This window comes from Kitasatospora sp. NPDC001539 (assembly GCF_040298565.1).
GTDB lineage: Bacteria > Actinomycetota > Actinomycetes > Streptomycetales > Streptomycetaceae > Kitasatospora.
Window position 1 is genome coordinate 1 of record NZ_JBEPAK010000020.1, and the last position, 44397, is coordinate 44397.

The window sequence follows — 44397 nt, forward strand, 5'->3', positions numbered from 1 at the left end:
GCCGCCCCGGCCGGGCATGCGGCCTCGCGGCCGTTCCGGGCCGGGCGGCTGGGCCGCCCAGGGATGCTTCACCACTGGAAGCCGGGAGGTGCGCAGACCCGTTCGCTGCCGCGCGGTGGCTGGTGGCCGGCGGGGGGAAGCTTTACGCACCTTGCCGGGCCGGGGCCCGCGTCGGGCAAGGACGGGGGGCCACTCGGTCACATTGCGGTCAGGCCCAAAAGCCCTGACCGAGTTCGCAGCAGCTTACGGCCCCCCGACCATGCCCGACCCCAACCCCGCAAGGACACCGCCCAAAGCTTCCCCCCGCCAGCCGTGGTCAGGCGCCCGCCCGCCGCGCCTGCGCCGCCAGACACAGCAGCTCCTCAAGGCTCAGCCACCCTTCGGCGATGCCCTCCAGGCGGACCACCGGCCTGCCTTGGGCGTCGGTGTCGGCAATCGCCCGGAGGGCGGTGCGCTCCACACCGCACAAGCCCAGCAGTCCGTTCAGCTCGTCCGCCGTCCGCCGCGCAGCTCTCCACCCGGCCGCGTAGTCCACGCCCGGCAGCCACACCCACGAGTCCGGGTCGAGGCTCGCCGCCAACTCCGCACCGAAGTCGTCGTCCCCGTCCAACAGCGCTTCAACTCCCTTGATCCGCAACCGAAACAGCTCATCCGTGCACGGACATGCCGAGGAGCCCGATACCATCGGCATCGGGTTCCGACCCACCGGACCACCCCATCCCCGCCAAGGTCACGGGGTGGTCCGGCACGTCTTCAGTTGTTCCTGATCAAGTCAGGCCTTACCGGGCAACGCCGGCCCCTTCGGGTCACACCGAAGATTCGCCGATACAGCACCGCCTCACTCAGGCCGACCAGCGGATCGTCCTCCGGTCCTGTCCAGGTAGATCCGTTGCATCAGGTCCGTCCGGCAGCCCTCAAGGAATCCCGGCTCAGCGCACCACTGCGCCACATCCCTGTACACGGCTCGGCGTCCCGGCGAGATGACGCGCACCAGCCAGGCGAACTGGCCGTCCAGGAGCCACCAGGTCGAGGCCCGGTCCCACCACGTCCGCAGGTACCGCATCACTGGGCTGTCCTGAGGGCGAGGGGATACAGCCGGACCACCGTCGGGGTCAGGTCAAGGAAGGCCAGCGCCCGCACCTCTCCGTGCGTCGCGAGCCGGTGCCCGATCGCCTGCACCGACGACGGTCCGAACAGCTCCGCAAAGTACCCCTGTTGGTCCGGACTGAGCGGCAGCGCACTCAACGTCTTCAGAAGCGCGGCCATCGCATCCGGCAACTGGCTGAACCGCGCGGGCGCCGTCACCCCCCGGACCTCCACGATCACGGGGAACGGGTACACGACGGCTCCTCCCGTCTCCGGATCCTTGGCTGCCAGGGCCAGGTCCGCGCCCGGTCCGCCGCCTACATGAACGAGCACGTCTTCCCGCTACTGCGGCAGACCTACACCGAAGACGTCCGCCGCGCGCTGTGCGAGGCGGCTGCTGAGCAGACTTACCTGCTCGGGTGGATGGCCTACGACAACGGCGAGCACGGACCGGCCCAGCGGTACCTGATCCAGTCCCTCCGTCTGGCCGAGGAGTCCGGAAACGTGGCGCTCGGCGCCCACGTGCTCGCCGGCATGGCCGATCAGGCCACACTGCTCGGCCACCCGGACGAGGGCCGTCGACTCGCCCAGGCCGGACGTGCAGGGCTGTCCAAGACCCCCGAATCGGACGCGTGCCTGGCCGACCTCTGGGCCCTCGAAGGCCGTGCACTCGCCAAGCTCGGCGAGAAGCGCGCCGCGGCTCACGCGATCGTCGCCTCGGAGCAGGCCTACGAGAACGTCCAGCTCGACAACGAGGCGGAGTGGGCCCGGTTCATCGACCCCGCCTACCTCAACGGCGAGCACGCGCACACCTTCCAGGACATCGGCGACGCCGCCGAGTCTGAGAGGTACGCCCGCCTGTCGATCGACCACGCCCGCGCCCAGAAGCGGGCCCGTCGCGGAGCGATGTCCCAAGCGGCCCTCGCGGTGTCCCACCTTCAGCGGCGGGACCTCGAAGCCGCACACGCGGCCGGGCTGCGAACCCTCACTCTCACCAGTCAGGTCAAATCGTCCCGGGCGATTGAGGCCGTCCAGAACCTCAAGCAGCAGATGGTCCCGTTCGGTCGCCACGCCCTGGTGGCAGACTTCAACGACCGGGCCCGGGAACTGCTCGCCGCTTGAGACAGTCGATGACGAGACGGGGCCTTTTCCAATTTGGGAGAGGGCCCCGTTGCCTCGTACCCAAGCCATCGGATGCCTACTTGCAACGACGTACCAGCTTGGACCGCGCGACCGGCAACCCCACTACCCGGCCCGCCCCACACCCTTAAAGACCGCGGTAAGAGCCCTTGCATCCTCGGGATCACTCTTGCGCAGGACAAATACCTTGATCATCACAAATGCAGTAGGGCCCAAAACCAAAGCCATCGCCCAAAAGTTTTGCGATATTCCGAAGTAGATTGCTGCCCCAATTGAGATAATCGCAATTATAGACCCGATAAAAAGTCCAATAGCGGCCAGCCGGTGCTTTCTCTGACCCTCCTGCTCGATTCGCCGCTGTTCGAGAATTCTAAGGTCATGCTCGCGAACTAGCTGGGGCTCAAGCGCTGCAAGTGCCGCCTGGAAAGTTTCAATCGGCAGACCCGCCCACGCCTTGGCAATTTCGAGAGCCAACGGGAAGTCAGGGCGCCCTTGCTCTAGCACGACTCCCCCTAACTTTTATGCTTTCCAGCCGGCCAAGGGACCTCGCCACCCTCAGGCCAGCCCTCATGAGTAGGCGGGCTTCCGTCTGCCTCAGGCCTTCCAGGAGCCGGGGAGTCCGGCGGTGACCCAAGCCTAATAAAAAGCCTTGTCAGCCCGTCATGAATCCGGAGAGAAGCCGCATCCGCGTCCGGCCCCACGGGGATGGTCGGTACATCAAAACCATCTCTGCCAGAATTACTATACAATTCGCGGCGGACTTCTTCCGAAAGCTCCGGAAGGGGAGGCAACGGGGGGTTCGCCACAAGCAATTTTTCCGCCTCTAGATCAGCCTCCGCAAGATGCGCTCTGCGATGGCTCAAGCCCCGCACAAGAAGTACGGCGGAAGCCGACACGAGGAAGGAAGCAACGGCCACGCTCCATGGTTCCATAGCCAGCTCCTTAAATGCCTCACACATCTCATCGTAGGAGCTTTGCCACCAGCCATCTAGTCACCGCACACAAAGTAACGGATCGGCCGAGCGGAAGTGCACAGCGTAGGCAGTGCACCCGGTAGCCTCTCGACTCGCGCCCCACTCCCTAAAGCCCTGCCTCGGCGGGCCGAGACAGGGCTTTAGGTGTCGGTTTGTCAGGCTGCAGTGGCTGCCTTCGCAGGGGTTTGCGCCGGGCTGGGGGCCAGCTCGTCCAGCAGGTCACCCGTCGGGTTGTTATACGCCGTGCGGTCGATGATGCCCTCACGGGCGGCAACGATGATCGGCGTTACAACTTGACCGGCGACGTTGGTCGCGGTGCGCATCATGTCCAGGATCGGGTCGATGGCGAGCAGCAGGCCGACGCCCTCCAGCGGCAGGCCCAGGGTGGACAGGGTCAGCGTCAGCATGACGATCGCGCCGGTCAGGCCCGCGGTGGCGGCCGAGCCGACCACCGAGACGAAGGCGATCAGGACGTAGTCCTTGATGCCGAGGTCGATGTTGTAGACCTGGGCGACGAAGATCGCGGCGACGGCCGGGTAGATCGCGGCGCAGCCGTCCATCTTGGTGGTGGCGCCGAACGGAACGGCGAAGGAGGCGTACTCGCTGGGGACGCCGAGGCGCTCGGTGACGCGGCGGGTGACCGGCAGGGTGCCGACCGAGGAGCGCGAGACGAAGGCCAGCTGGATCGCGGGCCAGGCGCCCTTGAAGAAGTGCAGCGGGTTGAGGCCGGCGGCGAAGCGCAGCAGCAGCGAGTAGACGACGAACAGCACCAGCGCGCAGCCGACGTAGATGTCGAGGGTGAGCGTGGCGAAGGGCTTGAGCAGGTCCCAGCCGTACTTGGCGACGGACTTGCCGATCAGGCCGAGGGTGCCGAGCGGGGAGAGCCGGATGACCCACCACAGGGCGGTCTGGGTCAGCTCCAGCACGGACTCGCTGAGCTTGAGGACGGGCTCAGCCTTGGCACCGAGCTTGATGATCGCGGCGCCGACCACGACCGCCATGAAGACGATCTGCAGGACGTTCACCTTGACGAAGGCGTCGACGATGTTGGTCGGGAAGATCCCGGTCAGGAAGTCGATCCAGCTGCCCTGGGAGTCGAGCGCCTTGAGGCCCTCGGTCTTCAGGTTGGTGCCCTGGCCCGGGTTGGTCAGCAGGCCCAGGCCCAGGCCGATGGCGACCGCGATCAGCGAAGTGATCATGAACCAGAGCAGGGTGCGGGTGGCCAGGCGCGCCGCGTTGGTGACGCCCCGCAGGTTGGCGACGCTCACCACGATCGCGGTGAACACCAGCGGCGGCACGGCCAGCTTCAGCAGCTGGACGAAGATCTTGCCGATCGTCTCCAGGGTGGTGGCCAGCCAGGAGATGTCGGCGGCGCGGGCCAGGTAGCCGAGGGCGACGCCGAGCACGAGGCCGGCGACGATCTGCACCCAGAACGGCGTCTTGCGGATGCGGGTGAGCACGGACGGCGACGAGGTCGCCTCGGGCGCTGTGGACATGGGGGTGCGACTCCGGGGGAGGGCGTTGCTGACGGTGGGGTGTGGGCTGAGCAGGCGGCACGGCAGGGGGCCGGACGGGAGAGGTCGCGGACCCCGTTCAGGGGCGTGCCGCCGAGATACAGCTCGAGCCGGCACGGGGCGTGGCGCGACAACGGCGCGGGCTGTCCACAGCACCGGTCAGAGCGCACGGGCGGGCGGCGCCGGGCAGCGGGCCCGGGCCGTGCATCCGCAGTGCGTCTGAGGTGGTCACGGCCGATACGTTAGCAGTAAAGGTTTGAGATGTTCAAAGTAGTTGTTTGAGATCGGGCGACAACCGGCCACCCCTCGCCGGCGATCTCCGGACACGAACGAACCTGACGCCCCATCAGTTCTGATCCCGGGGCGGATTGACCGGGCGCAGTTATACGTATAACCTTCCGGTGTCCCCGCCCCCTCCCCTGCCCTGACCGGGAGAACACCACCGATGGGCTACCTCGCCCTGCTCCGCGCCCCGCACGTCACCCGACTCCTGCTCGGCACCCTGCTCGGCCGCCTGCCCGCCGGTATGACCGCCCTGGTGATCGCCCTCGCCCTGCGCGAGGCCGACGTCCCGTACAGCCGGATCGGGCTGGCCACCGCCGCCTACGCGATCTCCGCCGCCGTCGGCGGGCCGGTGCTCGGACGGATCGTGGACCGCACCGGCCAGCCGCGCGTCCTGCTGGTCTCCGCCGTGGTGGCCGGCGGGGGGTACGCGCTGCTCGCCCTCGCCCCGGCCTCCCCGCTCGCCGCGCCGCTCGGCGCCGCCGTCGCGGGCCTCGCCATGCCCCCGTTGGAGCCCTGCCTGCGCTCGCTCTGGCCGGACGTCGTCGACGAGGAGCAGCTCGACACCGCCTACGCCTTCGACTCCGCCTCCCAGCAGGTCCTCTACGTCGCCGGACCGCTGGCCGTCGCCGGGATCTCCGGCCTGTTCAGCCCCGTCGCCGCACTCTGGGTGGCCGCCGGGCTCGGACTGGCCGGCGCGCTGATCGTGGCCACCGCCGGACCGGCCCGCGACTGGCGCGCCCCCGCCCGTGGGCACTCCGCCGGACTGCTCGGTCCGCTGCGCTCCCCCGGCCTGGTGCTGCTGCTGATCGGGCTGGCCGGCGCCGGCTGGGCGGTCGGCGCCCAGAACGTGCTGTTCATCGCCTACGCCGAGCGGCACGCCGACGGGCTGCCGGGTGGCGGCGGCACGCTGCTGGCCCTGGCCGCGCTCGGCGGCCTGCTCGGCGCGCTGGCCTACGGCGCCGTCAACTGGCGCCGGACCACCGCGACCCGCACCTGGATGATGGCCCTCGCGATGGCCGCCTCCTACCTTCCGCTGGTGGCACTGCCCGGCCCGTACCCGATGGCCGCGCTGGCCTTCCTCTCCGGGATCGTGCTCGCCCCGCTGCTGGCGGCCGCCTTCGTGCTGGTCGCCGAACTCGCGCCGACCGGGACGGTCACCGAGGCCTTCGCCTGGCTGGTGACCCTGTTCGCCACCGGCAACTCGCTCGGCTACGCCGTCTCCGGCCACCTCGCCGAGGGCTCGCTCCGCTCGGTGGCCCTCTGCGCGGCCGGGGGAATCGCACTCGGCGGCCTGCTGCTGTTCGCCGCCCGGGGCTCGTTCCGCACCACCCCGGTCACGGCGGCGCCGCAGCCCGTCCCGGTGGGCTGAGCGGCCCCCACGAGCGACTGCGCCCGCCGGGGGTCTGGCCCGGCGGGCGCAGTCCTGTCAGCCGGGGACGGCGACGGCCCCCTGGCGTCCCCGCGAACGCTCACGCCACGGCTCAGCGCGCCATCGGCGACAGCCGGGTCCGCAGGGACAGCCGGGTCAGCCAGGTCCGCAGGGCCGGCAGGTCAGCCGGGACAGCCGGGTCCGCAGAGCCAGTCGGGCCAGCCGGGTCATCTGCCCGACCGACCAGGACGACGCACCACCCGGCGAGGTGCTCAGCGCGCAGCCGGGGCGGTCGAGGAGCGCAGCACCAGGGAGGTGGCCAGCGGCGCGACCGGCTCCACCCGCTCCCCGCGCAACAGCCCGGCCAGGGCGGCGGCACCCGCCCGGCCCAGTTCCTCGCCCGGCAGGTCCACGGTCGTCAACGGCGGCGCGAGCAGTCCGGAGACCGCGACGTTGTCCATGCCGACCACGGAGAGGTCGTCCGGCACCCGCAACCCCCGCTCGGCGGCGGCCTGGTAGACCCCGGAGGCGACCACGTCGTCGTCGCAGATCACCGCGCGCGGACGGTCCTCCCGTTCCAGCAGCTGACCCGCGACGCTCCGCGCAGCGGCGTACCCCTCGTTCAGACTGACCCCCAACTCGAGGACGTCCAGGCCGAGTTCGCGCACCGTCTGCTCGAAGGCCGCCTGCCGGACCCGGAAGGTGTACGCGGCGTGGGTGGAGCGCAGGTGGCCGATCCTGCGGTGGCCGAGGGCGGCCAGGTGCTCGACGGCCGCGCGCATGCCGCCCGCCACGTCGAGCTCGACGGTCGGCCGCGCCCGGTCGGTGCCGGGATCGGCATCCAGGAAGACGGCGGGGGTGTCGGCGGGCAGCTCGCCCAGCTGGCTGTCGTCCGGGGAGCAGATCAGCAGGCCGTCGAAGCGCCCGGCGGTGGCGGCCTCGGCGAGCGTGGCGCTGCCCCAGCCCGAGCTGACCACGACCGCCAGCCCGTGCCGGCCGGCCTCGTGGTGGACGCCCTCCAGCACCCGGCCGAAGAACGGTCCCTGGAGGTTGGGCACGGCCAGCATGATCATTCCGCTGCGGCCCAGCCGCAGCTGGCGCCCGGCCGCCTGCGGGCGGTAGCCGAGGCTGCGGGCTGCCTCCCGGACCCGCTGGCGGGTGGCCTCGGAGACCCGCCGCCCGGCCTCGGCGCCGGAGAAGACCAGCGAGACGGTCGCCTGCGAGACCCCGGCGAGCCGGGCCACGTCCCGCCCGGTGGGGCGGCGTACGGGAGCCGGCCACGTCCCGGCCCCGCTCCCGCCGGGCCGGTCACGGTCACCGGGCCGCTCGTCGTCAGCGGGCCGCTCGGCGGCGGCACGGGAACCGGCAGCACGGGAACCGGCGGCACGGGAACCGGCGGCACGGGAACCGGCGATGTCGGAATCGGCGACGTCGGAATCGGCGGAGCGGGGATCAGCGGGCGGCACGGGCGGGCGGCGGCGCTGCGAGCCGGGTCAGTTCCGGCCTGCGGTGGCCGCGCGGGTCGCGTCGTCCACCGCGTCCTCGGCGGCGTTCTGCGCGGCGATCCGCTCGGCGGTGCGGCTGCGCAGCCCGGCGACCTTGGAGGAGATCTGCGAGGACATCTCGTCGCGCTGCTTGCTCAGCAGCACGTAGCTCAGCGGCGCGGAGGCGACCGCGGCCAGCAGGAACAGGAAGATCACTCCGGCCTCGCCGCTGACCGGGATGACCTGGAAGTGCCCGAGCAGCAGGGCCACCAGCAGGCAGCCCAGGAAGATGCTGACCCGCATGGAGGTGTAGCGGAGCGTGGCGTGCGACTTCTGCGGGCCGTTGCTGCTCACTGGGACACTTCCTTCTCGTTTCGGGCCGGCGGGTCCTCCAGTCAAGCATGCCTGACGGCGGGAGCGGGTCAGGGGTCCGCCGTACCCGGCTGCCGCGGCCGTCCGGCGGGCCGGATCAGCGCAGGTCGAGCCACATGGTGATGTCGTCGCGGTCGTCACCGGGAGCGACCCGGATCGCGGCCGGCACCCGGCCGACCTCGCGGTAGCCGCTGCGGGCGTAGAAGTGCTCCAGGCCCATGCCGCCGCGCGCCGTCAACCGCAGCGATTCCAGACCCCACTCCCGGGCGACCCGCTCGGCCTCGGCGAGCAGCCGGGCGCCCAGGCCGAGGCCCTGGTGGTCGGGGTGCACCATGACCCGCTTGAGCATCCGCCAGTGCGCCATCGGCTCGAACCGCATCGACGCGAAGACCAGCATCCCGACCAGCCGGCCGGTCGCGCTGTCGTGCGCGACCAGCAGCCGGTCGGGGCCGTCCGGGGCGATCCCGGCGAACTGGCGGTCGGCGGTGTCCCAGACCTCGTCCTCGGTGACCGGCGCCACGAAGCCGACCGCGCCGCCGGCGTTGGTCACGTCGGTCCACAGCCGGACGACGGCGGTGCGCAGATCGGGGTCGAGCTTCGGGTCCAGGGTGAAGGTGAGCGCCATGATGCGGAGCCTAGACCTCCGATCGAACACACCGGCGAACAGCCCGCACGACCGGACGGACACCGTTCACCGGACGGACACCGTTCACTGGACTGGTGCCCACGACCAGGCGCCCACCACCGGCAGGCCGCAGCCCTACGGCAGTGCGGCCACCGCTCGCTCCGCCGGGCGTCCGGTGCGCAGCGCCAGGCAGAGCCCGACCGCGACCGCGCACAGCGCGCCGGCGCCGTACCAGGTGAGGTCGTAGTTCCCGAGCGCGTCGCGGGCCAGGCCGGCCAGCCCGGCGACGACGGCCGCGCCGATCTGGTGGGCGGCCAGCACCCAGCCGAAGACGATCGGGGCGTCCTCGCCGAAGTGGCGGCGGCACAGCGCGACGGTCGGCGGCACGGTGGCCACCCAGTCCAGGCCGTAGAAGACGACGAAGGCGGTGATGGGCGGCTCGAGCGAGCCGGCGAGCAGCTGCGGCAGCAGGAGCAGCGACATGCCGCGCAGCCCGTAGTAGACGGTGAGCAGGAGCCGGGAGTCGACCCGGTCGGTGAGCCAGCCGCTGAACACGGTGCCGGCCACGTCGAACAGGCCGATGAGGGCGAGCAGGCCGGCGGCGGTGGTGACCGGCATGCCGTGGTCGTGCGCGGCCGGGATGAAGTGGGTGCCGACCAGGCCGACGGTGGTGGCGCCGCAGATCGCGAAGGAACCGGCCAGCAGCCAGAACTGCCGGGTGCGGGCGGCGTCGCGCAGGACCCGCAGCGAACGGGCCAGGGCGCGGCCGCCGTTGGCGGGGGCGGGTGGCGCCTCGGTCGCGCCGTACGGGAACAGGCCGATGTCCGCGGGCCGTTCGCGCATCAGCAGCAGCACGGGCACGGCGACGGCGCAGGCGGCGAGCGAGACCACGACCACGGCGGCGCGCCAGCCGTGGTGCTCGACCAGCCAGGCGCCGACCGGCAGGAAGACCAGGTTCCCCGCCGCTCCGGCGGCCGTCAGCACCCCGGTGACGAAGCCCTGACGGGCCTGGAACCAGCGGCCGGTGATGGTGGTGGCGAAGGCGCCGGCCATCGAGCCGCTGCCGAGGCCGACCAGCACGCCCCAGCAGAGCACCAGTTGCCAGGGCTGGCGCATCAGCATGGTGAGTCCGGCGCCGACCGAGATGGTCAGCAGGGCGCAGACCACCACCAGGCGCACGCCGAACCGGTCCATCAGGGCGGCGGCGAAGGGCGCGGTGAGGCCGTAGAGGGTGAGGTTGACGGAGGTGGCGCTGGAGATCGTCCCGAGCGACCAGCCGAACTCGTTGTGCAGGGCGTCCATCATCAGGCTGGGCGTGGAGCGGAAGCCGGCCGAGCCGAGCAGGACGAGCAGGGCGACGCCGGCCACCACCCAGGCGTAGTGCACCCGGGGGCGCTTGGCGGGAACGGGCCGGTCGGCCAAGGGCTCGTCGGAAACAGGCCGGTCGGCCTCGGACCGGTCGGAAACGGCCCGATCGGCCTCGGCCCGGTCGGAAACGGCCCGGTCAGGACCGGGACGGTCAGGAGCAGTGGGGGCGGGGACGCTGCGTTCGGTCACGGGGACGAGTGTCCCGAGCGGCCGGCGCCCGGACGAGTGGCCTGAATGACAGCTTTCGCAAGGATCGGGCCACGACTCCGGCGTACCCTGGCCCGGAGCCACCCACCGCCGGAAGGACAGGACATGGCGCACTTGGTCGCGGTACTCGCGCTGGAGGGCGTGATCGCCTTCGAACTCGGCATCCCCGCCCGGATCTTCGGCAGCGCGAGGGACGGCGACGGGCAGCCGCTCTACGAGGTGGCCACCTGCACGGTGGACGGCGGCCCGGTCGGCACCAGCACGGACTTCCGGATCGCCGTCGACCACGGCCCCGAACTGCTGGAGCGGGCCGACACCGTGGTGGTGCCGGCCTCCCGCGACACCTCCCCGAGCGTGGTCGACGCCGCCTTCACCCCCGAACTGGCCGCCGCGCTGCGCCGGATCCGGCCGGGCACCCGGCTGATGTCGATCTGCACCGGCTCCTTCCTGCTGGCCGCGGCCGGTCTGCTCGACGGCCGGCCGGCCACCACCCACTGGAGCTACACCGACCGCTTCGCCCGGATGTACCCGCAGGTGAAGTTGGATCCGGACGTGCTCTACACCGACGACGGCGACGTCCTCACCTCCGGCGGAGTGGCCGCCGGGGTGGACCTCTGCCTGCACGTGGTGCGCCGCGACCACGGCAGCGCGGTGGCCAACGCGGTGGCCCGCAGCTGCCTGGTGCCGCCGTGGCGGGAGGGCGGCCAGAAGCAGTACGTCGAGGCCCCGAGCCCGGTGGAGACGGGCGTCCTCAGCACCACCGCCGTCCGCGCCTGGGCGCTGGAGCACCTGGACGAGCCGCTGTCGCTGCGCCAGCTCGCCGACCGGGCGGGCATGAGCGTACGGACCTTCACCCGGCGGTTCCGGGAGGAGACCGGCGCCAGCCCGGGCCAGTGGATCACCACCCAGCGCACCGAGCGGGCCCGCCAGCTGCTGGAGCGCACGGACCTGACGATCGACCAGGTGGCCCGGGAGTCCGGGTTCGGCACCGCCGCGTCGCTGCGGATGCAGCTGCGCGGCCGCCTGGACGTCGCGCCGAGCGCCTACCGGCGCACCTTCCGGACGGTGCCGGCCGGCGGCACCGGGCCGGCCGTGCGACGCGCTTCCTGAGTGACGCCGGGGAAAGGACGGACGGGTGGCCGGAAGTGAACGCTTCCCGGTCGCACCCGGACGGCAGCCGGCCGCGCGCACCCCCAGCGCGGCGCGGCGGGCCACCGTCCGATCGCGACGCGCGGGCCGCGAGCCCGCGCCGGGCCCTCCGCACTCGCCGAGGAACGGCCCGCGACCGGCAGCCCACGGCCCCTTCTGCTGACGCGTTCCCCCTGGACAGCAGCACCGTGGCGGCGGACGGACTTCCCTCGGCGTCCCCTCGCAACGGAGAGCCGCACCCAAGCGTGATCAGTCGGATACGTCACGTCAATGGGTAGTCCGAAATTCGGAATGGTTGCGTCACCTTTCGGCCGGTGATCAGCACCGGCCGACTACCGTGCCGAAAGCCGTTATTGCGCCAAAGCCGCCCAGTCCGCGCCCGCCAACGGGTCCGCCGGGCGCGCATCGGCACCGATCTCGCACCACACCCGCTTGCCCGTACCGTCCGGGTGCCAGCCCCAGCGTTCGCAGAGCAACTCGACCAGTTCCAGACCCCGGCCGTTGGTGGCGTCCTCGTCCGCGCCCGCGTGCCGCGGGGCCGGGGCCGTCCGGCTCGCGTCGGCCACCTCCACCCGCAGCGGGCCGGCCGGACGGGGCTGCGCCGCGTCACCGGCCATCGGCAGGCAGAGCCGCAGCACGGCCGGACAGCCGGTGTGCACCACGGCGTTGGTCACCAGCTCCGAGACCACCAGCACCACCGTCTCGGCCATCGGCGCGTCCGGGTCCACACCGTGGTTCAGCAGCCGCGAGCGCACCCACCGACGGGCCCGGCCGACCTCGGCGGGGTCCGCCTGCACCGCAAGCTGTACCTGAAGAACCTGCACCGCTCCACCACCCGCACTCGCAGTTCGGCCGTCGTCCCGATCGGGCCGGGTCGGGCCCGGATCGACCGGCCGACGGCCCTCGCACATCGCCCGTTGCCACCCGGGCCCGGCCGGGTGCTCGCCGACCCGTCCGCCCGGCGCCCACTCGTCCGCGCCAACTCGCCGGCCGCGCAGCGGCGCGACACGAATACGCCTCAGGATGGGTGGGCGGACGGACGGCAGCAAGGGCTTCGGGCATATTCCGGCGATCGGGGGACGGGGCAGTGCATACTGTCCCGTTCATTCTCGCGAGCCTCGCACCGGCGCTCGCCCGGCCCGGTCCGACCGGCCGTCACCCGGGGCGCCTCCGCCGGTCCGCCGCGGACACGCCCTGGCGGGAACCTACCGCCGGACGACCCCCGCGCCCGGCCCGCCACTCGCGAACCACCCGTACGACATATGTCCAGCGGGCCTCGAACAGCCCCACCGCCGGACGCCCTTCGCCGGATGCCCCGCCTCCGGATGACCGGCCACCGGGCGCCCCGCCTCCGACACCCGCCTCCGGGCGCCCCGCCGGACGCTCCGGCCGTCCGCCCGCGTTCCGGGGCGGACCATCCGCAAGGCGGGGTTCCGTTCTTGCCGGATTCCCTCCCGCCGGCGACCGGCCGCGGGATACCGTTGGGTAACGCCAGCGGACCGGTCGGAAGGGTGGTTCCCGATGGCCACCCAGGACCGGAACCCGCGCTGGGACGAACAGTTGCGGTGGCGCCTCGCCCGCGGTGAGGAGACCGCCCTCGGCGAACTCTACGACCAGCTCGCGCCGATGGTGCACGGCCTGGCCGGCCGGATACTCGCCGACCAGGGGTCCGCGGCCCAGCTCACCCGCGAGGTGTTCGCCCACGTCTGGGAACACCCCGAGGACTTCGACCCGGCCCAGGGTTCGTTGCGCTCCTGGCTCGGCGCGCTCACCCACCGCCGCGCGGTCGAACGGCTGCGGGCCCGGCGGGCCGCCGAGTGGACCAGGGGCGGCGGCGCCGGCGCGAGCGAGGAGGAGATCCGCGCCGTTGCCACCGCCGCGCGCGTGCAGTACGTGGTCGACTCCTTGCCCGGGCCCCTGCGTGAGACCATCGCGGTGACGTACTACGACGGCCGCACCTACCAGGAGACGGCCCGACTGCTGGGCATCAGCGAACAGGCCGCCAAGCAGCGGATGCGGCTCGGGCTGGAACTGCTGGCCACCGAACTGGCCGACGAAGCGGCTGACGAAGCGGCTGACGGACCGACCGGCGAGGCGGCTGACGGACCGACCGACGGGCCGACCGACGGAACCCCCGACCGGCGCGCCGGTCAGGACCGCAGCGAGGACCACGGCAAGGACGGCAGCGAGGACCGCGGCAAGGACGGCGGCAAGGACCGCGGCAGGAACGAGGACGGGAACGGGTGAACACCTCCGAGGAGCACCACGACGCGCTGCGCTCGCTGCTCGGCGCCTGGTCCCTCGGCGCCTGCCCGCCGCACGAGGCCGCCGAGTTGGAGCAGCACCTGTCCCGCTGCCCGGAGTGCGCCACCGAGGCGGCCCGACTGCGCGAGGCGGCCGGCTGGCTCTCCCTCGACGAACCGCTGGACCAGCCCGGCACCCTGCGTCAGCAGGTGCTGGACTGGTGCCTGGCCCGTCGCCCGGCCGAACTGCCCGTCCCCGCCTGGGGAATGCCGTACACGGCGGAGACCGCCAAGCTCGACGCGCTGCTGCGCGACCTCGGCCCGGAGGAGTGGCAGGAGGTGGCCGAACTCCCGTGGCACGGCGGCACCGAGCGGCTGCGCCCGGCGGAGGTGCTGGGACGGCTGACCGCCGTGGACGGCGTGCTGGCGCTCGCCCTCGGCCTGCCCGACCCGCTGTCCACCGGTATCGGCACCCCCACCGCGGACGCCGCCGCGACCGCCACCGGCGCCTCCCCCGCCGGGCCGCCCACCATCCGCTCCGCCGGGCCGCCCACCACCCGCTCCGCCGGGTCGCGCCCGCCGGTCGCGCGGCGGGTGCCGCCGCAGGAGCCGGTCGCTCCGGCGCCGCGGGTCCCGCCGCAGGGCGGCCCGTACACCGCGATCACCGCGCGCACCGCCCGGCTGCTCGCCGACCAGGCCGGCCTGCCCCCGCAGTCGGTGCGCTCCAGGTGGCGGCGGCAGACCCACGACCTGGTGCGCGGCGCCGCGCTCGCCCCGCAGGGCGGGGCCCCGGTCGACCTCGGCTTCGCGGTGCTGCCGCTGCGGGACGCCTTCGTGGACCGCGCGCTGGAGTGCTACGTGCACGGCGAGGACGTGGCCCGCGCGGTGGCCTATCCGTACGGGCCGCCGGCTCCGCAGCACCTGCGGCAGATGGTGGAGCTGGTGGTCCGGCTGCTGCCCCGGGCGCTGGCCGGGCTGCGCGCGGCCCGCCCCGAGCACGCCGGGGCGCCGGTGGCCTCGGTCGGCGGCCCGCCGATCGGCGCCGCCGCGGGCGGCCGACGGCTGCGGCTGGTGGTGGACGGCCCGGCGGCGGGTGAGTGGCTGGTGCCGCTGGACGCCGAGGAGACCGGTCCGGCGAGCGGGGAGCCGGTGGCCTCGATGGTCCTGGACGGCCTGGAGCTGTGCCAGTTGGCCGCCGCGCACCGCGACCCGGACCGGCTGCCGGTCGGCGAGCACGGCGACCGGGCCGCGGTGCGCGAGGTGCTGCACGCGCTGCCGCTGCTGTCGCGACGGTGAAGCGGCAGCTCCTGTCCCGACGGTGAAGCGGCAGCACCGCAAGAACGGCGCACCGCAAGAACGGCGCACCGCAAGAACGGCGCACCGCAAGAGCGGCGCGCCGTGGAGCAGCAGTCAGGCGAAGACGACCGTGCGGGTGCCGTCCAGCAGCACCCGGTGCTCGCTGTGCCACTTGACCGCGCGGGCCAGCGCCTGGCACTCGACGTCCCGGCCGAGCGCGACCAGCTGGTCCGGGCTGACGTCGTGGGTGACCCGGGCCACCTCCTGCTCGATGATCGGCCCCTCGTCCAGGTCGGCGGTGACGTAGTGCGCGGTGGCGCCGATCAGCTTCACACCGCGGGCGTGCGCCTGGTGGTACGGCTTGGCGCCCTTGAAGCTCGGCAGGAAGGAGTGGTGGATGTTGATCACCCGGCCGGACAGCTCGGTGCAGAGCCGGTCGGACAGCACCTGCATGTAGCGGGCCAGCACGACCAGTTCGACCTCCTCCTTGGCGACCAGGTCCAGCAGCTGCTGCTCGGCCTCGGCCTTGGTGTCCCTGGTGACCGGGATGTGGTGGAAGGGGATGCCGTAGCTCTCGGTGAGGTCCTGGAGGTCGGTGTGGTTGGAGACCACCGCAGCGATCTCCACCGGCAGCGCGCCGATCCGGGTGCGGTAGAGCAGGTCGTTCAGACAGTGCCCGAACTTGCTGACCATGAGGATGATCCGCATCCGCTGGTCGGTGGGGTGGATCTGCCAGTCCATCCCGAAGGAGGCGCCGATCGCGGCGAAGCTGGCCCGCAGCTTGTCGGCGGTCACCGGCTCGGACGCGGAGAAGTGCACCCGCATGAAGAACAGGCCGCTGCCCCCGTCCCCGAACTGCTGGCTGTCGATGATGTTGCAACCGGTCATGAAGAGGTAGCTGGAGACAGCGTGGACGATGCCCTGCTTGTCGGGGCAGGACAGCGTGAGGACGTACTGGGCGCTGGCCGGCTGCTGTTCCACTGGGGGTATCCCGTCCTGAGGTCGTTGCGGTTGTGGACGGTCCAGCGTGTCACATCCTGGACAGTCGCCGCCCCGCTGCCCGTACTGCGGGACGGCGCTGCCCGCCGGAGCGCCTCAGACCTGGGTCAGGATGCGCAGCACTTCGAGCGACTTGGGCGCCGCGTCCGGGTCGTCCCCGTCGCCGACGGCCAGCGCGACGTGCGCCTCCCGGGCGGCCCGGACGGTCTCCGGCCAGCCGGGGTGGCCGAGGTAGGCGGAGGCCGGGGCGTCCGCGCCGACCTCGTGCAGCGTCTGCACGGCGCGCAGCACCGCGACGTCGACCAGGGCGGCCTCGGCGGAGTCCCGGAAGATCGTGCCCACGTACTTCTCCGCCGACCAGCGGTCCAGCCAGGTGTCCTCGACGAGGCGGTAGACGGCGTCGGTCACGTCCCCGTACCCCTCGCGGCCGGCCAGCCAGGTCTCCTGCTGGAAGCCGGGGTCGGACAGCATGTGCAGCGCCGAGCGCAGTCGGGCGCGCCAGCGCCACCAGGGCAGGTCGTTGAGCGGCATGCCGCCCATGGTGCTGGAGCGGTGGCCCGGACGAGAAGGGTTTCGGGCGGACCGATGCGAAGAATCTGTGCTGGCGGACATGGTCGACGATCGTACGTTCCCCGTCCGTTCGTACTCCACTCCCGATCTACACGCGTACCGCATCGGATTTCAGCTTCCGTTCGCCGTTCGTTCGCACTTCGGCCCTCTCGCCTTGTGGCTCCGGGGCTTGGCTGGATCCGGTGCGCCGGATGGCGCCCAGAGAGGGAAGACCGATGACCAGCCGAAGGGACTCGCTCCAGGATCGTCCCGCGATCGTCCGCCGCCGCCGTCGCCGGCGCCCGATCGCCGCCGCGGTGAGCGCCGCGGCACTGCTCCCCGCCCTCTTTTCGGCCTCCGCGTGCGGCGGACCGGCCGGTGCCTCCACCACCGACGACGCGCTGACCGTGATGACCTGGGCCCCCTCCGGCACCGGCTCGGCGAACCGTCCCGGGATGACCGCGCTCGCCCAGGCGATCGGCAAGGACGTCAACCTCAAGGGCGGCCTGAACGGCCACCGGTTGAACGTGATCACCTGCAACGAGCACAACACCGCGGACGGCGCCAAGGCCTGCGCCCAGCAGGCGGTGGAGGCCAAGGCGGTCGCCGTGGTCGGCTCCTACAGCCAGTGGGGCGACGCCTTCATGCCCGTGCTGGAACGCGCCGGCATCCCGCTGATCGGCGGGTACGGGCTCTCCCAGCCCGAGTTCTCCAGCCCGCTGTCCTACCCGGTGGACGGCGGGATGCCCGCGCTGATCGCCGGCAGCGGCCGCCAGCTGGTCGAGGCCGGCTGCAAGGCCGTCGCCCTGATCCGCCCGGACACCCCGGCCGGTGACAGCCTGCTCGGCTACCTGGGCAACGCGCTCAAGCCGGCCGGGATGAAGCTGCTGGACGTCAAGGCTCCCGAGCAGTCCTCCGACTACACGCCGGTGGCCCGCAAGGCCATCGGCAAGGACGAGCCGGGCAACTGCGTCACCAGTGCCATGGCCGCCGAACCGACCGGCAACCTGCTGGACGCCTACCGGCGGCTGTCCCCGAAGAACACCCGGATCGCCTCGGTGATCGGCAGCGTGCAGCAGTCGGTGGTCGACTCCACCGGCGGGGACAGCGGCCCGCTGGCCGGCGCGTTCGTCGCCAGCTGGTACCCGCCGGAGTCGGCCAAGACCTGGGACGGGCTGCGCGGGGTGGTGCGCGCCGACACCACCGGCGGCCAGACCATCGACGTCTCCGACCCGGGTGTGCAGACCACCTGGGTCGCCTACGAGGTGTTCCGGGCGGTCGACGACAAGCTGGCGGCGGCCGGGAAGCCGACCACCGCCAAGTCGATCGCCGCACTGCTGGACAGCGGCGAGGGCATCGACGTCGGCCTCACCCCGCCGCTCAACTGGGGCACCACCAACATGCTGCCCAGCACCGAGTCGCCGCGGCTGGTCAACACCTGGATCACCTACCAGGTGGTCAGGAACGGCCGGATGACCCTGCAGCAGCCGGGCTTCGTGGACATCCGCTGGGTGCTCACCGGGAGCCGGCCCCCGGCCTGACCCGGGCCCGACCCCGGCCCGACCGCAGCGGGGCGCGAACGGGCGGGTCCTTCCGGGCCCGCCCTGCCCCGTTCCCGGACGGCCGCCGCGGGGACGGCACCTTCCCGGACGGCCGCCCTCCCCGACGCCCGCCCTACGGCCGCCCTCCCCGACGCCCGCCCTACGGCCGCCCTCCCGGACGGCCGCCGCCCTACAGGCCGCCGCCCCTACAGGTCGCCGTCGCTGCGGCTGGGCAGCCCGGCCTGGGTGGCGATCGCGTTCCACAGGGTCGAGGCCTGCTTCTTCGCGGTGGTCGCCGTGCCGCTGGCCTGGACGGCGTTCTTGTAGTGCTGGTTGCCGGTGTCCGGCTTCTTCGGGTCGCAGGAGGACTGGGCGTCGGTCGCCCAGGCCGCGTACTCGTCGTCGGCCTGCGCCGAGGCCGTCCAGGCGGCGTTGAGCTGGTCGACCAGCTGCTGGCCACCGGGCAGCTTGTCGGTCTTCAGCTGGCCGAGCTTGGTCTGCAGCTCGCGCCGCTTGCCGGCCGCCGCGGCCAGGGCCTGCTGCGACTCGGGCAGTTTGTCGCACTTCTGCACCGAGGTGACGGCGGACACCACCGAGCTGCGGCTGTCGCTCGCCGTGCCCAGCAGGTCCGAGAGCGGCTGGGCCTGGGCCTTGACCTCCGGGTCGACCGCGGCGCCGGAACCGCTCGCGCTCCCCTTGCCGGAAGCGCTGCTGCCGGCCGCGGCCACCGGGGTGGTCTTCTGGGCGCCCTTGGTGTCGCCACCACCGCTCATCAGCACGGCGACCAGCACGCCGGCCGCCGCGCAGCCCGCCACCACACCGCCGATGATCAGCTTGCCGGACGGGCGGCCGCCGCGGAGGGACCCGCCGCCCTGGGTGGCGTCCGGGTCCGGCCCGTGCCCGCGGGCCTCCTCGCCGTAGCCCTGCGCGGGGTACACCGGCTGCTGCGGCTGAGGCTGCGGGGCGTAGCCCTGGTACCCGGGCGCGGCCTGCGGCGGGACGCCGTAACCGGGCTGCTGCGCGGGGTAGCCGCCGCGCGGGTCGGCGGCCGGGTACGGCGGCAGGTGCTGGGTCTCCGGGGCCTCGGGCTGCGGGACGCCGTAGCCCTGCTGCGGTGCGGCGCCCCACGGGGGCTGCTGGGCCGGGACGCCCTGGGGCGGCATCGTGTGCGCACCCTCGCCGAGGTACTCCGGCTGCCCGGACGGCTGCCCGACCGGCGGCACGGCCGTGGGGCCCTGCGGTTGGCCCGGCTGACCCTGCGGCTGGCCCGGCTGGCCCTGGGGCTGGCCGGGCTCGGGGCGGAACAGGTCGTCCAGGTTGAAGTCCCCCGAGTTGGGGTACGAGCGGCGCTGGCTCAACGCGATTCCTCACCTGGGCCGGACCGCGCGCTGACGGCGGACCACATCTCGTCGGTTCTTGGGAGCATCACAGTTCCTTGGACGTCGCGCCCACGCTACCGGTTCGCCTCACCGGGTGACCACGTGGGCGGGACAATCCCACACGCTCCCTGCACAGACGGTCTCTGGTCCGCCTCCTGCTCTCCGTCAGGCCGCCTCCGCGTCCGCCCGGGCGTGGAACTCGCGCACCACCCGCTGCTCCCGGTAGGGCTCCAGCCGGCGCCGGAACTCGTCCAGGTACTCCACGCCCCGGTTGGAGCGCAGCCCGCTGAGCAGCCGCACCGCCTGGGTGCCCGTCTCGCAGGCGCGCTCGAGGTCGCGCTGCTGGAGCTGGGCGGTGGCGAGCAGCACCAGGTCCACCGCGCGGCGGCGGACCCGGGTCGGCGGGTGGAGGTCGAGCGCCCGGCGGGCGTAGTGCTCGGCCTGGCCGGCCTGCTCCAGGTCCCGGTGGCAGTGGGCGAGCTCGTCGGCGAGGTAGGCGTCGTCGAAGTGGGCGATCCAGTCCGGGTCGTCCTCCGGGCGGCGCTTCTCCATCATCTCCAGCGCCTTGGCCGACACCGCCTCGCAGGAGCGGGCGTCGCCGAGCAGGGCGTGGCCGCGGGCCTCGGCGGCGTAGAACATCGCCATCGCCGTCGGTGTGGCGACCGTCCGGGCGCCCTCCTGGGCGGCGCGGGCCAGCTGGGCGATCTCCCGCGGGTTGCCGAGGGTGGCCGCCAGGTGGCTCATCGAGGCGGCCAGCACGTACCCGCCGTAACCGCGGTCGTCGGCGGCCTGGGCCAGCCGCAGGGCCTGGATGTAGTAGCGCTGGGCCAGCCCGGGCTGTCCGGTGTCCACCGCCATGTAACCGGCCAGCTCCGTCAACCTGGCCACCGCGGCGAACAGTTGGCGGCCGGTCTCCTCCCGGTAGGCGCCGCCGAGCAGGCCGGAGACGACCGAGTTGAGGTAGTGGACGACCACCGGGCGCACGTGGCCGCTGCCGAAGCGGTGGTCCAGGTCGACCAGCATCGCGGTGGTGGCCTTGACCGCCGCCACGTCGGTCGGGCCGACCCGCGGGCCGCCGGTGCGGGCCACCACCGGGTCGGGCGGGGTGATCAGCCAGTCCCGGCTGGGCTCCACCAGGGCGGACGCGGCGACCGTCGCCCCGGTCAGGAAGTCCCGCCGGCCGACGTCACTGCGCCACAGCTCGCACACCTGCTCCAGGGCGGCGTTCAGGGTCGGCGCGAACTGCAGCCCGATGCCGGAGCTGAGGTTCTTGCCGTCGGCCATGCCGATCTCCTCGACCGACACGCTGCGGCCGAGTTTGCGGCCCAGGGCCTCGGCGATCACGGCCGGAGCCTGCCCGCGCGGCTGCTGCCCGCGCAGCCAGCGGGCCACGGAGGTCTTGTCGTAGCGCAGGTCGAGTCCGTGCTCCGCGCCGCACAGGTTGACCCTGCGGGCCAGACCGGCGTTGGAGCAGCTGGCCTCCTGGATCAGTTGCTGCAGACGCTCGTTGGGCTGTCGTGCGACGAGTGGTCTCGCGGCCATTGGGCTTCGCCTCCCCACACCCTCCGGCCCTGGCCGGCGGGCGACGATTCTGCTGATCTGTTGCCGACTGTCCGACCGTCCAAGGAATCTGACACCAGGTTAGCGATCAGCAACGCCAGCGGGATACCCACGGTGACGGGCCGCACCCCCCACGCGCCCTGGGAAATGCTTCCGTGCGCCCCCGCTGCGCCGGGCTCCGCCCGCCCCAACTCGGTCGAGTCACCGGTTCGGGTGACATTGCCCGGATGCACCCGACCGGGGCTCCCAGGGCCGTAACCAGCCTCACGCACGGTAGTTGAGCAGCCCGTGGAAGAGACCCCCGACGCCCCCGGCCAGGACAAGAACGCCGGCCTGCCCCCGCTGCTGATCGAAGCCGTCGGCTACGCCGAGAACCGCCACTGGGAGGTGGCCCCGGGCGCCTGGCTGATCGACGGCGACGGACCCGCCCGCTGCTCCTGCGGCGACCCGCGCTGCGCGCTGCCGGGCGCCCACCCGCTGGACGCGGACTGGGCCCGCAAGGCGAGCGCCGGGCCGGGCGCGGTGCGGCGCTGGTGGACCGAACGGCCCAAGGCCTCGATCCTGCTGCCCACCGGCCGGTCCTTCGACGTGCTGGACGTGCCGGAGACCGCCGGGTGCCTGGCACTGGCCCGGATGGAGCGGATGGACCTCCAGCTCGGCCCGGTCGTGGTGCTGCCCGCCTCGCCCGGCCGGGTGGGGCGGCGGCTGCACTTCCTGGTGCTGCCCGGGGTCGCGGCCAAGCTGCCGGAGATGCTCCGCAAGCTGGGCTGGCCGCCCGGGCGGCTGGACCTGGTCGCCCGCGGCGAGGGGGACTGGACGATCGCCCCGCCCTCCCGGGTCGGCTCCACCGGCTACGCCCAGTGGGCCCGCTCCCCCTCCGCGCTCAACCGCTGGCTGCCGGACGCCGCGGAACTGATCAGCCCGCTCGCCTACGCCTGCGGCCGCGAGGCCCCCGCGCACCGGGACCAGGTCGTCCAACCGGCCGGAGTCTGACCCCGCGGAACCGCCCCGGAACCTGCCGCCCTGCGCCCGATCGGGTGAGGGCGTGCGCCGCGCGGGACCACGCGCACGAGTGACGGGCCTTGTCTCCCACCGGAGGCGGGGCCCGTCACACGCATGTGCGGATAAGACCCCGGTCTACCCGCTGGTCAACCGGAGAAGCCCCTCGGACGAGTGACAGCGCTCAAGGATTGCCATGATCGGCCGAGGGGAGGAATTGCGGTGTGTGGGGACGCCGGAAGGGTCGCTCGGACGGGGAAGCCGGGCGAGGCGGTGGAGGGGAGAACCGGGAGGGACGGGAGGGAGCGGAGGGGACGGGAGGGAGCCGGGGAGGACGGGAAGGGCCCGCTGCACGGGGAGCAGCGGGCCCTGATCGTCGGTGCGGGCGCCGGCCGGGCTCAGGCCTGGGCGACGAAGACGTGCTGGGCGATGTCCTTGCCGAGCTCCGCCGCGTTGTCCCCGGTGCCGACCAGCACCCCGGCCACGCCGGTGCTCACCTTGACCGTGGAGCCCGGCCGGACGCCGGCCCGGCGCAGGGTGCTCATCAGCTCGCTGTCCGTCTGGATCGGCTCGCCGATCCGGCGGACCACCACGTCGGCCCCGGCGTCACCCGGCTTGACGGTGTCCAGCGGGACGAGCGCGGCGTCGAAGCCCTCGCCCTCGGCCTTGGTGTCGCCCAGCTCGTCCAGGCCGGGGATCGGGTTGCCGTACGGGGACTGCGTCGGGTGGCCGAGCATGGCGAGCACCTTGCGCTCGACCGTCTCGCTCATCACGTGCTCCCAGCGGCAGGCCTCCTCGTGCACCTGCTCCCACTCCAGGCCGATCACGTCGACGAGCAGGCACTCGGCGATGCGGTGCTTGCGCATGACGCGCACCGCGAGCCGGCGGCCCTCCTCGGTGAGTTCGAGGTGGCGGTCCCCCGCGACCTGGAGCAGGCCGTCGCGCTCCATCCGGCCGACTGTCTGGCTGACCGTGGGACCGCTCTGCTCCAGGCGCTCGGCGATCCGGGCGCGCATCGGGACGATGCCCTCTTCCTCCAGTTCCAGGATGGTGCGAAGGTACATCTCAGTGGTGTCGATCAGCCCAGACATCGCCGCTGGCTCCGTTCTTCGGTGTCCTCACCGCCAATTCTGACGTACCGCACCGACAACCGGGCCCGCCCGGGGGCTTCCGGTGCCCGTTTTCGTTCCTGTTGACAGCGGTGCCGCCGGGGCGCGACCGTGCTCGCCGTAGCTTTCTCCACTGGCGGTCTGGACCACCCCGGCCGTCCCACCCGGCCGGCGCCCCCACCGGCAGAGAGCGGAGGCAACCGATGGACGACCTGGTCGGCAGGTACTTCGACGCCGCGATCGACCACCTGAGGCGGGTCCGCGACGAGGAGGCCGACGCCATCGAGGCCGCCGCCGCCCTGCTCGCCGAGGCGGTCGCCGAGGGCCGCCGGGTGTTCACCTTCGGCGCCGGGCACTCCTCGCTGCCCGCCCAGGACGTGGTCTACCGGGCCGGCGGGCTGGTCCCGGTGAACCTGCTGAACGTCCCCGGGATGGCCGGGGTGACGATGATGCCGGCCCCGCTGGCCAGCGCCCTGGAGCGGGTCTCCGGACTGGCCACCGCCACCCTGGACCTCACCCCGGCGACCGCCGGGGACCTGCTCTTCCTGGTCTCGCTGTCCGGCCGCCAGGTGATGCCGGTGGAGCTGGCCCGGCACGCCCGGGACCGCGGCCTCACGGTGATCGGGGTGACCTCCCTGGCGTACCCGGGCGAGGTGCCCTCGGCACACCCCTCCGGCGACTACCTGAAGGACCACTGCGACGTGGTGCTGGACAGCAAGGTCGCGGTCGGCGACGGCGAGCTGACCCACCCCGGCGCCGAGACCTCCTTCGGGCCCGTCTCCACCATCGTGACCAGCGCGCTGATGCAGGCCGTGGTCGCCTCAGCGGTCGGCCGGCTGGCCGACCGGGCCGCCGCCGGGGACGCCCCCGCCCCGCCGCTGTTCCGCTCCGGCAACGTCCCGGGCGGCACCGAGTGGAACGCCGAGCAGATGGCCCGGAACGCCGAGCGCATCCTCTACACCTACTGAGGCACCCACCGAGGCGGCCACTGCGGCGGCCACCGGGGCGGCCACTGCGGCGACTGACGGCATCCGCCGGCGCCCACCGGCACCTGCCGGGGCACCTGCCCGGGCGCCGCCGCCACGGCCGCCGGCCCGCCACCCGCGCACACCCTGGGTGTACGCCCGAACACGCGCCGTACCGGACAACCACCGGGGGCTTCCCGGCCATTGCGGGCGGCCCGGGGGCCGGCGAGGCGTACCGGGAAGGCGCCCGGGGCAGGACAGCGGTGCGACCGGAGCGACGGGTGGGGGCCGAGCATGGCGTCTGGGGCGGAACGGACGGGGTGGGTGCGCGAGCGCGAGCTGCTGCCCGAGTTCTTCTGGGCCGCCGACGCGGCCTCGCTGCGGGGCCAGCGCCGCGCGGTGCTGCTCTCCGCCTGGGAACTGCTCCTGCTGCTGGCCGCCGCCGCGACCGGCTCGGCCGACGGCGAGCCCTGGGCCTGGCCGGCGGCCGGCGCCTACCTGGGGGCGGTGGTGCTGGCGGTGGTGATCAGCCGGCAGAACCCGGAGGGCCTCTGGTACCAGGGCCGGGCCGCCGCCGAGTCGGTGAAGACGCTGGCCTGGAAGTTCGCCGTCCGGGCCGACGCCTACCGGCCTCCGCCGCGCAGCCTGCCGGACGCCGAGGGGCTCTACCGCTACCAGCTCGCCCGGGTGCTCGGCGCCTTCCGGGACGGCCCGGTGGCCGTCCCGACCGGCGGCGTGGAGGCCGCCGGGATCACCGAGGCCATGCGCCGGCTGCGCGCCCAGCCGCTGGCGGTGCGCCGCGAGGTGTACCTGAACGAGCGGATCAGGGTGCAGCAGGACTGGTACCGCGGCAAGGCCCGCTACTGCGCCCGGGCCGGGTACTGGGCCGGTGTGCTGGGTGTGCTGCTGCCGGCGCTGGGCCTGGTGCTGGCGGTGCTGCGGGCGCTCGGAGCGTTCACCTACGACGCGCTGGGCACCGTCTCGGCGGTGGCCGCCTCGGTCACCGCCTGGGCCCAGCTGCGCCAGTACCGGCCGCTGGCCGCCGCGTACGCGTTGGCGGCCGACGAGCTGGAGCTGATCCGCAGCCAACTCGCCCGTCTGGACGTCGAGTCGGCGGACGCCGAGGAGATCTGGGCCCGGCTGGCCCGGGACGCCGAGGACGCGGTGTCCCGCGAGCACACCACCTGGCAGGCCCGCCGGGAGGTGCGCACCACCACGGACCGGGAGCACTGAGGAGGAACGCGTGGCGTTACGGATGGTCAAAACGGCGGACGGTCGCGCCCTCGCCGTCGAGTCCCTCGGCGACCCGCGCGGCCGTCCGGTGTTCCTGCTGCACGGCATGCCGGGGAGCAGGGTCGGCCCGCACCCGCGCAGCACCGTGCTGTACCGGCTGGGCGTGCGGCTGATCTCCTACGACCGGCCCGGGTACGGCGACTCCACCCGCCTGTTCGGCCGCAGGGTCTCCCACGCGGCCGCCGACGTCCGCACCATCGCCGACGAGTTGGGGCTGGACGGCTTCGCGGTGCTCGGCCGCTCCGGCGGCGGCCCGCACGCGCTGGCCTGCGCTGCGCTGCTGCCGGAGCGGGTCGCCCGGGTCGCGGTGCTGGTGGGCCTGGCGCCGCGCAACGCGGCCGGCCTGGACTGGTACGCCGGGATGACGCCGTCCAACGTCCGCGCCTACCGGGAGGCGGACCGCGGGCACGGCCGGATCGCCGACGCGATGGAGTTCCGCTCCCGCCAGATCAAGGACGACCCGGTCCGGCTGCTGAACGGGTTGCGCACCGAACTCTCCGCCGCCGACCGGGAGGTGGTCGGTGACAGCGGCCTGCGCCGGATGCTGCAGAGCAACTACCGGGAGGCGTTCCGGCACGGCGCGGACGGCTGGATCGACGACATGCTGGCGTTCACCGCCGACTGGGGCTTCGAGGTCGACTCGATCCGGGTGCCGACCTGGCTGTGGCACGGCGCCGACGACCAGTTCTCACCGGTCGACCACTCGCGCTGGCTGGCGGACCACATCCCGGGCGCGGAGCTCTTCCTGGAGCCCGGCGCCGCGCACTTCGGGGCGTTCCGGGTGATGACCACCGCCCTGGCCTGGGCCGCGGGTTAGCCTCGCCGGCCCCGCTCAGGCCTTCACCGGGGTGAGCGGTCCGCGCCCGTCCAGGACGGCCGTGATGTTGTCCACCGCGAGGCCGCCCATCGCCTGCCGGGTGCGGACGGTGGCGCTGCCGAGGTGCGGGACCAGCACCGCGCGCTCCTGGGCGAGCAGCGCGGCGGGGACGTCCGGCTCGTGCTCGAAGTTGTCCACGGCCGCGGCGAACAGCGCCCCGGACTCCAGCGCGGCGGCCAGCGCCTCCTCGTCCACCACCCCGGCGGTCATGCTGACCACCACCGCGCCGCGCGGCAGCAGCGCCAGTCGGCGGGCGTCCAGCAGGTGCCGGGTCTCCGCGGTGCACGGGCAGGTGACGACCAGCACCGTGGAGGTGGCGAGCAGGTCCTCCAGCGGCTTCCACTCGGCGCCCTCGGCCTCCTCGGGCGGCAGTTCGCGGCGGTTGTGGTAGCTCACCGGCATCTCGAAGGCGCGGGCCCGGCGGGCCACCGCCTGCCCGATCCGGCCCATGCCGAGCACGCCCAGCGGGGTGCCGGCCAGCTCCAGGCCGAGCAGGAAGTTCGGCCCCCAGGTCCAGGGCGTGCCCGAGCGCAGCAGGCGCTCCCCCTCGCCGAGCCGGCGGGTGGCGGCCAGCAGCAGCGCCCAGGCCGTCTCGGCGGTGGCGGTGGTGAGGACGCCGGGGGTGTTGGTGACGACCACGCCGCGCTCGGCGCAGGCGGCCACGTCGATGTTGTGGTAGCCGACGGCGTGGTTGGCCACGATCTCCAGCTGCGGGCCGGCCGCGTCCAGGAACTCGGCGTCCACCCGGGTGTTGAGGGTGGTCAGGACGGCCCGGCGGCCGCGCACGGCGGCGAGCAGCTCGGCGCGGTCCATCTCCTCGTCGGTGTCGCGGCAGGTGACGGCGTACCGGGCGGTGAGCCGTTCGAGGACGCCGGGCGCGAGGCGCCGGGTGACCAGGACGGGGGGCGGGGTGTCCATGCGCACCTCTCCGTTCGCTCGCTGCGCTCGCACACGGCGCAGCGTACCCCGCCCCCGTCGGCCGCCTACACCGGCTGCGGTTCCAGGTCCCGGTTGATCCGCTTCCAGCCGCGCGCGGACACCGTGTTGGGGTGCTCCTCGCCGAACTGCCGGATCAGCTCGGCGATCGCCCGGGCGCGCAGCTCGGCGGCCTGGGTGTGCCGGCCGGCCGCGCGCAGGGTGATCGCCAGGTTGGCCTCGCAGGCCACCGCGTCGGGGTGCTGCGGGGAGTACCGTGCGCACAGGCCCGCGTACGCGGCCCGGCCGAGTTCCTCGGCGAGTTCGGTCTGCCCGGCGTCGCCGTAGGCGTTGGCCAGGTTGATCACCGCGTTGAGGGTGTACGGGTGGTCCGCCCCGACGGATCGGGTCAGTCCCTCGACGGTGAGCCGGCCGCGTTCGATGGCGCCCTGGACGTCGCCGCTGCCGCGCAGGTAGATGCCGAGGTTGTTGGCGCAGGCCAGGGTGAACGGGTGCTCGTCGCCGAACAGCCGCCGGTGGCCCTCGTAGACGGTGGCGCAGAGGTCCCGGGCGGCCTCCTTGTCGCCCGAGGCGCTGTGGTCGGCGGCGAGGTTGAGGGCGCAGGCCAGCGCGTCGGGGGCGTCGGCGCCGTAGCGCTCCAGGTAGCGCTCGTAGGTCTCCTTGGTGATCCGCCGCGCCTCGGCGAGCTGGCCGATCCGGCGCAGCGAGACCGCCAGCGACTTGGCGTTGCGCAGGTTCTCCGGGAGGTCCGGGTCGAGCACGTCGCCGAGGTCGGAGGTGACCTCCTGCAGCAGCTCCACCGAGCCGCGGTAGTCGCCGAGTTCGCGCAGGTCGCGGGCGAGGTTGGACTTGGTGGACAGGGTGTACGGGTGCTTGGGGCCGAGCACGGCGGTGCGCCGGTCGAGGGTCTCCTGGTCGAGTTCGCGGGCGGCCTCGCTGTTGCCGACCAGCCGGTAGTCGATCGCCAGGTTGTTGGCCATGGAGAGCGTGCGCGGGTTGTCGTCGCCGAACAGCTCCCTGAACTGCTCCAGGATCTCCTGGTCGAGGTCCAGCGCGGCCTGGAACCGGCCGAGCGCGCGGCGGTCGGCGCCGAGCGAGCCGGCCGTCATCAGGGTGTACGGGTGGTGCTCGCCGAGCAGCGCCCGCTGGCGCTCCAGGGTCGCTTCGTCCAGGGCCAGCGCCTCGGCGTAGTTGCCCTGGGAGCGCAGCACGTTGGCGAGCTGGAAGCGCAGCAGCAGGGTCTGCCGGTCGTCCTCGCCGAGCTTGCTGGTCCACTCCGCGTCCAGGGCGTGGCCGAGGTCGCGGGCGCGGTCCAGCTCGCCGCGCTTCCACAGGTAGCGGACCCGGTCGATGAGCAGCTGCCGGGTGTCCGCCTCGTCGCAGTTGTGCGCCTTGGAGGGCGACAGGTGCGGCCAGATCTCGTCGAAGGCGGGCCAGTTGGCCGGGTCGTCGGTGTCGCCGAGGACGGGCCGGGCGCCGGTGAGGATGCGGTGCACCTCGTGGACGGCGATCTCCTGCTCCTCGTCGGTCATTCCGGCCCGGATCACCGCCTGGACGAGCCGGTGCACCTGGAAGCTGTTGCTGCCGGCGTCGACCTTGGCCAGCGCGTAGCGGCCGATCGCCTGGATGACCTTGCCGAGCATGAACTTGTCGCGCAGGTCGGCGTCGTACCTCACCAGCGCCCGGATCATCTGGTCGCTGTAGAAGAGGTTCATGGAGATCGGTTCGGGCGCGAAGAAGGCGCACAGCTGCAGCAGTCGCACCGCCGCCGGGGACTGCTGGCGCAGTCGCCCTATCGAGACGTTCCAGGTCGCGGCGACGGGGGTGGGGTAGTCGGCGGGGCGGCCGACGGCGAGCGCCCGGGCCGCTTCGGCGTGCAGCTGGGCGACGTAGGTGTCCACCGGCGTGCCGGTGGTGTCCAGCCAGGCGGCGGCGACCTCGACGGCCAGCGGGAGGTCCCCGACGGCTTCGGCGACCCGGTCGGCGTCCGCGCGGGAGAGGCTTCGGGCGCGCCGGGACAGGTGCTCGACGCTCTCGCCGCGGGTGAAGACGTCGACCTCCAGCGCCTCGGCGTGCCCGGTCCAGGCCTGGTTGCGGGAGGTCACCAGGATGTGGCCGGAGCCGCCGGGGAAGAACCGGCGGATCTCGGCGGGTTCGTCGGCGTTGTCGAAGATCAGCAGCCAGCGCGAGGTGGGCACGCCGCGGCGCAGCGCCTCCCGGGCGGCCTCGGCGGCCTCGGTGACGGAGTCGCCGACCCGCAGGCCCAGTCGGCGGGCGAGTTCGGCCAGCGCCGGGGCGACCAGCTCGGTCTGCTCGGCGTCGATCCACCAGACCAGGTCGTAGTCGGACATGAAGCGGTGGGCGTACTCCAGCGCCACCTGGGTCTTGCCGACGCCGCCGAGCCCGTAGAGGGTCTGCGGGGTGGGCAGCACGGCGGCCATGCCGCCGCGCAGCTGGTTGCGCAGCTGCTCCAGGACGGCGGCGCGACCGGTGAAGGAGGGGTTGCGCGGGGGGACGTCCCACACCGCGGGCTTGCTCCCGGGGAAGCGGGGACCGCCGCTGGGGGCGTCGCCGAGCGCGGCGTCGCCGCGGCCGAGCGCGCGCAGCAGGCTCTGGATCGACTGGGTCTCGTCGCGGCCGACCAGGTCCACCGGGTTGCGGTTGCTGAACGGCGCGGTGAGCCGGACGTCGCCGACCCGGACGGGCAGCAGCTGGCGCCGGGTGCCGGAGGGGTCGGAGCTGACCACCGACTCCCACAACGCCCGGGCCTGCGGGGAGCGCTGGTAGGCGGGCGAGAGCACGGCGACGGTGCGGTAGGCGGAGTCGATCCCGCGCTCGGTCTCCTCGCGCGGGTCGGTGCCGGCGCTGAGGTCGCGCGGCAGCACCCGGAAGCCGGCCCTGGTCAGGACGGACTCGATCCAGTCCGCCCACATCCGGTCCTCGGGCACGTACGACAGGTAGAGGTCGGCGGGGACGGACGGGCGGCGGCGGGTGAACGCGTCCACGTAGCGCAGCCGCACCTCCTCGTCCACCGGGGGCAGCCCGGTGGCCCGGCCCTCGGTGATCACGGCGGTGAGCCGCTCGCAGGCGGCCAGCATCGAGGTGGGCGTCCCGGTCTGGTCCCCGAAGGTGGCGAGGATCTCCTCGTAGGCGTAGAACGGCCGGTACGGGATCTCCACCGAGCCCCAGTACTGGGCGAGTTCCTCGCCGGTCAGGCCGGCCGGCAGGCCGTCGAAGCGGACCCGGGCGAGGGCCCGGCCGGCGTCCGCCTTCTCCTTCTCGCCCTCGTCGATGCGCATCGGGACGGGCAGGATGCGGATGCCGCGCTCGCGGTAGCGGTCGTGGATGTGCTGGGCGATCCGGGAGGCGCCGTCGATGGACTGGTCGCTGAGGGTGAAGCAGACCACCAGGTCGTCGGGCATCTGGACGGTGCAGATCTCGGCGATGTCGGACAGGCCCGTGCGGGAGTCGATCAGCACGTAGTCGTAGCGCTTGGCCATGTCCGCCTTGAGCGCGTCGAAGAACTGCCCGCCGTCGAACCGGTCGTAGAAGATGTCCCAGTCGAGGTGGGTGACGGCCTCGGAGTAGTCGCGGTTGAACTGGCCCGCGGAGAGGAAGTCCAGGCTGCCGCCGGCCGGGAAGTGCGGCCAGCTGAGCGAGATCGCGTGCGGGCTCACCCGGGCGAAGTCCAGGTGCCAGCCCTCGGCGTGCTCGACCGGGCGCAGCGCCTCCTCGCGGTACTCGGCGATGAGGTCCATCATCCCGGTGGTGCCGGCCAGCGAGGCGGGGTCGAGGAAGGGGTGGAAGAACTTGGCCAGGCCGGGCGCCTCCAGGTCCCAGTCGACGGTGAGCACCCGGAAGCCGTTGGCGGCCAGGATCCAGGCGGTGTTGGCGAGCGCCATGGTGCGGCCGGTGCCGCCCTTGTAGGAGTAGAAGGTGATGATCCGGCCGTTGCGGTCCTGCTCGGCGGCCCGCTGCTCGGCCTCGCGCTGGGCGGCGAGTTCGGCGGACGTGAGTCCTCCGAGGCGGAGGTTCCTGGTGCGGTTCTCGCTCATCGGTGTCCTCGTCCTCCCAGGGGCGCCATCCCGTCATCGGGGTCATCGCCGTCGTCACGGTCGGGGTCGTGCGGGTCCGGGCCGAAGGAGTCGACGCGGTGGCCGCCTGTTTCGAAGCCGTTCCGGCCGTGCGGGCCGTTCCGGCCGTACGGGTCCTGCGAGTCGTACGGGTCCTGCGCGTCGTACGGGTCCTGCGCGTCGTACCGGTCCTGCGCGTCGTACGGCCCGCGCGGGCGGTGCGGGCCGTTCCGGCCGACCGGGCCGGTCGGCCGGCGCGGGCCGTCGGGCCCGCCGGGCCCTTCGGGGCCGTGGGGGCCGTCCGGGCCGTCCGGCCCCTCCGGGCCGTAGCCGCTCGGGCGCCGGAAGGCCTCCCGCAGGCTCGGCCGGGGCCTCGGCGGCTCCTCCGGTTCGGTCCTGGTGCGGCCCTCGAAGGCGTACTTGGCCTTCATCGCCGCCCGGGGCAGCGCGTCGTCGAAGTCCTCCAGGGTGTTCAGCCCGGTCGGGCCGGTCACCCCGAGGAAGCTCGGCCGGCTCGCACGCCGGGTGATCCGCAGGGTCTGGTCGCTCAGCTCGACCAGCTCGCGGCCGCCCCGGTCGCACTCCGGGTCGTCGGTGTTCCAGGGCTCCAGCACGCTCACCCAGGTGGCGTCGCAGCGGTCGAAGCGGCGGACGAGCTCGCGCCGGCGCGGGTCGCGCAGCGCCCAGCGGTCCAGCAGCAGCAGTCCGGGGGCCTCGGCGTTGCCCTCGATGATCGACTCGACCTCGTCGTCGAACTCGTGGACGGTCGGCTGGAACCCCAACTGCCGCGCGAGGCGCACCGCGTGCTGGGCGATCGGCGAGCCGACCGGGCGGTACGGGTGCCAGTCGGTCCGCTTGGCGCCGTAGAAGTCGGGGTTGCGGTCCGGCGGCAACTCGCCCTGGTGGTAGGTGAGGACGGAGATCCGCAGCTGCTTGGTCGGCGCGGTGACGTTGAAGGCGCTGGGCAGGCCGTTGAAGTCCAGCCGCCGGCCGACCGGGATCACCGTCTCCTCCGCCACCTGCACGATCCGGGCCGCCAGCCGGTGCACGGCCAGCTCGTAGGCGGCGCGGAAGTAGCTGAGCTTCATCAGCGCGTAGAGGCCCTCGGTGGCGTAGTCGGGCCCGAAACTCGCGTGGTTGAACTGGAGTTCACTGGCCACCGTGGGGAGGCGGTAGCGGCTCATCGGCGCCCACAGCACCGGGACGATTCCGCTGGTGCGCTCCGAGTCGATGGTCGCCGGGTAGACCGGACGGCGGGTGAAGGCGTGCCACTCCTGGCCGCACGGCACGCTGTTGAAGTACCGGGGGGAGTACAGCGGTACGAACACCCGACAGGTCGCCAGTTCCTCGGACAGCCGGTCGGCCCACAACTCGCCCTGGTGCATGGACTCGTCCATGAAGCCGACCGGCACCCCGGCCGGGACGGTGGTGAGTTGGAGCACCGCCTCGCACAGGTCGCGGTACAGCTGCCGCACCCAGTGGTTGGGGTCACCGGCACCACGGGCGCCGGCCTTCGGGGTGTGCGCGTAGGAGAGGAAGAAGTACGGCCGGGCGTCGTCCTCGTCCCAGCCACGGTCGTTCACACGCGCCTCCCCCGGGCCCGTCGGCAACCTGGTTCCCGCAGCCCCCGTGCGCGGGGTCTCAGTGTAGGAACGACTGACGCCCCAATGGAATAGCACAACGTCTCGCACGAATTGACATGACCGAAACGATGCCGCTGCCCCCGCCCTCCGGCAGTAGCCTCGTTCCGGCCACCCCGGACGATCAGGAGAGCCGCCCATGGACCACCTCGACTGGCAACGCTCGACCTTCAGCAGCGACCAGCCCAACTGCCTGGAGATCGCCTCCGAGGGCGATCTCGTCTACATCCGCGAGTCCGCCGACCCCACCCGCGTCGTCACCACCACCCGCACCAAGCTGAACGCCTGGATCCTCGGCGCCAAGGACGGCGAGTTCGACCACTTCGTCGGGCTCTGAGCCGCGGAGAGCGCCGCCCGCCGCCGCCGATGCACCGCCGGTCCACCGCCGGTCCACCGCCGGTCCACCGCCGGTCCACCGCCGCAGGACGCCGGATATCCCGTGGCGCGTCCGGCGGCGGGCGGCGAAGATCTCGGCATGCACGCCTTCCTCCGCACCGAGCGGCTCGTGCTGCGCCCGTTCACCGAGGCCGACGCCGATCACCTCTTCGCGCTGGACAACGACCCCGAGGTCATGCGCTTCATCAACGGCGGTGCGCCGACCAGCCGGGAGGAAATCGGGACGGCGGTCCTGCCGCGCCTCCTCCACGACTACCCGTGCCTCGGCACCCGCGGCTTCTGGGCCGCCGAGGAGCGGGGCACCGGGACGTTCCTGGGCTGGTTCGAGTTCCGCCCCCTCGACGAGCACAGCTGCGCCGTGGTGGAGCTCGGGTACCGGCTGAACCGGGCGGCCTGGGGCCGGGGCCACGCCACCGAGGGATCGCGGCACCTGATCGACAAGGGCTTCACCGACCTCGGCGTGGAGCGGGTCACCGCGAACACCATGGCCGTGAACACCCGCTCCCGGCGCGTCATGGAGAAGTCGGGCCTGTCGTTCCTGCGCACCTTCACCGGCGACTGGCCGGACCCGATCCCCGGCTCCGAGCACGGCGAGGTCGAGTACCGGCTCACCCGGGCCGAGTGGCAGCAGCGCCGGTAGCCGGGGCGACAGCGCCGGTAGCCGGGACGGCCGCCCCGGGGAGGGCGTGCTGCTTTCCGGTCAGGTGCGGCGCAGCGGGCTCAGGCGCGGGCGCGCAGGATCCGTTCGGCGAGGTCGACGGCCTCCCGGACGGGCACCAGCCGGCAGTCGGCGTCGCCGACGCGCCCGGTGGTGACGCCGGTGGCGGCCGCGAGGACGTGGCCGCCGAGTTCGGCGAAGTGCACGTCGTCCAGGTCGGGGGCCTCGAAGGCGACCCACCCCTGCGGTGCGACGCAGCGGTACTCCCGGAGCCGGACGCCGGGCAGCCTGAGGTCGGCGAGGTGGAAGGCGGTGAAGTTGGCCATCGGGACGCCGATCATCAGCACCCGGGCGTCCAGGTCGTACAGCCGCCCGAGCGGGGAGTCCGGGCCGAGGTGGGAGGTGAGCGGGTGGCGGCCGGTGATCTCCTGCGCCCGTGGGCCGAGCGCGGCCCAGGAGGTCTGGGGGTGGCCGCTGCGCAGCGCGCCCGGACGGGTGCGGACGGCCTCCGAGAGCGCGCCCATCGTCGGGGAGGCCGGGGTGGTGGCCGGGTCGAACCGCGGCATCCGCGCCCGGTACGCCTCGGCTTCGGCCGGGGAAAGCCCGGCGACGGCCTCCTGGTGGATCCGCGAGGTGGAGGAGTTCTCCGGGGTGGCGGTGTAGGCCACCAACGTGCCGTCCGGGCCGAGCACGTCGAGCAGTGCGTCGACGACGCCCCCGGCCCCGCCCGGCACCGGCCCGAGCGCCCGTAGCGACGCCTGGACGTGCAGCACCGTCCCGGGGCGGACCCCGAGTCCGGCGAAACCGTCGGCGAGTGCGGAGACGGACGTCACGGCCACTCCTTCGGATCAGGCCTCGGCGGGCTTCAGCGGCCCTCGCTCCAGGCGCGCCCGCTCGGCATCCCGCTCGGCCGCGGCCGGCAACGGTACGGCGAGCCACGGGGAAAGGCTCTCCCGCATGCCGTCCGCGAAACCCCGGCCGAGCGGTGTCAGCGCGCCCGACTCCACCAGTCGCTCCACCGCCTCCGCCGTGTACCGCCGCCAGAGCGCGAACCGGGCCCGTGCCCGGTCCGCCGCCTCGCCCGGCAGCCCGTCGTAGGCGGCCGTGCGCGTGCCCCAGTACTCCGTCACCGCCAGGTGCGCGTAGGTGCCCTGGAGCAGTCCCTCCAGCGGTCGGGGATCCGGCCGCCAGGGCGCGAAGTACAGCCGGTCGTCGGCCCGGTCGTGGAGGTCGAAGAGGTCCAGGACGGCGCCCAGCTTCACGTGCTGGAACTCGTGCGCGAGCAGCAGCGCCAGGGTCGGCGCCGTCGAGGGCCGTGCGATGCCGACCGCCCCGTACGCCTGCCGGGCCGCCGAGCTGACGTCCCGGCCGTCCGGACCGGGCCGCAGCGGGGTCACCGTGGCCAGTCCGGTCCGGATGCCCTCCGCGTACTGCGGCAGGTCCCGCCCGAGCAGCTCCCAGGCCTCGCGCAACGCGCCCGTCCAGCCGAGCAGTTCGCCGTCCGACAGCCGGCCGGTGACCGGGTGGTCGTGGCTGTCCCGCAGCGGGTCGAGGTCCTCCAGCGCGACCGTCCACCCGCCGGCCAGCCGGATCCGCCGCAGCGGCTGGTCCAGCGCGGTGAACACCGCCCCGTCGGAGGCCCGCACCTCCAACCCGTCCGCCCGTCCGGTGACCACCGCCTCCCCGTCCGGCACGGCGATCCGCCCCAGCGTCGGCAGGTGCAGCCATCCGCCGCGGACCGGCACCGGCACGGCGTCGCCCCGCCCGGCCCGCACCGCCGCCGCCGCCGCCAGCGCCGCCAGCCCGCCGAGCCCGACCGACAGGTCCCCGGCGAGCCGCCGGGCGGCCCACGCCCGCGCGTACGGGTGCGCCAGCACGGCGTCCACGGCGGCGGGCGCCGCGACGTCCAGCTCCGACAGCAGCGCCCACGCCTCGGCCCGGCCCTTTCCGGAGGCGTCCCAGGCCGCGGCCAGCATCGCCCGGGTGAGCGCCGACTGCGCGCGGGACAGCGCCCGTACGGTGTCCTCGCCGCCGTGCCCGCGGGCCAGCTCGCCGAGTTGCGCCGCGGTGAGGGCGGCGGTAAAGGCGGTGGGCGGCAGTGGCGGTTCGCCGCCCGGTGCGGGTACTGACACGGGACTGTCCTTCCCGGCGATGCCGTTGATGAGCGCCATGAGGTCGCCGCAGTAGACCGAGGGGTTGTCGAAGCCGTTGTCCGCCCGGTACCGGTGGGCGTAGAGGCCGCCACCGCAGGAGCGGACCACCGGGCAGGCGCGGCAGGTCGGGCTCAGCCCGTCCGTGCCGGTCTGCCGGGCGGCGATGCCGGGGTGCAGCGCCACCTGGTCGAGGCTGTGCGAGAAGACGTCGAGCCCGGTCTCCGGCGCGCCGTCGTACGCGGTCTTGAGGCTGTCCGCCTGTTCGAAGCTGCCGTCCGTCTCCAGCACGACGAGGTCGGAGGGCTCCAGTCCGAGGGACTCGGTGAGGCTGGAGAGCCCACGCAGTGTCCGGTGCACGGATTCGAAGGTCCGGACGGCGAACGGCCGCCCGTCCTCCTCCCACAGCGCGTGGACGGTGAGCAGCCAGTCCGCGTACGGGGTGCCACCGCTGCCCGCCACGCGCTTCGGCGGTTCCTCCCAGGTGGCGTGCGGCAGCAGGAAGTCGACGGCGGGCGGCGCCAGTTCGGCCAGCGCCCGGTACACCGCGACCGGGTCGTTCTCGATGTCGACGGTGCACAGCAGCCCGGCGAACAGGTGCCGGTACTCGGGTCGGCGCAGCCGTTGGACGGCCCGCAGGACCATGGGGTGGCTGCTGCGGCCGTCGGCGAAGCGCCGGTGGCGGTCGTTGGCGGCGCGGTCCCCGTCGAGCGAGATGCCGATCCTCACGTCCAGTTCGGCGAACAGCTCGCAGTAGGCGTCGGAGAGTTGGACGCCGTTGGTGTGGATGCGCAGGTCCAGCGCGCAGCCGGGCGGCAGGGCCGCCCGGAGCGCCTCGGCGGCGTGGCGCAGCCGGTCCGGGCCGGCGAGCAGGGGTTCTCCCCCGTGCAGGACGACCCGGACGACGGGCAGCCGGTGGGCCGCCGCGTGCTCGCCGATCCGCTCGGCGACGGCGTCCAGGACTTCTCGGCCGATGACCTTCGGGCGCCGCCGCCAACTGGTGTCGGCGTGCTCGTACACGTAGCAGTGGTCACAGGCGAGATCACACCGGCTGTGGACCTTCACCACGAACTGGGTGAAGGGCCGGGGCGTCGGCTTCATGGTCGGTCGGATCCTGCTCGGCCGCCGGGTCGGCCGATCAGATCGAGGAGTTGAAGGCCGCGACCGGCACCGCACCCGCTCCGGTGTCGGGGAGGGCTCGCCGGATCCTCGCCGAGAGCTCCTCGGCGCCGAGCTGGGCGAGGTCGGCGAGCGAGGGCCGTTCGCCACTGCCGATCGCCTGAGGCTCCGTCAGTTCCGTGTGGGGCGTGGTGTCCAGTGCGGGTGTCATGTTCGATTCTCTTCCACGATGGGGGTTAGAGAGAAGCAGAGCCGGGTATACACGTCGGCTTGGTCGCAAGGGTACTGCGGGCGTGCGAGCCGCAGCGCTCCCTTCCACGGCACTACCTGCCCGTTACCCCCTTCGTACTGCGAAGTCTCGCCGAAAGTTCACCTGTTCGGCGGTCGCGCGAAGGCACCTGACCGGCGCATGGACCGCCCGCCGGGCCGGGCCCCGAGCCCACCGGGCGGTCGGTCCGCGCCCGGTCACGGACAGAGGCGCTCCACCCGCCACCCCGTGGGCCGGGTCGGGTCGGCGAGGTAGCGGAGGCGGTCGTGCAGGCGGTTCTCGCGCCCCTGCCAGAACTCGACGACCTCCGGGACCACCCGGTAGCCGCCCCAGAACGGCGGGACGGGCACGCCCTCGCCCTCCGGGTAGCGGCGCTCCAGTTCGGCGTAGCGCTGCTCGAGGACGTCGCGGCCGCTGACCGGGCTGGACTGCTCGCTGGCCCAGGCCCCGAGTTGGGAGCCGTGCGGGCGGGTGCGGAAGTAGGCGGCGGTCTCGTCCCGGCCGACCTTCTCGACCGGCCCCTGGACGATCACCTGGCGGGCCAGCGAGATCCACGGGAAGAGCAGCGCGGCGTACGGGTTCGCGGCGAGCTCGGAGCCCTTGCGGGAACCGTAGTTGGTGTAGAAGACGAAGCCGCGCGCGTCGTACCCCTTGAGCAGGACGGTGCGCGAGCTGGGCCGCCCGTCGGCGTCGGCGGTGGAGAGCACCATGGCGTTGGGCTCGAGCACCCCGGCGTCGTCCGCCTCGTGGAACCAGTGGGTGAACTGGCTGATCGGCTCGGGCGCGAGCTGCTCCTCGACCAGGCCCTCGTGGACGTAGTGCCTGCGCATCACGGCGAGGTCCGGACCGGGGCGGGCCACGTCGGCCGGGGTCCGGTTGGCGGGGCTCTGGGGCGTCGGCTGGGCGCGTTCCGGGGTCTGCACGCCAACATCATCCCGTACGACAAGCGGCCGGGCCGCTACCTCCGGACGAACCGCAGTCGGGGATAAGGTGTCTCGCCACCGCTTGGCCGTCCGTCACAGGGGGAATTGTCCGGAACCGGGTGTTTGGTTCCGGGGGTCTCCCGGGCACGACCGACCCTTGACGGAGAAGTCAAGCGGGCCTGCGGGAAACATCACCACGGTGGTGTATGGCGCAATGCACCCCGTGCCTGTCACTCTGGCACGGAGTGCCAACCACGATTCGGTCACTGGCGCGCCGCCCCACCACGGTGAAGCGCCGATCGCAGAGCTGAAGGAGCCGTCGTATGTCCGACTTCGTACCCGGGCTTGAGGGAGTCGTCGCGTTCGAGAGCGAGATCGCCGAACCCGACCGTGAAGGCGGAGCGCTGCGGTACCGCGGCGTCGACATCGACGACCTGGTCGGCCACGTCTCCTTCGGCCACGTCTGGGGCCTGCTGGTGGACGGCAAGTTCAACCCCGGCCTGCCGGCCGCCGAGCCCTTCCCGATCCCGGTGCACTCGGGCGACATCCGGGTCGACGTCCAGTCCGCGCTCGCCATGCTCGCCCCGGTCTGGGGCCTCAAGCCGCTGCTCGACATCTCCGCCGAGGAGGCCCGCAACGACCTCGCCCGCGCCGCGGTGATGGCGCTGTCGTACGTCGCCCAGTCCGCCCGCGGCCAGGGCCTGCCGATGGTCCCGCAGAGCGAGATCGACAAGGCCGAGACGGTCGTCGAGCGGTTCATGATCCGCTGGCGGGGCGAGCCGGACCCGAAGCACGTCAAGGCCGTCGACGCCTACTGGACCTCCGCCGCCGAGCACGGCATGAACGCCTCGACCTTCACCGCCCGCGTCATCGCCTCCACCGGCGCCGACGTCGCGGCCGCGCTCTCCGGCGCGGTCGGCGCGATGTCCGGCCCGCTGCACGGCGGTGCGCCCTCCCGCGTGCTCGGCATGATCGAGGAGATCGAGCGCACCGGCGACGCCGTCAAGTGGGTCAAGAACGCGCTGGACAAGGGCGAGCGCCTGATGGGCTTCGGCCACCGCGTCTACCGCGCCGAGGACCCGCGCGCCCGGGTGCTGCGCCGCACCGCCAAGGAGCTCGGCGCGCCGCGCTTCGAGGTCGCCGAGGCGCTGGAGAAGGCGGCGCTGGAGGAGCTGCACAACCGCCGCCCCGACCGCGTGCTGGCCACCAACGTCGAGTTCTGGGCCGCCATCATGCTGGACTTCGCCGAGGTCCCGGCGCACATGTTCACCTCGATGTTCACCTGCGCGCGTACCGCGGGCTGGTCGGCGCACATCCTGGAGCAGAAGCGCACCGGTCGCCTCGTGCGCCCCTCCGCGCGCTACGTGGGCCCCGGCCCGCGCCGCCCCGAGGAGATCGAGGGCTGGGACGCCATCGCCCACTGAGCGCGTCCGGCGGACGGCCGTGCTGCCGCCGCACACCACCTCTGACCAGCGGGTCCGGCCTCGACCGGGCCCGCTGTCGGCGCCCGGCGGAGAGCCGGGACCGCAGTCTCAGCCGGCGGACGGGCGTACCCGGGGCCGGCCCCCGGCCGGTAGGCTGCCCGCGTGGCTCAGATCCAGATCCCCGCTGACATCAAGCCCGCAGACGGCCGTTTCGGCTGCGGACCGTCCAAGGTGCGCCCCGAGGCCCTGAGTGGGCTCGCCGCCACCCAGACCTCCCTGCTCGGCACCTCGCACCGCCAGGCCCCGGTCAAGAACCTGGTCAAGCGCGTGCGCGAGGGCGTGAGCAGCCTCTTCTCGCTGCCGGACGACTACCAGGTCGTCCTCGGCAACGGCGGCTCCACCGCCTTCTGGGACATCGCCGCCTTCGGCCTGGTGCGGGAGAAGTCCCAGCACCTGGACTTCGGCGAGTTCTCCTCGAAGTTCGCCTCCTCCGTCAAGGCCGCGCCGTGGCTGGCGGAGCCGACGGTGATCAAGACCGCCCCGGGCACCCACCCGCTGCCGGTCGCCGAGGCCGGCGTGGACGTCTACGGCCTCACCCACAACGAGACCTCGACCGGCGTCGCGATGCCGATCAGGCGCCCGGCGGGCGCGGACGAGGGCTCGCTGGTGCTGGTGGACGCCACCTCGGGCGCCGGCGGCCTGCCGGTGGACATCACCGAGACCGACGTCTACTACTTCGCCCCGCAGAAGTCCTTCGCCTCCGAGGGCGGCCTGTGGCTGGCCACCTTCTCCCCCGCCGCGCTGGAGCGCGCCGCCGAGATCGCCGGCTCCGGCCGGTACGTCCCGCCGTTCTTCTCGCTGCCGACGGCCATCGACAACTCGTCGAAGGACCAGACGTACAACACCCCGTCGATCGGCACGCTGTTCCTGCTGGCCGACCAGCTGGAGTGGCTGAACGGCAACGGCGGGCTGGACTGGGCCGTCGCCCGTACGGCCGACTCCTCCTCCCGGCTGTACGGCTGGGCCGAGAAGTCCTCCTTCGCCAACCCGTTCGTGGCGAACCCGGCCGAGCGCTCCCAGGTGGTCGGCACCATCGACTTCGACGAGTCGGTGGACGCCGCCGCGGTCGCCAAGGCACTGCGTGCCAACGGCATCGTGGACACCGAGCCGTACCGCAAGCTGGGCCGCAACCAGCTGCGCATCGCGATGTTCCCGGCGATCGACCCGGCGGACGTCGAGGCGCTCACCCAGTGCATCGACTACGTGGTCGAGAAGCTCTGACCGCACCCGGACGCCGGCACGGCTGAGGGCCACCGCCTGCGGGCGGTGGCCCTTGCGTGTGTCCGGCCTACCGGTTGACGAGTGAGCTGATCAGCACGATGACCAGCAGCAGCACCAGGGTGCCGGAGACGATGCGCATACGAGTCTTGGGATCCACGGTCAACGAGCGTACCTCCGGCTCACACCCGGGCCGACCGGCGCCCTCAGCTCCAGTCGGCCAGCGGCCAGGAGCGCAGTGACTCGTAGCGGACGGCGCCGCCCTCCTCGCGGCTCTCCATCAGGTGCAGCTCGACGGCCTCCCACTCCGGACCCGAGTACGGCGCCAGCGCCGCCGCCAGCGTGTCCAGCTCGGCCGCCGCGACCCGCTGGACGGCCCGCCGGTGACCGCGGTGGGAGCCGGCCCGGGCCAGCGTGAGGTGGGGGTGGAAGCCGAAGGCGTCGGTGTCCCCGGTGAACTCGGCGACGGCCCCGGTGACCGCCTCGGCGAGCCTGCGCAGCGCCCAGGTCTGGCCCTCCACCCCGGCCCAGAGCACCCGGTCGCCGAACCGGCCGGCGCCCGCGATCCGCAGCCGGTGCGCCGGGTGCACCTCGGCGACGGCGGCCAGACCGCTCTCCAGCTCCGGCAGCCGCTCGGCCGGCACCTGGCCGAGGAAGGCGAGGGTGAGGTGCCAGCCGGCGGCGGAGGTCCACCGCAGCCGGTCGGCCCCGGGCAGGCCGTGCAGGGGGGCGACCGCGTCGGCCAGCTCCTGGAGTGCCGGGATCGGCGGCAGGACCGCCGTGAACAATCTCATGGGCCCATCCTCCCGCTCTTCCCACGCCCCCGAACCTGGGCTAGAACGGGTTCATGATCGATTCAAGCGGCGTGAAGATCCGCACCGGAGGTCCCGAGGACGTCCCCGACATCCTCGCCCTGCTCGACGGAGCCGTGGCCTGGCTGGCCGACCAGGGCCGCACCGGCCAGTGGGGCGACCGGCCCTTCTCCACCGACCCGGCCCGCGCGGAGCACATCGCGCAGTACGGCGCCGAGCCGTTCCTGATCCGCCTCGCCGTCGACGACCAGGGCCGTACGGTCGGCTCCTGCGTGCTCTCCGAGGAGCGCGGCCGGTACGTGCCCGCCGTGGACGAGCGCGAGCTGTTCGTCCGCAACCTGGTCACCGACCGCAGCCGCAAGGGCTCGGGCATCGGCGCCGCGCTGATCGCCGACGCGGTCGAGGAGGGCCGCCGGCGCGGCATCGGCCTGCTGCGGGTGGACTGCTACGCCGGCGCCGACCGCCGACTGGTCGCCCAGTACCGGGCGCTCGGCTTCACCGAGACGGAGAGCTTCGAGGTCGAGCAGCCGACCGGTGTCTGGCCGGGCCAGGTGCTCGCCATCCGGCTCTGACCCGGCGCCGCCGGGCGCCCCTCGGGCCCCGGCCCGGACCGCAGAGGACCCCCGGGGCGGGCCCCGGGGGTCGGCAGGACGACGGTCTCGGCCGCCACCACCGGCACGGCGTCAGGGCATCGCGACCAGTGCGGCGCCACCACCGGCACGGCGTCACGACCAGCAGGGCGTCACCACCGGCACGGCCGCGCCGCAGCCGTCAGCAGGCCGGGGCCAGCTCCGCCTTGCTCGCCGCGCGGGTCCGCGGCACGACGGCCACCACCCGGCCGCCGCGGCCCGGGTGCAGGTCGAAGCGCACCCGCAGGTCCGCGCTGCGGGCCAGCGCCAGGCCGACCGCGCCGGCCGCCAGCGCGGAGACCACGCCGCAGGCCAGCAGGCCCAGCCGGGGCCCGTACGAGGCGGTGACCCAGCCGACGATCGGGGCGCCGATCGGGGTGCCGCCGGTGAAGACCAGCACCAGCAGGCCCATCACCCGGCCGCGCACCTCGGGGTCGGTGGCCAGTTGCAGCGTGGAGTTGACCGAGGTGTTGAAGCTCAGCCCGAACACGCCGATCAGCGTCAGCAGCAGCGCGAAGGTCCAGTAGTCGGGCGCGAAGGCCGCGACGACCTCCAGCAGCCCGAAGCCCAGGGCCGCGCCGACCAGGCGGCGCAGCCGCGGCGCGCCCCGGCGGGCGGCGAGCAGCGCGCCGGCCAGTGAGCCGACCGCCATCGCGGTGTTCAGCAGGCCGTACTGCCCGGCGCCCACCTTGAAGGTGTCGTAGGCGAAACCGGACAGCAGCGTCGGGAAGTTGAAGCCGAAGGTGCCGATGAACCCGGCCAGCACCATCGGCCAGAGCAGCTCGGGCCGCTCCTTCACGTAGCGCAGGCCCTCGCGCAGCTGGCCCTTCTCGCGGGCGATCGGCTCGGTCGGGCGCAGTTCGCCCTCCCGCATGGCGAGCAGCCCGCCGATCACGGCGGCGAAGGACAGCGCGTTGACGGCGAAAGCCCAGCCGCTGCCGACCGCGGCGATCAGCAGGCCCGCGACGGCGGGGCCGACCAGGCGGGCGGTCTGGAAGTTGGCGGCGTTCAGGCTGACGGCGTTGGCGAGGTCCTTGGGCCCGACCATCTCGGAGACGAAGGCCTGCCGGGTCGGGTTGTCCACCACGGTGACCAGGCCGAGCAGCAGCGCGAAGGCGTACACGTAGTAGGGCGTGACGATGCCGCTGACGGTCAGCACGGCCAGGCCGGCGGCGAGCAGGCCCATGGTGCCCTGGGTGTAGATCAGCAGTCGGCGCTTGGGCATCCGGTCGGCGAGCACACCGCCGAACAGGCCGAGCAGCAGCATCGGCAGGAACTGCATGGCGGTGGTGATGCCGACGGCCAGCGGGCTGCCGGTGAGGCTCAGCACCAGCCAGTCCTGGGCGATCCGCTGCATCCAGGTGCCGGTGTTGGACACCACCTGGCCGGCGAAGTAGTAGCGGTAGTTGCGGACGCGCAGGGAGGAGAACATCCCCCCGGGCCTGGTGAAGCGGGCGCCTGTGGGGGACGGGGCCGCGGAGCGGCCGGGAGCGGCGGGGTCGTCCGCCGCGGTGCGTTCGTCGGGGTCGTCGTCGCCGTTGCCGGGCAGTCCCGTCGGAGCGGGGGCCTGGGCGTCGGCGGCCGCGGGGCCTGCCGCGGCGGGGTCGGTGGTCGGGTCGTCGGTACGGATGGCGGCGGCGCTGGCTGCGGCCGGCGGTGTCACGGTGGTCTCCCCTCGCGGCGCGACGGCCGTGGTGGCGGCCGTCGC

At 73.4% G+C, this 44397-nt stretch carries 38 protein-coding genes; 15 read left to right on the forward strand and 23 right to left on the reverse strand.

The features are described 5' to 3' along the window. Positions 1 to 316 precede the first annotated feature (316 nt). Together ABT247_RS06130 and ABT247_RS06135 are read right to left on the reverse strand one after the other, a co-directional pair. Entirely contained in the window at positions 317 to 610 is a 294-nt protein-coding gene (locus ABT247_RS06130) for a hypothetical protein (RefSeq protein ID WP_350738690.1), read from the reverse strand. A 452-nt stretch (positions 611 to 1062) separates the two neighbouring features. Then, on the reverse strand, positions 1063 to 1341 hold the full coding sequence (locus tag ABT247_RS06135; protein WP_350738793.1) for a hypothetical protein: 279 nt from the start codon (positions 1339 to 1341) through the stop codon (positions 1063 to 1065). On the opposite strand from ABT247_RS06135, the gene ABT247_RS06140 reads away from it, so the two are divergent. After that, the gene (locus ABT247_RS06140; RefSeq protein WP_502892393.1) at positions 1279 to 2208 is read left to right on the forward strand and encodes an NsdA family TPR-like regulatory protein; all 930 of its coding nucleotides are present in this window, start codon (positions 1279 to 1281) and stop codon (positions 2206 to 2208) included. The genes ABT247_RS06135 and ABT247_RS06140 overlap by 63 nt on opposite strands. A gap of 123 nt (positions 2209 to 2331) precedes the next feature. Here the strand turns inward: ABT247_RS06140 and ABT247_RS06145 are convergent, their stop codons facing one another. Together ABT247_RS06145 and ABT247_RS06150 are read right to left on the reverse strand one after the other, a co-directional pair. Further along, positions 2332 to 2700 carry a hypothetical protein gene (locus tag ABT247_RS06145; protein WP_350738693.1) on the reverse strand — a complete coding sequence of 123 codons (369 nt, stop codon included), beginning with the start codon at positions 2698 to 2700 and terminating at the stop codon, positions 2332 to 2334. A gap of 655 nt (positions 2701 to 3355) precedes the next feature. Beyond that, positions 3356 to 4696, reverse strand: a complete 1341-nt coding sequence (locus ABT247_RS06150) for a dicarboxylate/amino acid:cation symporter (RefSeq protein ID WP_350738696.1) — start codon at positions 4694 to 4696, stop codon at positions 3356 to 3358. A gap of 463 nt (positions 4697 to 5159) precedes the next feature. Between ABT247_RS06150 and ABT247_RS06155 the strand changes: the two genes are divergently transcribed. Next, positions 5160 to 6368, forward strand: a complete 1209-nt coding sequence (locus ABT247_RS06155; protein WP_350738698.1) for an MFS transporter — start codon at positions 5160 to 5162, stop codon at positions 6366 to 6368. A gap of 272 nt (positions 6369 to 6640) precedes the next feature. On the opposite strand, the gene ABT247_RS06160 is transcribed toward ABT247_RS06155, so the two are convergent. The 4 genes from ABT247_RS06160 to ABT247_RS06175 all read right to left on the reverse strand — a co-directional run bounded on the left by ABT247_RS06160 (position 6641) and on the right by ABT247_RS06175 (position 10271). Further along, on the reverse strand, positions 6641 to 7612 hold the full coding sequence (locus ABT247_RS06160; RefSeq protein WP_350738701.1) for a LacI family DNA-binding transcriptional regulator: 972 nt from the start codon (positions 7610 to 7612) through the stop codon (positions 6641 to 6643). 249 nt (positions 7613 to 7861) lie between these two features. After that, on the reverse strand, positions 7862 to 8206 hold the full coding sequence (locus tag ABT247_RS06165; protein WP_350738704.1) for a DUF4229 domain-containing protein: 345 nt from the start codon (positions 8204 to 8206) through the stop codon (positions 7862 to 7864). Between the two features lie 115 nt (positions 8207 to 8321). Further along, positions 8322 to 8849, reverse strand: coding sequence for a GNAT family N-acetyltransferase (locus ABT247_RS06170; RefSeq protein WP_350738707.1), 528 nt, complete (start codon positions 8847 to 8849; stop codon positions 8322 to 8324). Positions 8850 to 8984: 135 nt separating this feature from the next. Further along, positions 8985 to 10271, reverse strand: coding sequence for an MFS transporter (locus ABT247_RS06175; RefSeq protein WP_350738710.1), 1287 nt, complete (start codon positions 10269 to 10271; stop codon positions 8985 to 8987). Between the two features lie 258 nt (positions 10272 to 10529). On the opposite strand from ABT247_RS06175, the gene ABT247_RS06180 reads away from it, so the two are divergent. Beyond that, positions 10530 to 11534, forward strand: coding sequence for a GlxA family transcriptional regulator (locus ABT247_RS06180; RefSeq protein ID WP_350738713.1), 1005 nt, complete (start codon positions 10530 to 10532; stop codon positions 11532 to 11534). A 389-nt stretch (positions 11535 to 11923) separates the two neighbouring features. Here the strand turns inward: ABT247_RS06180 and ABT247_RS06185 are convergent, their stop codons facing one another. After that, complete coding sequence (locus tag ABT247_RS06185; RefSeq protein WP_350738716.1) at positions 11924 to 12397, reverse strand: ATP-binding protein; 474 nt, start codon at positions 12395 to 12397, stop codon at positions 11924 to 11926. Between the two features lie 697 nt (positions 12398 to 13094). On the opposite strand from ABT247_RS06185, the gene ABT247_RS06190 reads away from it, so the two are divergent. Together ABT247_RS06190 and ABT247_RS06195 are read left to right on the forward strand one after the other, a co-directional pair. Continuing rightward, positions 13095 to 13820 (forward strand): sigma-70 family RNA polymerase sigma factor, encoded by a 726-nt coding sequence (locus ABT247_RS06190; RefSeq protein ID WP_350738719.1) that lies wholly within the window; start codon positions 13095 to 13097, stop codon positions 13818 to 13820. Further along, complete coding sequence (locus tag ABT247_RS06195) at positions 13817 to 15112, forward strand: zf-HC2 domain-containing protein (RefSeq protein ID WP_350738722.1); 1296 nt, start codon at positions 13817 to 13819, stop codon at positions 15110 to 15112. The genes ABT247_RS06190 and ABT247_RS06195 overlap by 4 nt, the downstream gene beginning before the upstream one ends. Before the next feature lie 114 nt (positions 15113 to 15226). On the opposite strand, the gene purU is transcribed toward ABT247_RS06195, so the two are convergent. Further along, positions 15227 to 16102, reverse strand: a complete 876-nt coding sequence (purU, locus tag ABT247_RS06200) for a formyltetrahydrofolate deformylase (RefSeq protein WP_392898606.1) — start codon at positions 16100 to 16102, stop codon at positions 15227 to 15229. 105 nt (positions 16103 to 16207) lie between these two features. Then, a complete protein-coding gene (locus ABT247_RS06205; protein WP_350738727.1) occupies positions 16208 to 16723 on the reverse strand; it encodes an SCO4402 family protein in 516 nt (171 codons plus the stop codon). A 173-nt stretch (positions 16724 to 16896) separates the two neighbouring features. Here ABT247_RS06205 and ABT247_RS06210 point away from each other — a divergent pair, with 173 nt between their 5' ends. After that, positions 16897 to 18201, forward strand: a complete 1305-nt coding sequence (locus ABT247_RS06210) for an ABC transporter substrate-binding protein (protein ID WP_350738730.1) — start codon at positions 16897 to 16899, stop codon at positions 18199 to 18201. A gap of 206 nt (positions 18202 to 18407) precedes the next feature. Here the strand turns inward: ABT247_RS06210 and ABT247_RS06215 are convergent, their stop codons facing one another. Then, entirely contained in the window at positions 18408 to 19559 is a 1152-nt protein-coding gene (locus tag ABT247_RS06215) for a hypothetical protein (RefSeq protein ID WP_350738732.1), read from the reverse strand. 186 nt (positions 19560 to 19745) lie between these two features. After that, the gene (locus ABT247_RS06220; protein ID WP_350738735.1) at positions 19746 to 21122 is read right to left on the reverse strand and encodes an NsdA family TPR-like regulatory protein; all 1377 of its coding nucleotides are present in this window, start codon (positions 21120 to 21122) and stop codon (positions 19746 to 19748) included. 306 nt (positions 21123 to 21428) lie between these two features. Between ABT247_RS06220 and ABT247_RS06225 the strand changes: the two genes are divergently transcribed. Continuing rightward, positions 21429 to 22133: a bifunctional DNA primase/polymerase gene (locus ABT247_RS06225; RefSeq protein WP_350738737.1), complete on the forward strand. Its 705-nt coding sequence runs from the start codon at positions 21429 to 21431 to the stop codon at positions 22131 to 22133. 404 nt (positions 22134 to 22537) lie between these two features. Here the strand turns inward: ABT247_RS06225 and ABT247_RS06230 are convergent, their stop codons facing one another. Continuing rightward, on the reverse strand, positions 22538 to 23230 hold the full coding sequence (locus tag ABT247_RS06230; RefSeq protein WP_350738740.1) for an iron-dependent transcriptional repressor DtxR: 693 nt from the start codon (positions 23228 to 23230) through the stop codon (positions 22538 to 22540). Positions 23231 to 23451: 221 nt separating this feature from the next. On the opposite strand from ABT247_RS06230, the gene ABT247_RS06235 reads away from it, so the two are divergent. The 3 genes from ABT247_RS06235 (at position 23452) to ABT247_RS06245 (ending at position 26323) form a co-directional block, all read left to right on the forward strand. After that, complete coding sequence (locus tag ABT247_RS06235; protein WP_350738742.1) at positions 23452 to 24216, forward strand: sugar isomerase domain-containing protein; 765 nt, start codon at positions 23452 to 23454, stop codon at positions 24214 to 24216. A 321-nt stretch (positions 24217 to 24537) separates the two neighbouring features. Further along, the gene (locus ABT247_RS06240; RefSeq protein ID WP_350738745.1) at positions 24538 to 25446 is read left to right on the forward strand and encodes a DUF4231 domain-containing protein; all 909 of its coding nucleotides are present in this window, start codon (positions 24538 to 24540) and stop codon (positions 25444 to 25446) included. Positions 25447 to 25468: 22 nt separating this feature from the next. After that, on the forward strand, positions 25469 to 26323 hold the full coding sequence (locus ABT247_RS06245) for an alpha/beta fold hydrolase (protein ID WP_350738781.1): 855 nt from the start codon (positions 25469 to 25471) through the stop codon (positions 26321 to 26323). A 15-nt stretch (positions 26324 to 26338) separates the two neighbouring features. Here ABT247_RS06245 and ABT247_RS06250 read toward each other — a convergent pair whose 3' ends face one another. The 3 genes from ABT247_RS06250 to ABT247_RS06260 all read right to left on the reverse strand — a co-directional run bounded on the left by ABT247_RS06250 (position 26339) and on the right by ABT247_RS06260 (position 32975). Then, positions 26339 to 27301, reverse strand: a complete 963-nt coding sequence (locus ABT247_RS06250) for a 2-hydroxyacid dehydrogenase (RefSeq protein ID WP_350738748.1) — start codon at positions 27299 to 27301, stop codon at positions 26339 to 26341. 65 nt (positions 27302 to 27366) lie between these two features. Continuing rightward, entirely contained in the window at positions 27367 to 31374 is a 4008-nt protein-coding gene (fxsT, locus tag ABT247_RS06255; protein WP_502892392.1) for an FxSxx-COOH system tetratricopeptide repeat protein, read from the reverse strand. Further along, positions 31371 to 32975 carry a TIR-like protein FxsC gene (locus ABT247_RS06260; RefSeq protein ID WP_350738752.1) on the reverse strand — a complete coding sequence of 535 codons (1605 nt, stop codon included), beginning with the start codon at positions 32973 to 32975 and terminating at the stop codon, positions 31371 to 31373. Before ABT247_RS06260 ends, fxsT begins: the two co-directional genes overlap by 4 nt. Positions 32976 to 33171: 196 nt before the next feature. Here ABT247_RS06260 and ABT247_RS06265 point away from each other — a divergent pair, with 196 nt between their 5' ends. Further along, a complete protein-coding gene (locus tag ABT247_RS06265) occupies positions 33172 to 33369 on the forward strand; it encodes a DUF397 domain-containing protein (RefSeq protein ID WP_350738755.1) in 198 nt (65 codons plus the stop codon). A 138-nt stretch (positions 33370 to 33507) separates the two neighbouring features. After that, on the forward strand, positions 33508 to 34068 hold the full coding sequence (locus ABT247_RS06270) for a GNAT family N-acetyltransferase (RefSeq protein WP_350738758.1): 561 nt from the start codon (positions 33508 to 33510) through the stop codon (positions 34066 to 34068). A gap of 80 nt (positions 34069 to 34148) precedes the next feature. Here ABT247_RS06270 and ABT247_RS06275 read toward each other — a convergent pair whose 3' ends face one another. The 4 genes from ABT247_RS06275 to pdxH all read right to left on the reverse strand — a co-directional run bounded on the left by ABT247_RS06275 (position 34149) and on the right by pdxH (position 38453). Next, positions 34149 to 34919, reverse strand: a complete 771-nt coding sequence (locus tag ABT247_RS06275; RefSeq protein WP_350738760.1) for an AAC(3) family N-acetyltransferase — start codon at positions 34917 to 34919, stop codon at positions 34149 to 34151. Between the two features lie 15 nt (positions 34920 to 34934). Next, the gene (locus ABT247_RS06280) at positions 34935 to 37337 is read right to left on the reverse strand and encodes an FxsB family cyclophane-forming radical SAM/SPASM peptide maturase (protein ID WP_350738763.1); all 2403 of its coding nucleotides are present in this window, start codon (positions 37335 to 37337) and stop codon (positions 34935 to 34937) included. A 37-nt stretch (positions 37338 to 37374) separates the two neighbouring features. Beyond that, a complete protein-coding gene (gene fxsA, locus ABT247_RS06285; RefSeq protein WP_350738766.1) occupies positions 37375 to 37566 on the reverse strand; it encodes an FxSxx-COOH cyclophane-containing RiPP peptide in 192 nt (63 codons plus the stop codon). 254 nt (positions 37567 to 37820) lie between these two features. After that, positions 37821 to 38453 (reverse strand): pyridoxamine 5'-phosphate oxidase, encoded by a 633-nt coding sequence (gene pdxH, locus ABT247_RS06290; RefSeq protein ID WP_350738787.1) that lies wholly within the window; start codon positions 38451 to 38453, stop codon positions 37821 to 37823. Positions 38454 to 38869: 416 nt separating this feature from the next. On the opposite strand from pdxH, the gene ABT247_RS06295 reads away from it, so the two are divergent. Together ABT247_RS06295 and serC are read left to right on the forward strand one after the other, a co-directional pair. Continuing rightward, positions 38870 to 39970, forward strand: a complete 1101-nt coding sequence (locus ABT247_RS06295; protein WP_350738769.1) for a citrate synthase 2 — start codon at positions 38870 to 38872, stop codon at positions 39968 to 39970. 162 nt (positions 39971 to 40132) lie between these two features. Continuing rightward, positions 40133 to 41251, forward strand: a complete 1119-nt coding sequence (gene serC / locus ABT247_RS06300; protein WP_350738772.1) for a phosphoserine transaminase — start codon at positions 40133 to 40135, stop codon at positions 41249 to 41251. Between the two features lie 203 nt (positions 41252 to 41454). Here serC and thpR read toward each other — a convergent pair whose 3' ends face one another. Next, positions 41455 to 42042 carry an RNA 2',3'-cyclic phosphodiesterase gene (gene thpR / locus ABT247_RS06305; protein WP_350738775.1) on the reverse strand — a complete coding sequence of 196 codons (588 nt, stop codon included), beginning with the start codon at positions 42040 to 42042 and terminating at the stop codon, positions 41455 to 41457. Positions 42043 to 42095: 53 nt separating this feature from the next. Here thpR and ABT247_RS06310 point away from each other — a divergent pair, with 53 nt between their 5' ends. Beyond that, complete coding sequence (locus ABT247_RS06310; RefSeq protein ID WP_350738778.1) at positions 42096 to 42632, forward strand: GNAT family N-acetyltransferase; 537 nt, start codon at positions 42096 to 42098, stop codon at positions 42630 to 42632. Between the two features lie 199 nt (positions 42633 to 42831). Here the strand turns inward: ABT247_RS06310 and ABT247_RS06315 are convergent, their stop codons facing one another. Then, a complete protein-coding gene (locus tag ABT247_RS06315; RefSeq protein ID WP_350738790.1) occupies positions 42832 to 44121 on the reverse strand; it encodes an MFS transporter in 1290 nt (429 codons plus the stop codon). Positions 44122 to 44397 lie beyond the last annotated feature (276 nt).

Coding starts and splice junctions, on each gene's coding strand:
- ABT247_RS06150 (WP_350738696.1), bottom strand. CDS start 4,696: ATGTCCACAGCGCCCGAGGCGACCTCGTCGCCGTCCGTGCTCACCCGC.
- ABT247_RS06155 (WP_350738698.1), top strand. CDS start 5,160: ATGGGCTACCTCGCCCTGCTCCGCGCCCCGCACGTCACCCGACTCCTG.
- ABT247_RS06170 (WP_350738707.1), bottom strand. CDS start 8,849: ATGGCGCTCACCTTCACCCTGGACCCGAAGCTCGACCCCGATCTGCGC.
- ABT247_RS06180 (WP_350738713.1), top strand. CDS start 10,530: ATGGCGCACTTGGTCGCGGTACTCGCGCTGGAGGGCGTGATCGCCTTC.
- ABT247_RS06190 (WP_350738719.1), top strand. CDS start 13,095: ATGGCCACCCAGGACCGGAACCCGCGCTGGGACGAACAGTTGCGGTGG.
- ABT247_RS06205 (WP_350738727.1), bottom strand. CDS start 16,723: ATGTCCGCCAGCACAGATTCTTCGCATCGGTCCGCCCGAAACCCTTCT.
- ABT247_RS06210 (WP_350738730.1), top strand. CDS start 16,897: ATGACCAGCCGAAGGGACTCGCTCCAGGATCGTCCCGCGATCGTCCGC.
- ABT247_RS06220 (WP_350738735.1), bottom strand. CDS start 21,122: ATGGCCGCGAGACCACTCGTCGCACGACAGCCCAACGAGCGTCTGCAG.
- ABT247_RS06230 (WP_350738740.1), bottom strand. CDS start 23,230: ATGTCTGGGCTGATCGACACCACTGAGATGTACCTTCGCACCATCCTG.
- ABT247_RS06235 (WP_350738742.1), top strand. CDS start 23,452: ATGGACGACCTGGTCGGCAGGTACTTCGACGCCGCGATCGACCACCTG.
- ABT247_RS06245 (WP_350738781.1), top strand. CDS start 25,469: ATGGTCAAAACGGCGGACGGTCGCGCCCTCGCCGTCGAGTCCCTCGGC.
- ABT247_RS06250 (WP_350738748.1), bottom strand. CDS start 27,301: ATGGACACCCCGCCCCCCGTCCTGGTCACCCGGCGCCTCGCGCCCGGC.
- fxsT (WP_502892392.1), bottom strand. CDS start 31,374: ATGAGCGAGAACCGCACCAGGAACCTCCGCCTCGGAGGACTCACGTCC.
- ABT247_RS06265 (WP_350738755.1), top strand. CDS start 33,172: ATGGACCACCTCGACTGGCAACGCTCGACCTTCAGCAGCGACCAGCCC.
- ABT247_RS06270 (WP_350738758.1), top strand. CDS start 33,508: ATGCACGCCTTCCTCCGCACCGAGCGGCTCGTGCTGCGCCCGTTCACC.
- ABT247_RS06280 (WP_350738763.1), bottom strand. CDS start 37,337: ATGAAGCCGACGCCCCGGCCCTTCACCCAGTTCGTGGTGAAGGTCCAC.
- fxsA (WP_350738766.1), bottom strand. CDS start 37,566: ATGACACCCGCACTGGACACCACGCCCCACACGGAACTGACGGAGCCT.
- pdxH (WP_350738787.1), bottom strand. CDS start 38,453: ATGCGCAGGCACTACGTCCACGAGGGCCTGGTCGAGGAGCAGCTCGCG.
- ABT247_RS06295 (WP_350738769.1), top strand. CDS start 38,870: ATGTCCGACTTCGTACCCGGGCTTGAGGGAGTCGTCGCGTTCGAGAGC.
- thpR (WP_350738775.1), bottom strand. CDS start 42,042: ATGAGATTGTTCACGGCGGTCCTGCCGCCGATCCCGGCACTCCAGGAG.
- ABT247_RS06310 (WP_350738778.1), top strand. CDS start 42,096: ATGATCGATTCAAGCGGCGTGAAGATCCGCACCGGAGGTCCCGAGGAC.
- ABT247_RS06315 (WP_350738790.1), bottom strand. CDS start 44,121: ATGTTCTCCTCCCTGCGCGTCCGCAACTACCGCTACTACTTCGCCGGC.